Origin of the sequence: Treponema sp. SP13, from assembly GCF_050938355.1 — a bacterium.
Taxonomy (GTDB): Bacteria; Spirochaetota; Spirochaetia; order Treponematales; family Treponemataceae; genus Treponema_D; species Treponema_D socranskii.
Genome location: NZ_JADOVM010000005.1, coordinates 230,687 through 288,357, shown reverse-complemented (window position 1 = coordinate 288,357; position 57,671 = coordinate 230,687). Strand labels below are relative to the sequence as shown.

Here is a 57,671-nt window from a genome sequence, read left to right as displayed (position 1 = left end):
CGATAAATCCGTCTTGCCAGTGATCCCATGTATCATAAGGATCGGCAATAATTAAAACGTCATCACCAAGCTGCGGTGTTCCGCCGTTATCATAGCCGACAATTACGACATAATGCCCGTTCCACAGATTGGTATGAGCGATAATCGGATGCCCGTCTTTTAAATGACCGGTCAGCCATTTTACAAAAAACGAATCTTTTGCATCCGTAACCCATTTATCGGTATCCGCTTTATTTTCGCTCGAGTAAAGGGATACGGATTCAAAATATCTTTTATAATTACCAACCATAGCCGGAGAATACTTCAAGTTTTTAGTATCTTCTTCCGTCACGAAATCGTCCGGCTGCGGATGCTCTTTGTAATTCGCTTCGACAATCTTCACATCGGAAAGCGTTTTTAAAAACTTGACGATTTTTCCGACATTTGCACCGGGTTCGTACCAGTTGTTTGCACTGCCCGGTTTTGCGTCCGGATCGTCTTCATCCATATTGCAGTGCATACCGACTGCAGCTTCCCATTCGGTCATCGGTATGCCCAAATGCATGAGGACCATCGTAACGCACGAAGGACCGCAGCTGTATTCGGTCGTTTGCTGCATGGTTTTAAAATGCGATATAATCGTTACCTGGTCATCGCTTTCCATATTATAAAAATCGGGATGCAGCCAATATTTCGATTTTTTGTGATTATTCGCACCGTGAATATCCGCACCCCCGTTCGGGTCGATGTCTTCCGCAGGAAGAAATCGATCGTCGTTGTTATCAGACATCGTCGAAGAGCACCCTGTTACCGCCGCAAACACAAGGGATGCGGCACATAATAATACGATTACCTTTTTCATATTTATTATGCCTCCTACATAAATACATGATATCCCGGGCCGATCGGCAGACCGGAAACAGTCCACAATACGAGTAAAAGAACCCATACGAGCGTAAACGCGATTGAAAACGGCAGCATATAGGCCATAACCGTACCGGTCTGCGCACGTTTATCGTATTTTTGCGCATAGGTAAGGATAATGCCCAAGTATGCGAACGTCGGCGTAATATTGTTTGTCAAGCTGTCACCGATGCGATATGCCATTTGCGTTGCTGCAGGAGTTATGCCGGCAATCAAAAGCATGGGAACGAAAACCGTAGAGAGCACCGCCCATTTCGCGCTCATACTGCTGACGAAGAGGTTTATGATCGCGATAAGGAATACGAAGGCGATAAAGAGACCGACGCCGTGAATGCCGCTGTTTTTCAAAAACAGACCGCACTTGATTGCGATGATCGTTCCCAAATTGCTCTTTGCAAATACGGAGATAAATTGGCTCGCAAAAAAACAAATGAGGAAAAACGGTGCAATCGTTTTTATTTCGTTCGTCATCATAGCGAATATGTTTTTAAATTCCTTAATCGAGCCGGTAATTTTTCCGTATACGTAGCCGGGAACGGCGAACACAAACAGGATAACGGCAGGGATGGCTCGGAGCATCGGGCTGAATGCAAAAGATTTTCCTTCGGGCGGCGCAAAGGGCATTCCTTTGAATCCCATGGCAACGAGAACCAAAACCAGCCCCGCCAACCCCAATGCCGCCGATTTCATTGCTTTATTTTCCACGTCTGAAAGCGAAACTTTTATATGCTCTTCTTCTTTAAGTTCGAATTCGGATCCCATGCCCGTGTCGTCGAGTTTTTTCTCTACGAATTTGATAGACACCCATGCGATTGCGGGGCTCAACAAAATCGTCGATACGAGCATAAAATAATATCCGCTCGCCGGTGAAACGACCATCGCCGGATCCACCAAACGCGCGGCAGCTTCGGTCATACCTGCAAGCATGGCGTCTCCGTTTCCGACGACCAAGGCGGCTCCGAATCCGCAAGCCACCGATGCATACGCCGTAAAGAGTCCCGCCAGCGGATTGCGTTTCAAATTTATATACAGGATCGCAATGAGCGGAGGAAATACGACAAACGCGGTGTCGCCGATCAGGTTTCCGTTGATGCCGATCAAAACGACGATCATCGTTACGATGAATTTCGATTTGAAATTGCTTGCAAGCGACAGAATGCCTTTTAAAAATCCGCTGCCGTTCGCAACGCCGAGTCCCAATGTCGCGATAAACACCGCGCCTATCGGAGCGAAACTTGCCCACACCGACGGAAAGCTTTTCAAAATATCGGCAATACCTCCCGCCGTAAGCAGATTGACGGCGGCGACTTCTTTATCGTTTACCGGATTAACCGCTTTGACTCCGGCCGCGGCGCAGATCGCCGAAAGAACCAGCGTCAAAAAGAAAAACACGATAAACATATAAATCGGATGCGGAATTTTATTTCCCGCCCTTTCGATAAAACCCAACATACCCGAAAGCTGTCGCTTATTTTCGGCTTTCCGATTTGCAGTATCCATAGATACCTCCTACATATTTTTGCGTATAAAATCGACATAAAAACGAACGGCATTCGGCAGTGCCGATTCGTCCATATCGAATTTACTGCTGTGATGTGCGTGGCAAATTCCTTTTTCTTCGTTTCTGATACCGATAAACGCATAGAAGCCCGGAAACTCCTGCAGATAACAACCGTAATTATCGGCTCCCATAATCTTTTCAAATCGGATGACGTTTTTATCTCCGAAAACCGCCTGTGCCGACGGAAGCGCTTTTACAATACTTGCCGGATCGTTTACAACGGGAGGAAGACCGACGAGCGGCTTCCATTCCGCCTTTGCACCGGTCAGTATTTCCGCCGCTTTGCAGCTTCTGTCGAGGACGGAAAATAATTGCGTGCGTTCGGCGTCCGAAAAAAAACGCATCGTTCCGCCGAGTTCCGCCTGATCGGGAATGATATTTGTCGCAGTACCGCTGTGAAACAATCCGAAGCTCAGCGTATTGTGCTGAAGCGGACTGAATTCCCTGTCTTTAATTCGGAATGCTTCTCCGACGATCATTGCACCGGCGTTGATGGGGTCGATACCTTGATCGGGGCGCGAGCCGTGACAGCTTTTTCCGGTTACGGTCAGATGAAAGCTCGTCGTTCCCGCCATCACCGCTCCCGCCTGCAGCGATATTTTTCCGACGGGAATATCCGCCCAAAGATGAGAGCTGACCATCGTTTCAATTTTTCCGACGGTTTTGAGATAGTCGATAATCTCCCGATGCCCTTTGCCGATTTCTTCCGCCTGCTGAAAACAGAGGTAAACGGTTCCTTTGAGTTCTGATTTCATAGCCGCAAGTTCGCGTGCAAATGTCAAAAGAATTGCGATGTGGCCGTCGTGCCCGCATGCATGCATGCAGCCCTCATGCTCTGATTTAAATTCGAGCGACGTATCTTCGTTTATAGGCAGCGCATCGATATCGGATCGGAACGCATATATCTTGCCGGGCAGATCGCCTTTGATACTCGCGACCGTACCGTATTCGCCGACGGATTCATACGAAACACCCAACGTTTCAAGTTCGCGCCGGATATATTCGGAAGTTTCTTTTTCTTTTAAAGAAATTTCCGGAATTTTGTGAAATTTTCGCCTGAGTGCGATAACGTATTCTTCCATACCTTTCAGCATAATATTTTCCTTTGCGGAAAAACCGCACCGTATGATTCGCAGACGCCGAAACTTCGGTTTTTAAGATACCCGATTATTTTTTTCGACGGCATCTTTGAGCTGTGCCAACGCTTTTGTTAATATCGAGCGCGGACAGGCGACGTTGATCCGCATATATCCGGCTTCGGCACCGAATGCGCGTCCGTCGTTTAATCCCAAATGCGCTTTTTTCGCCATAAATTCCACGAGTTCATCACCGGTAAAACCGAGTCCGCGGCAGTCGAGCCACATCAAATACGTACTTTCGGGAATATAGGTTTTAATCGAGGAAATATTCGTATCGATATACTCCTTTACATATTTCATATTGGCTTCAATGTAGTGCAGTACCTGTTCAAGCCATTCTTCACCGTGTCGAAAGGCGGCTTCGACCGCGACGACGCTGAAACAGTTGTTCCTATGAACGTCTATGCGGTGCCAAAAAGCATCGAATTTCTCTTTTGCCGCTTTATCGGGAAAGATAATCGTCGATGCCTGCAAGCCTGCAAGGTTGAATGTTTTTGTCGCCGACGTACAGGTAATCGTATGTGCTGCGATTTCCGAGCTGATGGAAGCTAAGGGAATATGCTTGTTCCCCCACAGCATAAGATCCGCATGAATTTCGTCGGATACGATCGGTACTTTATAGCGGATACACAACTCGGCTATTTTCTGCAGTTCGGATTTTTTCCAGACGCGGCCGAGCGGATTGTGAGGATGACAAAAAATAAATAACGCAGGCTTTTTTTGCAGCGCTTTTTCGAATGCGTCGAAATCGATATCGACCGCACCGCCGTCTTTTTGAATAAGAGGAACGGTAAGCGGGTTTCTGCCGCAGTTTTGCGTAACGCTGAAAAATTCCGAATATACCGGCGTCAAAAATAAAATATCGTCGCCTTCGCCGCTGAACCGATCCACAATGGCGGCTAAAGCGGGTACGACCCCCGGACAAAAAGATGCGAGGGCGGTATCGAATGTCCACCCGTTCCTTTTTGCCTGCCAGTCCCGGACGGATTCAAAATACGAATCGGGACGTGACGTATAGCCGAAAATCCCGTTTTTATTCCGCTCCGCCATCGCATCGATAATCGGTCTGGCAGTCGGAAAATCCATATCGGCGATCCACAGCGGTATAATATCTTTCGTACCGAATTTTTTTTCGGCTTCGTCATATTTTACGGAATCGGTATGCGCTCTGTCCGTTATCGCATCGAAATCATATATCATTCCGTTCTCCCTTATATTGGTATGTATCGATTTTTTAACTATATGCAATTTATATGCCAATAAATAATAATAGAGATATTGGTTTTAATTATGATTTTTATGAGAGTATTTTGAGATTTAACGGAGATTCTACGGAATTCAGGAAATCATTACGGACGCATCTCTTCGTATCTTCGTACAAAAACCCATTTACCCCATTATTTGTTTACATTAAACCATTTTAACCCGTTTTCGGTTATCCGTGCGCCGTTTCTGCCTTTTTTTACATCGATAAATCTTTTCGCGGCCATATCCTGCAGCAAATCACGCACTTCTTTTTCTCCGACGATATAACCGGCATCTCTGATTTGCTGCAATAAAAACCGCCTGCCGCAGCTTTTTCCTTCTTTTGCACGACGTTTCATTTGTTCGAGTAAAAAAAGCTGTGCGTATTTTACCGAGCCGTCGGAAGGAAAAAAGCGGACGCTCTCGGTTTCAAAATGCGGAGCTGAAGATACGGACGAAAAAGCAGGGTGCAGGACGGAAACTTCCGAACGTCCTTGTGCTTCAAAGCAGCGTTCAAGTGTTTCCGTTTTTTTCCGCTTTATCTGCAAATCCGCCGGCAAATCATCCGGTACGATTTCGGCTTTATTCAAGCAGGCAAGATATTCAACGCAGTTTTTCAACTGCCGGATATTGCCGTCCCATTCTTGATCGAGCAGTATCCGCTCCGTTTCGTTTGCGAGCGTAAAATCGGAATGGAGACGTTTTTTAAAATTATCGATCAATTCCAAAACATCCGTTCCCCGCTCGCGCAAAGGCGGCAATTCCAAACTCAATACGTTCAGCCGGTAATACAAATCTTTTCTGAATCTTCCGAGCCGTACCGATTCGCCGAGATTTTCATTCGTTGCGGCAATAATGCGCACATCGACGTTGATAACGCTGTTGCCGCCGATCCTCAGCACTTCTTTTTCCTGGATAACGCGCAAAAGCTTCAGCTGCAGCGCTTTGCTCATGCCTTCGATCTCATCGAGAAAAAGCGTACCGCGGTGTGCGAATTCGAAAAATCCCATTTTGCCGCCTTTTTTTGCACCCGTAAAAGCGCCTTCTTCATAGCCAAACAATTCGCTTTCCATAAGGCTGTCGGGAATGGCAGCACAGTTGATCGCGACGAACGGATATCCGTGCCGTTCGGATGCCGCATGAATTGCATGTGCGAAAAGCTCTTTGCCGGTACCGCTTTCTCCGGTTAAAAGAACGGGAGCGGTACGGCATGCCATTTTCGCGGCAACTTCCTTTGCACGACGCACGGCGGCACTGCTTCCGATTATAGAATCGAACGTATATTTTGCCGCATGTCCTTTATTCATAAGCTGACGGCGCAGTTTATGCTGGCGGTACTCTTCGTCACTGAAACGCTGAATCGCCGCCATGGCTCCGACAAACGAATTGCCTTTGACGATCGGCGTAATATTGAGTGTCATATCGACATTGCGTATTTTGAGCATGTGTTCTTTTACAGCTTTTTGTGAAACCAAAAAATCACCGAACGGAATAAACGGAAGCACGCCGTCGGATTTTTTGCCGACAACCGCCTTTTTCGATACGGCGAGTATTTCCTCCGCTTTTTTATTTAAATAAAATACCGTTCCTTCCGCATCGATGCAGATAATGCCGATATCGAGCATATTTTGAAGATTGTCGAAAAGTCCTTCCATCCGTATGGAACGATAAAACATACGGTTGAAATTATAATTATCATCGACGATGTCTTTAAGATATTTTTTGATTTTTTCTTCTTCGAGAAGTTCTTCGCAGTCGGATTTAAGCAGGAGTTCGACAACAGTGTCGCCGCTTAAAAGACGCGGCCCGATATCCAAAACATCGGTCACTTCTTTCGGAACATAACGGCTTTCGCCGGGCGTCACGGCAAAGGTAATGTCCGGTCTATACGTTTCGTTCGGACTGCACGGATAACATTCGATATTGTCGATGCCGAAGCGATTAAACAGAGCCATCGTTTCGATCGCCATTTTATGGCTGAGATTGACGACAAGCGCTTTTGTTCCCTGCGGAATTTTTAATAATTGTTTTAAACTTTCTTTTCGTATCGTTACTTGGATAATGGTCACTTCGCCGTTTGAAGGCAACTGTTTTTGTAAATTGTTGAGATCCGTACACGCGCAGGTCGAAATCAAATACAGGTCGGCGGGACGAATATCGTTGAAATATTCTCGTGTACTGTATGAAAAGACACTTGCTTTGGCGCCCATAAAATATCGTACTTGCTCCGCATACACATCTGCAGAGACTTTGTCATATGCAATAACCGCGATTGTTTTCATAAGAACAACCTTTTTACTCGAATACTGTATTTTTATTATGGATACCCAATGCAGTGTGTTGTTTAAAACATACCGTTTTGTTTTTTAAGTATAACCTATGTATATCAGGTCGTCAAATAAGATCTCGAAAAATATACAAAAAAAGCCGTCATTTTCACGACGACTTTTTTAATTTTTATTTTATCTTTAAAACACACACGATACGCGCAATGCTATTACCGATTGCAATTCACGTTCTCTCCCGAAAACGTGAATTACATAACGAACGGACGATCTATTTGCTCAAAAGATTATTCATGCGCTTTACGAAATCGGCAGGATCTTTCAGCTCTTCACCGCCCACGAGCAGCGCTTGATCGAGCAGTACGAAAGAAATATCGGCGATGCGTTCTTTGTCGTCGGTGTCTTTGAGCTTTTGCACAATCGGGTGATCGCCGTTCACTTCAAGGATAGGCTTTACGTCGACGCCGGTCTGTCCCATCGCTTTCATCATGCGCTCCATTTGGAAGGACGGATCGTTTTCGTCGACGACGATACACGAAGGACTGTCCGAAAGGCGCTTGCTGAGCTTTACTTCTTTGACGTTGTCACCGAGCGCTTCTTTAATTTTTTCGACGAGCGGTTTGAACTCTTTTTCTTTCTTTTCCGCTTCGGCTTTATCGACGCCGAGTTCATCGTCGCTGCCCGCCCTGTTCACCGCTTTCAATTCAAATTCTTTGTATTTCCCGAGCGCGGGAATAACGATGTCCGCGATGTCGCTTGCGATTATCAAAACTTCAAAACCCTTTTTCGTATACGCTTCGAGGAGCGGACTTGAACGCAGATTGTTTTCGTCCGTGCCGGTAATGTAGTAAATCGATTTTTGGCCGCTTTTCATGCGCTGTACGTAGTCCGCAAAACTCGTCCATTCGCCGCCTGCAGTTTTGTCCGCCGCATTTTGAGCGGAAGCACCCGCGTCTTTTTTCGCAGTATCCATATCGCTTGCGCCGTCTTTTATTTCCGGCTTGTACGTCGTTTTAAATCGTACGATTTCCGCAATTTCCGCGCGGTTTGCAAAATCCGAGTACAGACCTTCCATCATCGGACGGTTAAACTGCGCGATAAACGTATTCCATTTTTCGATCGCTTTTTTTTCGGCATCGGTCGGCTTTTCGCTTTTTCGCGCTTTATCGGCTTCGTCTGCAAGCTTTTTAAATTCGCCGAGCAGCTTTTTTACCGACTGCGATTTAATCGTTTCGAGAATGCGATTTTGCTGCAAAATTTCGCGGCTCACGTTGAGCGGCAAATCTTCGCTGTCGATGATACCGCGCACGAAACGGAGGTATGCCGGAAGCAGTTCGCGGTCGTCGTCGGTGATAAACACACGCTTGACGTAGAGTTTTATGCCGCTTTTGTAGTCGGCTTGATACATATCGAAGGGCGCGGTTTTCGGAACGTAAAAGAGCGTCGTATATTCCTGCGTACCTTCGGCGTGCGTGTGGACGTACATGAGCGGATCGTCGCCGTCGCGGCTCATCGTTTTGTAGAATTCGTTGTAGTCCGATTCTTTCAAATCGCTCTTCGATCGTTTCCATACCGCGCTCGCGCTGTTTACCTGATCGACTTTATTTTCGCTCGACGTAACCTTACCCTTGTCGTCGTATTTGTTTTGCGTATAGTGAAGATAGATCGGAAACGCGATATAATCGCTGTATCTTTTAATAAGTTCTTCGATCTTCCAGCGGCTCGCGTACTCTTTGCTGTCGTCGTTTAAATGCATGACAACGGCGGAACCGCAGCTTTCGCTTTTATCGAAACCGTATTTTTTCGCCTCTTCGCTGTCGCATGCGACTTCTTCGATATCGTACGAGTTCGTGCCGTCGCTCGACCAGTGCCAAATTTTTCCGGACGGATCGGCCGCTTTCCGCGTGTATACGTCGATTTTTTTTGCCGCCATAAACGCCGCATAAAAGCCGACGCCGAACTGCCCGATGAGCGCCGAATCTTTAGACGCCGCTTCGTTCAATTTTTCAAAAAACGCTTTCGTGCCGCTGCGCGCGATCGTGCCGAGGTTATCGGTTAAATCCTTATCGGTCATGCCGATGCCGGAATCCTGCACGGTGAGCACGCTCTCTTTGCCCTCATCCCCGCCTTCGAATGAAATGTCGATGCGCGGCGCAAAATGCACGTCTTTGAACGCGTCGTCGGATACGGTGAGATATTTGAGTTTGTCGAGCGCGTCCGATGCATTCGAAACGATTTCCCTGAGGAAAATATCCTTATTCGAATACATCGAATGGATGATGAGTTTTAAAAGCTGATTTACTTCGGTTTGAAATTGATACGTTGCCATATAAGCCTCTTTTTAGAAATTGAAAAATAGTGCGGAAAATTCGCAGATTACTTCTAATGTACTGATAAACGGCGGCTTTCGGCAAGAAGGAAAATGTCCGTCCCCACGACATCCGTACCGAAAGCCGCTTCATGAGCTGCTTATGTTTCTCATCTTCCGGCAACTTTTTTACCCGCACATTGACACGCGCCGCCGTTTTTATATATAGTAAATAAAGCGGTGTTCAACCTATCTTGCAACTCTGCAAACCGAATTTATCAATCGCAATTCATTTTTAAGGAGTGTTCGTATGAAATCTTGCCTTATAACAAAGATAACGGGAAGAGAAATTATCGACTCGCGCGGAAATCCGACGGTCGAAGCGGAAGTAACGCTTGCCGACGGAACGGTCGGAACGGGAGCCGTACCGAGCGGCGCATCGACGGGTACTTATGAAGCCCTCGAACTGCGCGACGGAGACGCAAAGCGCTTCGGCGGAAAAGGCGTTTTAAAAGCCGCGGAAAATGTAAACCGCGCAATCAACGAAACGCTCGTCGGAAAAGACGCGTCCGATATCTACGCGATCGACCGCGCAATGATCGCTGCCGACGGCACGAAAGACAAATCGAAATTCGGCGCAAACGCGATCCTTGCGGTTTCCATTGCAAGCGCGCGCGCGGCGGCCTCTTCTCTCGGCATTCCGCTCTATCGCTTTTTCGGCGGCGTCAATGCAACGAATCTCCCCGTCCCGATGATGAACATCTTAAACGGCGGCGCACACGCGACGAACAGCGTCGACACGCAGGAATTCATGATCATGCCGGCAGGCGCTCCGTCTTTTAAAGAAGGACTCCGCTGGTGCACCGAAGTGTTCCACGCATTGCAATCCATTTTAAAATCGAAAAAACTCGCGACGGCCGTCGGCGACGAAGGCGGATTTGCGCCCGATCTCGCAAGCGACGACGAAACGATCGAAACGATCCTCGAAGCGATCAAAAAAGCCGGCTACGCTCCGGGAAAAGATTTCCTGCTCGCTATGGACGCGGCTTCTTCCGAATGGAAGGGCGGTAAAAAAGGCGAATACAAACAGCCCAAAAGCGGCAAAACGTTTACGTCGAGCGAACTCGTCGCGCACTGGAAATCGCTCGTCGAAAAATATCCGATCATCTCCATCGAAGACGGCCTCGACGAAGAAGATTGGGAAGGCTGGCAGCATTTGACAAAAGAACTCGGCAAAAACGTGCAGCTCGTCGGCGATGACCTGTTCGTCACGAACACCGAACGCCTCATCAAAGGCATTCAAAACGGATGCGGCAACTCCATCCTCATCAAGCTGAACCAAATCGGCTCCATCTCCGAAACGATGGACGCGGTAAAGATGGCGCACAAAGCGGGCTTTACGGCAATCATATCGCATCGCTCCGGCGAAACCGAAGACACGACGATCGCAGACCTCGCAGTCGCGCTCAACGCAGGCCAAATCAAAACCGGCGCACCGAGCCGCAGCGAACGCGTCGCAAAATACAACCGTCTCCTCCGCATCGAAGAAGATCTCGGAGCCGGCGCGGTATACCCCGGATTCGGCGCGTTCAATGTAAAACGCAACGCATAGTTTTCAAATTTTTTCGGACGACACGGAACGGAAGAACCCGCCTTCCGTACTTCGGTAACCCTCATCCGCGCTCACGCGCGGACGCTTCGCGGTACTCCACGCGGGCGTAGGCTGCTCGCCCCGCAATCGAACGGCGCACGGATCGGCTTATAACAAAGCCGCCCGTGCGCCTTTTTATTAATAATTAATAATTTTTTAGCGGCTGCCGAAATCATTCGAGCGTCCAAAAACGCTTATTTTACCGCACGGACGGTGAGCCGGTGCTTTCCCTCGCTTCGATACGTTTCAATGCGCGTAAATCCCGCCTCTCGAAGATAGCGTTCCAATTCTTCCTTACCGTAGATTTTCATACCGTCTATAATAGTCGTCCACTTTTCATCGGCTTTGTTTTTGCCGTCCGCTTCATTGACGACCATGAAAACGCCGCCCTGTACGATGCGACACCTGCCGTTTTGTACGGCATCGGCGTTTACTTCCTGCGATTTTTTAACCGATATTGCCGAATAGTCGAGTCCCGTAACTTCCGCCTGCGGGTATCGTTTTAACAATTCCGCAACGTTTCGTTCGCCCGATTATTTTTTGCCGACGAGCAGTGTCGAGCCCGCAAGCTGCAGCGACTTCGCTTCTTTCGGCGTCATAAACATGCCCTGCGTCGTGTCGATCAGTTCGGCTTTTTCATAGCCTTTCGCTTTTAAGTCCGCAACAAACGCATCCATGTCGCCGTAGCGGGAACGGGACATGAGATCGTGAATCGCGAAGACACCGCCTTTTTTCAGCACGCGAAGCGTTTCAAAAAGCAGCGCCTGTTTATTTACACCGGTGATATTGTGATACACGTAATTGCTCGTAACCGCATCGAAGCTTTCGTCCGGAAAATCGAGTTTTACCGCGTTGCCCTTTTCAAAGCGCACATTCGAAACGCCTTCAGCCCGCGCGTTGTTTTCGCACAGCGCTTTGCTGAACGAGCGGTACTCCGCACCCCACGGATCGACGCCGAGCATCGTCCCTTGCGGATTCCGCTTTGCACACGCAATCGTAAGCGCGCCGCTGCCGCAGCCGACGTCAAGTCCCGTACCGCCGGAGGGCAGCGTCACATACTTCGCCGTCCCTTCGATAATGCCGCGAGACATCTGCCGCTTGCCGTTGTAATCGAATGCGCGGTACCAGCGCAAAAACAGCATCGCTGCAGCACCGAAGCCGATAAAAAAGAGCGCAAACAGCACCGAAAGCACAGCCCTGAACGTTCCCGAAACGCCGACGCCGGCAATTCCGAAAACAGCGAGCAAGATAAACGAAACGCATGTGCAGGCGGTAAAAAGGACGAGCACTTCTTTCGGCACCCAGTTTTTATAATCGGGTTTCATAGATTCCTCCATCGGCGGTGATATTTCAGACGACACTTTTTATGATGCTTTCGCAAAAACTATATGCTTTTTCGAAGATAATTGCAAGGAGTTAGGATAAGCTAATTTTACGATTCGACCGACTGCTCTCTTTCAAAAGCAGTTCGATAAGGATATCGTGCGCGCTTCCGGTAAATCCGCCCGTAAGCGGTTTTTCATACACGATACGCGATTTTTTCATCATTACCAACCGTACGAAAAACGACAAAATACTGTTGCCTGACGGGGTAACAAAGGTTATACTTAACGGCAAGGCGGCGGTAAAACGCAGAAGCCGGAACTTCAAGCGTTTTTAGAGTATATGAACAGAAAAAAGGGAAGCAATACTTTTATTGCGGAGCTTGAAACTGAAATATCGGAAGTGCTATGACCGATTATCAAAAAGAATTTATCGATTTTATGGTTTCGTGCGGCACGCTCGCGTTCGGCTCTTTTACGCTCAAAAGCGGGCGGCACTCTCCGTTTTTTATCAACGCGGGAGCATATGTGACCGGCTCTCAGCTTTTGCAGCTCGGCAAATTTTACGCAAAAACGATTCACGATAATTTCGGAGACGATTTCGACGTATTGTTCGGCCCTGCGTACAAAGGCATTCCGCTTGGTGTTGCGACGGCGATCGCTTACGACGAATTGTACGGCAAGGAAGTACGCTATTCGTCGAACCGCAAAGAAGCGAAAGACCACGGAGAAGCGGGCATTTTGCTCGGCGGAAAAATTTCCGACGGCGATAGAATTTTAATAATCGAAGACGTGACGACGAGCGGCAAATCGATCGAAGAGACCTACCCGATTATCAAAGCGCAGAGTGAAAACGCGGCCGTCATCGGTTTGGTCGTGTCGATAAACAGAATGGAAAGGGGACTTACGACGGATAAAAGCGCACTCGACGAAATCTCCGATACATACGGCTTTCCCGCCCGCGCGATCGTTTCGATGGACGACATAATCGACGCGCTTTACACGCACGGTGATAAAACGGTCATCACCGAGGGCATCAAAAAATCGCTCGACGACTACTACGCCGAATGGGGCGCCAAGCGTTGAAAGTGCAAAAGGACGTGCGGTTTCCGTAATGTTCGGACGGCCGCTTCAAATCTGCGCTTGCGGCGGCCGATCGGCAAAACGGCGATGCATCGCCTGCGGCACATCGCTCAGTGATGAAAGAGGCGCGTGCCGGTAAATGCCATAACCATATCGTATGCGTCGCACGTGCGTATGACATCGTCGTCGCGGATCGAACCGCCGGGTTCGGCTACGACGGAAGCTCCGCTTTTATGCGCGCGCTCGATGTTGTCGCCGAACGGAAAAAACGCATCGCTTCCGACGGCAACGCCGCCGTTTTTCGAAATCCACGCGCGCTTTTTTTCTTCCGTAAAAACGGGCGGCTTCCTCTTAAATATTTTTTGCCACGCGCCGTCCGCGAGTATGTCGCCGGATTCGCTTCCGACGTATACATCGATCGCATTGTCGCGCTCGGCTCGCTTTATGCCGTCGCAGAATTCGAGGGCGAGCGCTTCGGGCGACTGGCGGAGCCACCACGTATCCGCTTTGCCGGCGGCAAGGCGCGTGCAGTGAACGCGCGACTGCTGTCCAGCACCGACTCCGATCGCCTGCCCGTCTTTGACAAAGGCGACGCTGTTCGACTGCGTGTACTTCAGCACGATAAGCGAAATTAATAAATTTAATATGTCGGCATCTGAAAGCGTTTTGTTTTTCGTTACGATATTCGTCAAGCATGAAGCGTCAATGATACTGTCGTTCCGTCCCTGCTCGAACGTAACGCCGAACACTTGCTTTCGTTCGATTTTTTCGGGCACGTACGTGTCGTCTATTTGCAGGACGACGTAAGCACCTTTTTTTTTCGCTTTTAAAAGCTCGAGTGCGGCGCCGTCGTAGCCGGGCGCGATGACGCCGTCGGACACTTCTTTTGCAATGAGGCGAGCCGTCGCTTCGTCACACGGATCGGACAATGCGATAAAGTCTCCAAACGACGACATACGGTCAGCCCCCCGCGCACGGGCATAGGCGGCGGCGAGCGGTGAAAGCTCGGCATCTTCCGTAAAGTAAATTCGCCTGAGCGTATCGGAAAGCGGCAAACCGACGGCGGCTCCCGCAGGCGATACGTGTTTGAACGAAGCCGCAGCGCTTATGCCGCTTACGGCGCGGAGCTCTTTAACAAGCTGCCAGCCGTTGAGCGCGTCGAGCAAATTGATATAGCCCGGCGTTCCGTTTAAAACGACAAACGGCAGCTCGCCTTTTTCGATAAATACCCGCGCGGGCTTTTGGTTCGGGTTGCATCCGTATTTGAGCGGCAATTCCGTCATAATTAATAATTCTCCTCGCAGCGAAGCTTCAAGCGGCATCGGGGTATTAAACCCTCCGCACGAATAAAAAAAACTCCGCTCCGCACCGGAACGAAGTTTTCATTGCGAATCAATTGCAGAATAAAACGGTCTGCGATGCGATTTTCGAAAGAAAAATCAACCTTTTTCCGCGTCAGTAAAAATCGAATCCACTTCGTAGTTTGCGATAAAATCCTGCACGTCTCCGGAGCTCATAGTAATACCGTATGCGACATCGCTGCCCGATTTGATATCGCCGCTGACGCCTTTAAAATCCGCATAGCTTATCGCCGTACCGGCAAGCGCGCCTTTATCGGCCGCTCTGCTGAATCCCGATTTTCCGTTATAATTGATATAAATATCACTCATACTCTCTGTACCCCAATATAAAATTGATACGTTCAGTATACACGATTGCGTATTATAAATCAAGGCGAATGTTCAATAAATTTCAGGCGCTCCGTACCGCTCGTAGGGTCTACGACCGGCCGAAATTATCGTAGCGTTCGATTATTTTATTGACAACGCGATTTTTCTCATTTATACTGAAATGAAATCAATTTAAAAACTCAGGCGCAATCGCTTTATGCATCTGTTTTATACAAACGGATGCGCGCTTGTATTTTATCTATCGTTTTATACATCAGGAGGAAAACGTAGTATGATCAAAAAAAATTTATTTAAAACGGCGATGCTCGGTTTGACGGTGTTATGTATCGGTGCGTGCGGCAGCGGGAAAAAAGCCGGGTCCACTGCGGACATCGTTGCAAAAGCAAGCAAAATGCCGCTTGAAAAACTCGAAGCGGCGGCAAAGGCGGAAATGGAAGCGTCGAACGACACTTTCAAAATCGTCGGTTTGACTTCCGCGCTGAAAACGGCTGCAACGAAATTCGCGGAACACTACGATTGGCTGCACTACGGTACGAAAGACGGCAAAGACAATGTCTACGTAAACAACAGCTATAAGGATTACACGTTGTTGACGGCGCTCGAAGTCGCGGATAAAACGTATTTTGCCGACTATGCTCTCGTACAGGATGTCCGCTCTCTCGCCGACTACGATGCCGCGGGTATTGTGTGCAACTTCGTTCCGTCCGATTGGAAAGAGATGGGATTATCCGAAGCGGACACGTATCCGTTAAAAGGCATTCACTTCAATAAAATATTTTATACGAATACGAACTTTGAAAAAGTGACCGGAAAAAAATTATACAATATTTGGCAGCTCGCCGGAACGTCGGCCGATCCCGATCACTTGGACAAAGTATCGTTCCAATCTCCGGTTACGGAACAAATCAATATGTCTTTTCTCTTAAGCTGCGAAGCTCCGGCAAATCAAGCGCGCATCGAAAAAGCGTACAAAGATTATTACAACAAAGATTGGAGCGCTTCGGAAACGGGCTATGCTTCAGCCGGTGAACAGTGGGTTACCGAAATGATTGCAAATATTTCACGCTGGCATGCATCCGACGGTACGGCGATGAAAGAAACTCAGCTCAAATACGATTGGGACCGCGGCTATGTGTACTACGGTGCGTTCGCAAAGATGAAAGACGCTGCGACAAAGTATTACGGCGGCATCGTCGGTGCGGATCCTTCGTTCTACGAAAAAGAAGACGTCAAAGACAAAAACGGAAAAGTCATCGGCAAAGCGGGAACGATTCAAGCGAAAAAGACGGTACAGTTCGATTGGGAAATCGACGGCTTCAACGGATTCATGTATACGATGTGTTCTCAAATCGTTAATAATGCCGCGCATCCGTATACCGCATGTCTGTTCGCCCGCTTTTTGCTGACGAAGGAATGCTACGAAGCGATGGTTTACAATTCCGCGACTCCGTCGGCGGACGGCAAAAAAGCGAATCAATACGGATATTATTTCCCGTGCTCGAACGACATCACCTACGCAAAAGGCGATTGGGATAAAGACACGCACATCGCAAGAGAGATCAACGAAAATTACGCATTTTTAAAAAACATCAAAGTCTCCCAAGTCAATAAACTGTTGGCGCTCGTTACGTCGAACAGCAAAGCGACGGAAGTAACAAAGCAGGAGCAGGCGGAAGACGAAGCAAAAAAATAATCCGCCGCATCGCTTAAAATCTTAATAATCAACCGGCGGCCGGTTAATCGCATTGAAGATTAACCGGCATGTACGGCGGGCGGAAAGCGACACCGCGTTTTCATCCGCCGTCGGCGCGGTTGGATTATTTGGGAGAAAATAAATATGACCGATAATCAAACAGTAAAAGCACAACCCGCTCCGTTTTATTTTAAAAAAATTTTAAATCACATAAAACAATTTTTTTCAAAGTCTTCCAATTGCATCATCGTTTTTTTCGGTATCGTGTTGACGATCACCGTCATCTATCCGCTTTTTTCGATGGTCAAAGATTCGTTTACGGTTCAAAGCGTTTCGGAAGCAAAAAACATCAATGAGATTTGGGATGCGGCCGTAAAGCGCGGCGATTTTACGTTTTTGCAATGGCCGTCGCTGTTGTTCAACAAATTGACGCCGCTGTATTCGAAAAACTTTTTTTGGATCCCGCTGTATCGTTCCGTGCTCATGGCGCTGATCGCCTGTACGATCGCGGTCGTATTCGGCGGCAACCTCGCATTCTTTATCACGCGGACGAATATACCGTTTAAGCGCTTTATCTCAACGGTATTCGTTTTTCCGTATATCATGCCGTCGTGGTCGATCGCGATGTTTTGGGAAAATTTTTTCAAAAACACGAACGTGAGCGGAAGTCCCGGAGAAGGACTGCTGCAGGCGTTGACAGGAATAAGCGCGCCGCAATGGCTCGTCTACGGTTTTTTCCCGACGGCAATCGTGCTCGGTCTGCACTACGCACCGTTCGCGTACATATTGATCGGCGGCATACTGCGGAACATGGATGCGAACCTTGAAGAAGCGGCGACGATTTTAAAAGCGTCGCGCTTAAAAATCGTCGGAAGGATTACCTTGCCGATCGTCGCGCCCGCGATGATATCGACGGTTTTGCTGGTGTTTGCGAGTTCCATTTCAAGCTACACCGTTCCGCAGTTTTTAAATAAAGACGGATCGTTCAATTCGATTTCGATCACGCTGCGTTCGGCGCTGATGACGGGGAAAAAAGGCGAAGGCTACGTCATCGCAACGATACTGCTGATTTTCAGTGTGTTGATTTTGACGCTGAACAACCGGTTTACAAAAAGCCGCAGGAGCTTTACGACGGTATCCGGCAAATCGGGACAAATCACCAAAATCGATTTGAAAAAGGCGAAGTGGCCCATCGCCGTTACGACGCTCGTTATCGTAACGTTCTTTGCCGTCATTCCGCTGCTTTCGTTCGTACTCGAAAGCCTCGAAGAAACGGCCGGCGATTTTTCTTCGATTACGCTCAAATATTGGATCTCTCCGACGCCCGCAATCGACGACGCCTTTGTCGGCGCGCGCGATTATTCTCTGAACGGCATCTTTCACAACAGCACGATTTTGCATTCATTCGGCAGAACCATCATCGTCGCCGTCATCGTTTCGTTTATCTGCGGAACCTGCGGCATTTTGATCGGATACGCCGTCAGCAAAAACAGGAGAAGCCGTCTTGCCAATTACGTTTCCAGTTTGGCGTTCTTGCCGTACTTGATTCCCGCGTTGAGTTTCAGCACGATTTTCTTTTCGCTGTCGAAGACGAATGCGTTTCATTTTTTGGACGTTGCGACGACGCTCAGCGAATGGTCAGCCGTCGCGCTGTGCATCATCGTCGGAGGCATAAAGTTTTTGCCCTTTGCGTCGCGCAGCGGAACGAACGCGATGCTGCAGGTTTCGGGTGAAATCGAAGAAGCTGCAATAATCACCGGCTGCCCGTGGGGCAAGCGGATGACGAAGATTTTATTTCCCATCCAAAAATCGAGTTTTATAAGCGGCTATCTGCTGCCGTTTATATCCTGTATGAGAGAGTATACGCTGTTTGCGTTGATCACATCGAGCGTTACGCTGTCGACAAACGTTCTCGAATACTACACGAGAAACGGCGTCGATCAGCTTGCGAACGGCATCAACCTGTTACTGGTCGTATTTGTTATTGTTATTAATTTATCGATTAATAAATTTACCGGCGCATCTATTGATAAAGGAATTGGAGGTTAATATATGCCGCGAATAGAATTACACGATGTTTCAAAACGATGGGGCGATTTTGTCGGAGTCAATCACCTCAATATGGTTATCGAAGACAGAGAATTCATCACGCTGCTCGGTCCGTCCGGCTGCGGAAAGACGACGACGCTGCGTATGATCGCGGGGCTTGAAACGCCGACGGAAGGCAGGATCACCATCGGCGATACGGTCGTCTTCGATTCGGAAAAAGGCATCAACGTTTCGCCCGACAAACGCGATATCGGCTTTTTGTTTCAAAACTACGCGTTGTGGCCGCACATGACCGTGTATAAAAACATCGCCTTCGGTCTTGAAAATTTAAAGTGGCCGAAAAGCAAAATCGAAGAACGCGTACGGGAAGTTTTAAAGACTTTAAAAATTGAAGAATTCAAAGACCGCTATCCGGCAGAATTGTCGGGCGGACAGCAGCAGCGCGTCGCAATCGCACGGACGCTCGCGCCCAAACCGAAAGTGCTTTTTATGGACGAGCCGCTTTCAAACCTCGACGCGAAACTGCGCAGCGAAATGCGCACGGAATTGAAGCGCCTGCATTCGGACACGAACTCGACTTTCGTCTACGTTACGCACGACCAGCTCGAAGCGATGACGCTTGCGACGCGCATCTGTTTAATCGAAAAGGGCGACCTGCAGCAGTACGATCCGCTGCTCGTCGTCTACAACCGGCCGGCGAATTTGTTCGTTGCGGATTTTATCGGAAACCCGACGATGAATTTCATTCCGGCAAAAGCGAAGCAGACGGCGAAAAACGAACTCGCGGTACAATTTTTCGGCATCGATGCGGTCTTCGCGTGCGAAAAAGACGTGCAGCTTGAAAGAGAAGACGTCATCATCGGCATCCGTCCGGAATTTCTTCCGATCAGCGACGGCGGCGCAATCGAGGGACTTGCGTATTCGACGCTTCCGTCGGGTATGGAGACGATCGTCAAAATCAACCTCAAAGGCGATATTTTATCTTCCGTCGTATTCGGTTCGATCGACTATGCAGTCGATAAGCCGATCCGTTTCGACATCGTCGGCGACGATATCATCGTCTTCGATACCGAAACGAAAAAAAATATCTGCCTCGGCTCCGTTAAAGTTAAATAATAATTATTAATTATTAAAATGACCGGAGCGCGGCTTTGCGTTCCGGTTTTATTTTTTCCAAAATGCGGGCAGGAAATACAAAATCATCGTATAGAGTTCGAGCCGTCCGGCGAGCATCGCAAACGAATACCACCATTTGACCGTATCGGGAAGAAAGCCGTAATTGCACACCGGCCCCAATTTTCCGAAGCCCGGTCCGACGTTTCCGACCATCGACAGCGCACCCGTCAAAGCGCTGAACAAATCCAAATCGAAAAGGCAGCCGATTGCCGTCGTGATAAACACGAGCAAAAGATACAACGAAACGAAGGCGGCGACGTTCGGCGCCAAATCTTTGCCGGCAACTTTTCCGTTTAATCGAATATTGAATATACCGTGCGGATGCAGCATTTTTTCGGTTTCGTTGTGCAGCTGTTTTGCAAGGACGACCCAGCGCACGACTTTTATACCGCCTCCGGTAGAGCCTGCGCAGCCGCCTAAAAAATAGAGTATAAAAATTAATAATTGTGCAGTCGGCGCCCACGTTGTAAAATCCGCCGTGCCGAATCCCGTCGTCGTCAAAATCGAAGCGACTTGAAACGAACCGTATCTGAGCGCCTGCAAAAACGAACCGTACTGTTTTGTGATAACGAACGCAATACCGAGCGAAGCCGCAATAAAAACGGCGAAATACGCTTTTAATTCCGAGTTATCGCGGATCTCGGAAAATTTTCCGGTGACGGCGTAGTAGTATAAGCTGAAGTTGATTCCCGACAAAAACATAAACACCGTACAGATGACGTCGATCGAAACGGAACCGTATGTGCCGACGCTCGAATTTTTCGTCGAAAAGCCGCCGGTACCGAGCGTCGCAAACGCGTGTGAAAGCGCATCGATAAAATCCATGCCGGCAAACAAGAGCAGCACCGTTTGCACGACCGTAAGTGCGGTATAGGAAATCCACAAAATTTTTGCCGTCGTCGTAATCTTCGGCGTCACTTTGCCTTTTTCGGGACCGGTCGTCTCCGCTTTGATGAGTTGAAAACCGCCGACGCCGAGCAGCGGCAAAAGCGCGACGGTGAGCGCGACGATACCCATACCGCCGAGCCAGTGCATTTCGCACCGCCACAGATTGATGCTTCGCGGCAGCGATTCGACTTCGCTCAAAATCGTCGCTCCCGTCGTCGAAAAACCGCTGACGCTTTCGAAGATAGCATCGGCGAAGTGCGGGATCGCACGGCTGCACCAGAGCGGCAGCGCACCGAATACGCTTCCGGAAATCCACGCAAGCGCGACGATGACGAAAGTACCGCGTGTTGAAAGACGTATTTCCGTTTTTCGCCCGGCGATAAAGATGACGATCGCCGCGATCCAGCTTGCGACCATCGGAACGGCGAAAGAAGCGATGACGGCGGTCTCTCCGAGCGCGAGCGCCGTGCCGATCGGAATTAAAAACGAAACGCCGATAAATGCGACAATAATGGATATGATTTTTAAAAACGTTAAAACCGCCATGACGCCGCTCCCCTATTTTACGCTGCCGCCGAAAAACGAAACGACATTGCCGTTTTCTTCCGCGACGGTGATAAGGATAACGTGATCGCCCGCGTTGAGGCGCGTATCGCCGGCGGGTATTTCATAAACTTGCGAATCGTATTTTTTGACAAGAAGGATTAAAAACACGCCGGGGTTTGCGATGTCGCGAAGCGTTTTATTGATCGCTTTCGAATCGCCGGGAAGAACGCACTCGATGATTTCCAAATCGCCGGTCGTCACGGTGTGAATTTCTTTAACGGATTTTCCGCGCAAATGACTCATAATCGAATCGACGACGGCATCGCGGATCGGAACGGGTACGTCGACGCCGAGCTTCCGCGAAATCGACGAAAAAGCCGAACTCGTAACAAGGCTTATCGATTTTCCGACGCCGAGCGATTCGAGATAAGCCGCGAGCACCATATTCATTTCGTGATTGTGCGTCGCGCAGATCGCCAAATCGAACGACGCGATCCCTTCTTCCTGCAAAAAAGCTTCATCCGTCGCATCGGCGCAAAAAACCTTTGCCGACGGGAAGCGCTCGGATGCGATTTTCGTCAGCTCTTCGTCGCTGTCGATGATGACGAATTTTTGCGGCCGTTTGATAACCTGCTTCGAAAACAGATCGAAAAGCGAGCGCTTTTCCTTCGGTTGAATCAATCGTTCCGCGATGATCGTACCGATTCTTCCCGCTCCGATAAGCGCAATGTTTTTCAATTCTTTTTGCTCGGAACCGCAAAGCGCGAGCAATTCGGGAACGTCTTCTTTGGCGACGATCACGCCGATGCTGTCGCCGGGATTGAGAACCGTATTGCCGCTCGGAAGAGAGGTTTTGCCGTTTTCTTCGACGTACGCGATGAGGAAAGGCTTATCGATGAGCGTGCGGACAGTCTGTAGTTTTTGCCCCGCAAGCTTGCTTCCTTTTGCGACCGTCATGCGCGTCAGCTCGTACGCATTGTTTCCGAAAACCTGCACATCGCTCACCGCGCCGTTTTCGACCGCTTGAACGACCGCTTCGCCGGCTTCCACGTCGGGGTGGATCATGTAATCGATGCCGTACAGAGGCCGATGCTTTCCGCCGAACGAATCCGCGTGGCTCTTTTTTGCGGCCGCCGTGTTGACGTAGTACGCGTAGTTGCGCACGCGCGCGATCTTTACGATATCGGGATATACCGCGTCGACGAGCGAACAGGTTATCATATTCACTTCGTCGTTTTCCGTAACGCATACGAGCGCGTCGGCTTTCGCGATACCCGCTTCTTCGAGCGTCTCCAAATCGTTGCCGTCGGCGAGCATCACCGTACAGTCAAGCTGATTCGAAACGTGACGCACATTGTTTTCATCGTTGTCGATAATCGCGACGGTATTTTTTTCATTGATCAATAATTTTGCAAGCTGCACGCCGGTAAAACCGGCACCGATAATAACGATCCGCATCGAATGTATTCCTTATTAATTAATTTGAAGTTTTATTAAGTGCGATATTCATATTATTAATTTTTATCTTCCTGCGACAATTTCGATTTTTTCCCTGCAACGACCGTCGCCGATGCGATCACCGCCGCACATACGATCGCCGCAGCGGCAGCTTCGAGCAGAGCGTTCGGAAGCAACAACAGCAGCACGGCGATAAAACCTTTGCCTCCCATAGCGCTCATCATCCTGCCGCCGGCAAAGATATACAGCGCACCGACGACAAAACACGTATGCGCAAGCGTCGAAATAAACGCGGCAAGCGCGGCGGAAACCGTCTTCGGCAAATGCGGAATGAGCGACAAAAGCCGCCATAAAAGCCAAGCGGCTGCGGCAAGAAGCGCACGCGGCAAAACCGAAACGGCGGGATTGATAAAAAGCGGATCGAGCGCGCCGGTCGGCGTTATCGCCGCAAGAATTAAACTGAACACACCGAACACCGTGCCGACGGCGATCCCCGAAGCGAGAGCCGATGCGCCTCCCGACAGCATAACGGCGAGCAAAACGGGGATGTGCATGATCGTAATCGACGCGTTCGGGCCGAGCGGGATCATGCCGAGGTGGAGCGGCGGCATACCGAGGACGACGACAAGCGCGCAGAGCGCGCCCGTCAATGCGATTTTTCTGTTTCGCGATACCGTTTTTTCCATACGCTGTATCATAGCGAATTATTATGTGTCTGGCAACGAGCGGCGAAATATAAAATAAAAGTACAAAACAAAGAATATGTAGTGTAGCGCTTTCCATGAAATCTCCGATAACTGACAGTATCTCCGGAATGTTTTATGACAATGGAAAATCATATAAAAATATGCTCAGTGAAGCATTACAGGACAAATATTTATGATAAAAAAGGTCTTTATTGATACCGATATTGTCCTTGATGTTGCATTAGCTCGAGAGCCGTTTTTTCTGCCGGTAAAATCATATTAGCAATTGAAAAAACGGAAATTTAAAAAACAGAGATATACATATCTATGAATATTTATTTATTTTAGAAAAATAGATAATATTTATTATCGAGGTTATACGCTTATGCTCCCGCTCCTTTATCACAAAATAGACCGCGCCGAAACGAATGCGCTGCTGCATAATCGCGGACTGTCTCCCGTTTACACCGTGTCGGCAAAATCGCGAATCGTGCTTGTCGGGCAGGCGCCCGGACGGATCGCACAGGAAACGCGAAAACCGTGGAACGATGCAAGCGGACGGCTGCTTCGAAAATGGCTTGGCGTAACGGACGAACAGTTTTATAACCCCGATCTGTTTGCAATTATGCCGATGGATTTTTATTATCCGGGAAAAGGCGCTCACGGCGATTTGCCGCCGAGGAAAGAATTTGCACCGACATGGCATCCGAAGCTTTTAGCGCTTATGCCGGACGTCCGCCTGACAATTTTAGTCGGAGCGTACGCGCAAAAATATTATTTGGGAATGCGGGCGGAGCGAAACTTAACCGAAACGGTAAAAAATTTTAACAATTACCTGCCCGAGTATTTTCCACTCGTACATCCCTCGCCGCTCAATTTCGGCTGGCGAAAGCACAATCCGTGGTTTGAAAAAGAGGTGATTCCGCTTCTGCAGGTGCTCGTACAAAAAGCGATTCGATAAGGCGCGATTTTTTAAGGAGCGGGGCTTCGGCGATGCAATCACGCCGCGCTCAAAAAGACTGCTGCTTTGACAGGGTAGCCGCAAAACGCCGGTACCGTTCATACAGCAAAATGCCCGCGGCGACGGATACGTTTAAGCTGTCGATTTTTCCGCAGGTCGGAACAGATACGATCGCATCGCACTGTTTTGCAAGAAGGGGTGAAATCCCTTTTCCCTCGCTTCCCATGACGATGACCGTTCTCCGTGCAAAGTCGACGGAACCGAGCGCCTCTCCGCCGGCATCTGCGCCGTATACCCAAAAGCCCGCGTCTTTTAAGCGTTGAACCGCGCGCACCGCATTCGGCACGACGCTCACGGGAACCCACGCGGCGGCTCCTGCGCTTGAGCGGGCGATCACTTCGTTATGTGCGATGTCGTTTGCGCTTCTAGCCTGCGGTAAGATAACGAGAGAAGTACCGAACTGATCGCAGCTTCGGATAATCGCTCCGACGTTGTGGGGATCGGTCACCGAATCGAGCACGAGCACCGTCGTACACAAATTTCCCGCTCCGCTGTTTTGTAAAGCGCCGCTTTGTTCCGACGAAGCGTCATAATCGGACGGAAGAGATGCGAGCCACTCGTCAAAATCGACGATATTATGTGCATTCTCCGATTCTCCCGAAACGCAGAGCACGATACCGCGGTGGTCGCGTGCGGTTTCGGAAAGGCGCGCGGCAAGCGAATCGAGGGCGGCATCGTCCGCTTGTTCGCAAGGAATGCCTTCTTGTTTTGCAAGCGCGATGATTTTTTTCGCGCGCGGCCCCGCTTTACTCCAGACGATGCGCATCCGGCCGATTCCGCGCGAATCACTCCGTATGCGCTCTTCGATTGCATGAAAGCCTGTGACGATTCGTTCAGCCATATCGTACCGAGTTTACCGCCCGCAGCATTGTTTGTATTTTTTTCCGCTGCCGCAGGGACAGGGATCGTTCCGCCCGATTTTTTTGCCTTCCCGCCGAATCGTCGTCGTTTTGAGATTGCCCGTCGTATACAGCCATTCGCCGTCCGTTTTTTCGAACGCTGCGGTTTCATGATGTTTATCGCGAAGCCCGTGACGCGTATAGTCGGCTTCGAATTCGACGATGCCTTCAGTGTCACCCGCCGCGCCTTTTTCGGTACGCAGAATTTTCAAACCGTGCCACACGGACTGCTTGCTCCAATCCTCCGTTGCTTTGCGGTCTATGTCGCCGCGTCCTTCACCCTCTTTGCACGTGTTTACGATAAAGTCGATTTCATGTACGACGTATGCCGTGTACCGCGCGCGCATGAGCGCTTCCGCCGTAGCGGCTTTTGTTTTGCCGGTGATAACGGGTTCGCAGCAGTCCGCATATTTTTTACCGGAACCGCACGGACACATATCAATTTTTTCGTTGGTCATAGCGCGAGTATAGCATTAAGGTTCTTCAGAATTCAAGGTTTCCGCATGTGCTTGATGCGGTACGCACACCGTACCGGCTTCCGGCGGACAGGAACGAAGCGTGAGGGATTGGAGGGGCGAAAGTTCCGGAGCGAGCGATGAGCGAGCGGAGGAATGGAGCGCGCGAGCGCGGAACCCCGAAAAGCCCGACCCGAGCGGAGTGAGGGGCACGCCCTCACCCTTAAAAAAATTAATAAAAAATAGAATGCACCGTGCGATAATATCGGCAGTTGAGGATATTATTAATAATTTGTCAATCGCTATTATTAAGTTTTAATAATCGGGAAATGCGAATCGAAAACTTGCAGTATTCGATTTTTTCCGATATGATGTGCGCATGGCAAAGACGGTTGACAATAAAAAAATCATCTACACGATGGACGATGTGAGCCGCGCGTACGGCACAAAAGTCGTTTTGAAAAATATCGGCATTTCGTATTATTACGGTGCAAAGATCGGCGTCATCGGGCCGAACGGATCGGGTAAATCGAGTCTGTTTAAAATACTTGCGGGACGCGATACGGAGTTTACGGGCGAAACGCATCTCGCGCCGGGCTATTCGATCGGCTATCTCGAACAGGAGCCGGAACTCGAAGCGGGGAAAACGGTCAGAGAGATCGTCGGCGAAGGTGTCAAAGAGATTACCGACCTCCTTGCGGAATTCGATACAGTGAACGAAGCGTTCGGAGATCCCGACGCGGACTTCGACAAACTCGGCGCGCGGCAGGCGGAGCTGCAGGAAAAACTCGATGCGCTCGACGCTTGGAATCTCGATGCGAATTTGGAACTAGCGATGGAAGCGCTGCGTTGTCCGCCGGGAGATCAGATCGTCGACGTGCTTTCCGGCGGTGAGCGCAGGCGCGTTGCACTGTGCCGGCTGCTTTTGCAAAAGCCCGATATCCTTTTGCTCGACGAACCGACGAACCACTTGGACGCGGAAACGGTCGCGTGGCTTGAAAAGCATTTGAACGATTACGAGGGCACGGTTATCGCGATCACGCACGATCGTTATTTTCTCGACGATGTGGCCGGCTGGATTTTGGAACTCGACCGCGGGGAAGGTTATCCGTTTAAAGGCAATTATTCGAGCTGGCTTGAACAAAAAGAAGCGCGTCTTGCGCTGGAAGAAAAGGGCGAAAGCGAACGGCGAAAAGCGATGCAGCGCGAACTCGAGTGGATTCACATGGGTGCGAAAGGCAGGCAGGCAAAACACAAAGAACACATTACGCGCTACAACGAACTGCTTTCGCAAAGCGGCAAAACCGCGCTCAAAGACACGCAGATTTCGATCCCCGCAGGTCCCAGGCTCGGAGGAGCGGTCATCGATGCGGAAAATTTAACAAAATCGTACGGCGATAAACTCTTGTTCGAAAATCTTTCGTTTCATATTCCGGCGGGCGCGATCGTGGGCATCGTAGGACCGAACGGCGCGGGAAAGACGACGCTGTTCAAATTGATCGCGGATGCGGCCGGTCAAACGGTCGAACGGCTCGACGGCAAAGAGGGCGGAGAAAAACCGGATTCCGGTGAAATCAAAATCGGCTCGACGGTAAAATTGGTTTACGTCGATCAGCTCCGCTCGAAGCTCGATCCCGACAAAACGGTGTACGAACTGCTTTCCGGCGGACAGGATATCGTCAAGCTGGGAGCGGTCGATGAAAAAGGCAGGGCGCTTGAAGGCGGAGTGCGCGAAGTAAACGCGCATGCCTATTGTTCGTGGTTCAATTTTTCCGGCGCGGAACAGAATAAAAAGATCGGCGTGCTTTCCGGCGGCGAAAAAAATCGTCTGAATCTCGGCATGATGCTCAAAGAAGCGGGTAACGTTTTGATGCTCGACGAACCGACGAACGACTTGGACGTACAGACGGTGCGCGCGCTCGAAGAAGCCCTCGAAGACTTTGCCGGATGTGCGCTCGTCGTCAGCCACGACCGCTGGTTTTTGGACAGGATCTGCACGCACATACTCGCCTTTGAAAACAACAGCCAAGTACGCTTTTTCGAAGGCAACTGGTCGGAGTACGCGGCGTGGCGGAAAGCCCAGTTCGGAGACGACGTCGAAGTGCCGCGCAGGGTCGTGTACAGAAAGCTCACGCGATAGCGCGGGTTGTTGTGCGGAAACTGCGGCTACCAGCGGGTTGCCGCGCGCTGCAAGCGGTAGATACTGTGATTTCCGTTGCAGTAAAACGCTACGGCGCACACGAACGCGAAGAGCGGCAGATCTATTATATTTCACCCAATGCACGAACGATATCGATTATCGGAAAAAGGATTTTCTTATCTTCGTCAGAAAGAGGAGACAACGGGGGGATAGGATTTCCTACATTATATCCTAAATATTCCAATCCCGCCTTGATAGATCGCGCCAAGCCGAAACGAGAAAATGCTTCATTCAATGGCCACATATTTTTTTGTAATTCAAGCGCCGCTTCGATATTACCCCGCTTTGACAACTCATAGAGTTTTATACAGGTTTTCGGAGCAAGACAGGCAGGCCCCGCCATCCATCCGACTCCGTCGAGCATCGAGACAAAGAGCGGAATATGGGCGGATGCTGAGAAAAATTTATATCGCGTATTAAAGCGGTTTTTTAAATTTAATAATTTTCCGGTTATACCCGACGCATCTTTATAATAAACAATATTCGAAACATCGGAAATCATTTCAAAGACTTCTGCCGGAATTTCAAAGTGCATAAATTTCGGATTCGAGTATAAGACACACGGTACATCGGGAACACTCTCCGCTATGCTACGATAATAAGCGGCTATACATTCCATCGATAGCGGAAAATACATCTCAAGCATGATAACGATCGCGCTTACCCCTAAATACGCGAATACTTTAGCTTCTGTCCGTGTCTGCTCAATTGAAAAACCGGAAACACCGGCGATGACAGGAACCTTGCCTGACGCGGCATCTACAGCGACAGAAACGATTTCTTTCTTTTGATTAAAATTCAAATACGGAAATTCACCGGAACTTCCAAGTACGCACAGCCCGTGTACTCCATCACGTATTAAATCGGTGCACAATCGTTGTAATGCGTCAGCGATAATATTTCCGTTTTTATCTATCGGGCTCACCAAATATGGAATAATGCCGTGTAATTCTATCATATTTTACCGTTCCAATAATTCCAAAAAAAATTCCGTCGCTTTTTGTGAATTGACATTACAGCAAAGCATATGATCTCCCCGAAGAAAATCAAAAATCATCATACCGCTTGATTTCGAAGATTTTGTTTCAATATGTATCGCACATTTCCTCTTCTCTGCCAAGTCGGGGTATTTCATTACCAAAAATGCAAGTACGTCATGTAACGGCATCTTTGCATCTTCTCCTCTATCGCTGTGCGCCCTACAGCATGATGCCACAATACCGGAAACGGATGATGGCACATCTTGCGGCAAATCCGCAGTTTTTATCGTTACTTGCATAGTGATATCAAGCGGAACTATAGTAACCGACGGAAAAGAGGCAAATACAATTTTTGCCGCTTCAGGATCGTTGTAAATATTCGCCTCTGCAACGGCGGATGAATTACCGCATTCTTTCCACGTTCCTCCCATAACGGTAATTTCTTTTATAAGATACGGCAATTCGGGACAAAGCAAAACAGCCAGTGCAATATTCGTAAGCGGTCCTGTGCATAATAAAGAAAATTCCTTCGGATTCCTTTTTACCGTGTCCACAATAAACGACGCAGCATGCACAGAATCCTCTATTACATTATGAATATTTTTTGTATGCGACCATGCAGTATGAAGAGTGCATAATACATCATCGCAATATCTGCAACCGGGGAGCGGACGTCGTACCAAGGGATGAGATACACCGGGAACGAAATGTATGTCCGATATCTCCTGTTCTTCGAGAAAAGCACATGCCGTTTTACAGCGCTCTACACTCGGAATTCTCCGCCCGTATGCCGTTACTCCCGCTATTTCGACATCGGGATCCTTTACCATCGCAAATAACGCAAGCAAATCATCTCCGAGCAAATCGGTATCAAAAAGTATTTTTTTCATATCGTTATATCTCCGTATGAAGACATAATTTTTGAACACACATAGCAAAATGTTTTTTCCGCATCGACGTCCTTTGCAACCAGATGAGGAAATGTTTTTTCTCCGTGCAGTTTAATATCGATAAGTGTTTTTCCGCGCGTAAATTCTCCGTCCGTATCGATATCGATTTTACAGGGTACAAACGTAAACCATTCGGGATACAGCAGTCCGATTATCGGCATGACATCATGGAAAAAGGCATACGGAATTTCATAACCGTCGCGTTGTGCTCTGAAATGCATAAAGGAAATACATTCTTGAGCAAGATATCGTAAAAAAGGGCTTCCGGAATTCATCCACGATTTCAAGTCATCCGGAACAATTTTACGTTTCTTTGTCACATCAAGTCCGAACATTACGATTTTTAGGGGAAACGAAAAAACGAATTGTGCAGCTTCGGGATCGCAGAGCATATTAAATTCCGCTTCACCGCCGCCTACACCCGGCTCATGCCAAGATCCGCCCATCATATATAATGCTTTGATTTTATGCACTACTTCAGGATACATCGACAATGCCGCAGCAATATTAGTGAGCGGTCCGATCGTTACTACATACAAAGGTTCGGAAGATTTTAATAATTTTCCTGCAATAAAATCGGCGCTTGTCATTCCATTGCCGAAAGTGCGCTGCATTTCGACGGGTTCTTGTTTTTTCCATCGTTTGTACACCCACAATGACGGGTTCCAACAGCGTGCAGCAAACGACGCATGTTCGACGGTACTTCCGATCATACGAAGCAGACGATCGATATTCGGCCCCGACTTTTCACCGGGAACATTTCCTGCCGACGGACTTATACCTTTAACGGAAAGCGCAGGCTCGGAAAGCGCAAGCAGAATAGCAAGCGCATCGTCGACATCGGCATTTTTACTTCCAAGCGCCATATCGCTATCTATCAGTATAGAAAAAACGGACATAGTTATTCTTTAATTCCGGAACTTGCAATACCGAGTATATAATACCGTTGTAAGGGAAGTACGATCAAAATCGGCACAACGATGGAAATTGCACAGGCCGCAAAAATTTGATTCCAATACACTTCGTTATCTTGCGATAAATCCGCAATAGCAACCTGCATTACTTTCATTGCAGGCGACCGCCCCGAAAGCAATGGCCATAAAAACGCCTCCCATTGGTCCATAAAAATAATAATCCCCGCACTTACGATAATAGGAAGCGACATGGACATATAAATTTTTCCGTAAATCGTCAGCCACGACGCGCCGTCAATCCTTCCCGCTTCCAGATACGATTTCGGTATATCCATAAAAAATTGACGAAATAAAAAAATGGATAATCCGTTTGCAACGGCAGGGAGAATAAGCGCCCAATAAGTATCGATCATGCGCAATCCGCTTACGATTTGATATAGAGGAAGTGCAATGGAACTGAACGGAATCATAAATGTAATAAGTACGATCACAAATAAAATATTTTTACCTTTAAAATCGAATACGGAAAAAGAAAATGCACAAAGAGAAGTAACCAGTACCCCGAGGATCACGGTGCTGAACGTTACAAAGAAACTGTTAAATATTGCGCGTCCGAAATTTCGTTTTACAAGGATATCTTGAAAAGCACCGAAATACAATTTCGTATCGAACCATAATGCCTTTGTACTAAAAGGCATGAGCGCGGCAAAAATCGACTTATCCGTTTTAAACGCCGAGATCACAACCCAATAAATCGGAAGCAAAAACACTATTGAAAAAAAAATAAGTGCCGTATATTTTACAATTTTGGCTGCAACGATTTGTTTATGTACCATCAAATTTATGTCTCCCTAGAACGAATAAATTTGAACTCACAGAAAACGACTGTTAAAATCATTAAAATAATAATGATAATCATCGCATTTCCGACGCCTCTATCCGTATAAATAAAAACATTTTTATACGCTTCGTACATTGCGACGTTTGTTGCATTTTCCGGCCCGCCGCCGGTAAGAATATACATCGGTGTAAACATTAAAAAATTTTGTGTAGTATCTGCAACGATTACAAATAAAAGCGTACGTTTCATCATAGGCAATGTAATATACCAAAAACTTTGCCATGCGCGGGCACCGTCTATCCATGCCGATTCATATAAACTTTGAGAAATATTTTGCAGGCCGCTTATTAAAAAAATCATCCAATATCCGACACATCTCCAGGATACGAGAAATATGATACTTCCCAGAGCTTGAGACGGACTTGTCAAAAATTGCAGCGGTTTAATTCTTATCAATCCTAAAATCGAATTAATAAATCCTCCGTTCGGATTAAACATTATTCCCCAAATAGTAGCGGTAATCGCCAACGACATCGTAAACGGCACAAAGAAAATCGTCCGAAACGCTCCCATCCCTTTGCCGTGTTTATATACAAGCAAGGCAAGTATGAATGCCCATAACACTTCAAAAGGATTAACGATAAGCGTAAAAATTAATGTATTTCTCAACGATTTTAAGAAAACGGGATCCGTTAATGCAAATACATAATTTTTTAAACCGCAAAATTTCCGCGTGATACCGCCCACAAAACTTACTGTCGTAAAACTGTCCAACAGAGAGGAAATGATCGGTGCGAGGCGAAAAATACCGAGACCAAAAAAAGCAGGGACTAAAAACAGATAGGGAATTATCTTCTCTCTTTTTGAAAGAATCATCGACCGCACTCCCGTTCGGACACACCGATATCGATGTGTCCGAAAGCTCCTAATAGCCTTATTTATATTTACGCAACATTCTGTCAACGGATATTTCCGTATTTTCCAGAATAGCTTTTACATCGCCGCCGTTACGAATATCTTCAAATGCATTGGTTAGAAGCGATTCATATTCCAAGTATCCGGGTGAAAGGGGGCGCGGGATTGCAGTATTTCGGCTTTCATAGTTAATCAATGTAAAAATATCAAATGGCCACTTTGTAAATTTCTCATTATCGGCGATATATTCCAATGTCCGCTTATTTGCCGGCAAATGGCCGTCAAGATTGAACCATTCAATACATGATGGATATAATGTAAGAAATTTAATAAACTTTGCAGCAGCATCTTTATTTTTTGAAGATTTATTAATACCCAAGCTCCATGAGCCGGTCGGAGTAACAGGCTTTCCGTTTCTAAAATACGGGTACGGAGCATAATCCCATGTAAGATTTTCATTCTTACTGTATGCCAAATGATTATAATCGGGGCCGATCAACATTGCCAATTTTTCGCTCGGAAAATAAGCGAGCATATCCGAAGCGCTTACCCCTTTCGGCGTTACTTTATGTACATTGAACAAATCCGAAATAAACTGACACGATGTTATCCATGCATCATCCGTCAAAATACCCGATACGGTAAGGCCGTCCTTTCCGATCGCTTTTCCGCCTAATGACTCCGGCATTGTAAGCATTTGATAAGGTCGGCTTATCTGTGCAATACCGAGTCCGAATACTTCCGGTACACCGTCACCGTCCTTATCTATTGTTAATTTTTTTGCAATTTCAACCAATTCTTCCCATGTCAATCGTTTTTCGGGATCTTTTGACAGATGTTCTATACCGGCTTCATCAAAAAGACGCGTATTATAATACAAAACCTGAGATGAATTTACAAAAGGTGCGGCGTACAACTTACCGTTGACAGTACCGTATTGTCTGCATACATCAACGTATTGTGCAAGTTCATCGGCTGAAAAACGATCATTAAGAGAATCGATATAGCCTTTAGCAACATAAGTTGTTGTGAGAGGGCTGTCGATAAACAAAACATCCGGCGTCGGTTCTTTTGAACTCAGTTTAATCTCCACCGCTTCCCAAAGGCTTTTTGTAGGAAGCATTTCCACTTTTACTTTGATATTCGGATTTTGTTTTTCAAATTCAGCAATCATTATCGGAATAGCCGTATCATAGGGCTTGACGGAATTACTCAAAAAAACAATTTCCGTTGTAGCCTCTCCAACTGATATCCTTTTCATACATCCGACCGCAAAAACCGATAAAAAAACCATTAAAAACAGAGCTGTTTTCCGGATAAAAATTTTCATTTTTCCTCCAAAATATAATACGCTAATGGCCTGTTCAAAAACTGAAATTTTTGGACAGTTTTCTTGATGTATATGTGTATATGCGACCCTGCTAGTTTAATCCTATGGAGCATCAAAATATAAATTAGGAAAACATTTTCCGAAAATATTTTTCTAATTTATAAACAGGATATACCTGAAATTCATATTTGTCAAATTTTTTTATATGTTTTTACTTTATTCAAGGTATGCTGAATTTTCATTTTTTATGGAGAAGCTATCAATACGGAAGTGCGGCTGTTTTTTTTACGATACCGTTTTTTTTAGAAAATACAGTTTCTGACAGCCCTTGCCCTGAATAAAGAAGCTACCAGCGAGTCGCGGCGCGCTGCAAGCGATAGATGCTGTGATTTCCGTTGCAGTAAAACGCTACGGCGCACACGAACGCGAAGAGCGGCATGTATTGAAAACCGAACACCGCGCCCGTGATCGCGATCGGCGCAAGGAGCGTATTCGTCGCGCTGCCGAACACCGCGCCGTGGCCGAGCGCCGCACCCAAAAGCGGGGGCAAGCCGAAAAGAGGGGCAGCGATATAGCCGAAAGCCGAACCGATGATAAAAAGCGGCGTAAGCTCTCCGCCTTGAAAACCGGCAGAAAGGCAGACAACGGTAAACAGCAATTTTAAAATCCAGTCGTACGCAAACACGTTTCCGCCCGCAAAAATCGCATCGGTTATCTGAAAACTCAAACCCGCGTATCTTCCGCGATGGGCGACAAAAAGCAGCGCGCTCAAAACCGCGCCGACGATAAAAACCCGCTTGTATTTATTCGGCAGCCAAACTTGAAAACGCTCATGACAATATTTTAAAAGATGCGCAAAAAGCTGCCCCGCGGCGCAAAAGAGCAGGGCGAGCACTGTGAGCTTTGCGATAAAGGGCAGCGTAAACGCCATGTCGCCGCCCATATCCGAAAGCGGCGAATATTCGTGCGTAACACCGAAGAGCCCCGAAACGGCCGACGCGCTCCCCGCTGCGATAATCGCCGGCACGAGTGCATAATAAAAGAGACGCCCCGCGATCATCACTTCGAGCGCAAAGCACACCGCAGCAACGGGCGTACGGAACAAACCCGCAAAACCGCCGGCCATCCCCGCAATGATAAACGTCTGCGCGAGGCGTTTGTTTTTTACGAGCTTTCCGACGGTATATCCGATCACCGCTCCGATTTGGCAGGCAACTCCTTCCCGCCCTACACTCGCCCCTCCGACGTGTCCGAGCCACGTTGCGCCGACGGCAAGCGGCACCATGCGGAACGGAATCGTCCGTCCGTCGTCGAACTCTGCGGCGAACACGAGATTCATACCCTCTTCCGCGCCACCGCCCCACTTGTCGTATACGAACACGATACAAAGCCCAAGCAGCGGTAAAAGCGGAATTAAAAATATTTGATGTGCGTCTCGAAAATTATTAATTAACAATAAGCCTCGTCCGAATACCGCGCACACGGCACCGGAACACACGCCGACTGCGCAGGACAGCGCGCCTATTTTGAGCGCGGATAAAATTCGATACCACCATATATGAAACGTGCGCATAACATACGATTATAATTATTTCACAATTCCGCGTCTATCGCTTTGAAAAAATTTGAAAATTATTTTGAAAACGCGTCATGTACCGCGCTTGCCGCCGAAGGTGCGCATCGGAAGGTTCACACGTATGCCCGTCACAAGTGCAAAACCCGCACAAAACGCATCGCCGAAGGAAGGCATTGAGCCGTCGCGTTTTTTAAAAACGGTATACGAGATGTCTTGTGTAAAACGGATCGACACGCTGCCCGCATCGAGCGGCGGCGTACAAAAAGATATACCGAAAACGCCGGGAAAAGAGGATACGCTCATGCGTTCGCCTGAAAACGTCGGAGCGCCGAGTGCGACGGCAGGACCGGCATATATACGGACTGCGGCAGCGGGCGACAGCACGAGCATAAGCGGAACGAAAACCGCACCTCCTTCGTATCCCCGAATCATTGTGCCGATTCCCGGACAAAGCGGCCATTTCGAAATCGTTACGTCGGCTTCGGTACAAACACCGCGGAAATTTGCGTCAAAAGCATTATCCTTAAAAAACGACCAATCGATTGCCGCCGAAAAACTGCAGTAAAAGTTATCGATAAATGCACCGGAATCGCCGCCGTTCTTTTTTTTCGCAGTATCGATTTTTGACGTACCTTTATGCGACGGCTCGGACGGCGTACCCTTATCGGTTCCGTTTTTATCGGATGGCGCAGTGCCCTTTGCTTTGTTATCGCGATCTTTACCGGAAGAAGGCGCATCGGATTTTTGTTTATCGGAGTTGTCCGAAGCCGCGCCGGCCGCTCCTTTTGCCGAAGAAATAAAACGACCCGCGCCGACGTAATGCGTCTTCCAATATCGCTCGTTCCACGACGAAACGATAACGCCCGTTTTCGGACCGTCACTCGCCGCGTGGATCATTTTATCACCGCCGATGTACAGACCGACATGCGTTATGCGCCCCGACGAAGATGCCGAAAAAAACAACAAGTCACCCGCTTCGATTTTATCGTCCGAAATATGCTCGACAAATCGATATATGGCATGGGAACTCCGCGGAAGCTGCACCTTTGCCGATTTTCGCGCGATAAAATAGATAAAGCCGGAACAATCGAACGATTCCGGACCGGTTGCGCCGTTAACATACGGAGAGCCGATATATTTTTTTGCATCCGCGATAAGAGCTTCGCGTTTCGCCTGAGCCGTTTCCGTTTTCGATGCGGCGTATGCCGCCGAGCAGAGCACAAGCAAAACCATGCCGACGTACAGACTCCTTCGTAAGATTCCCATACTTCTATTATAGGCGAAAAGCGGTAATTTTTTAAAGTTTTTTTTGAAGTTCGGCAATTATGTTTTGAACAGTGGAAAACATCGGCGGCTTATGTTATAGTTATACCAGCCTTGACACGATGAGGATTCTAAACATGGAAAATTATGCATATTTAAGCTGTTCCGGAAATTATTCGGAATTTGATTTTAATCAATATGCAATTCGCTTTAGGACTTCTTCTCATTTACGTAAATACGATGAAATCAAACATTGGGATAACGGATATCTTGTCGTGACAGCCGACTACGACACAACGGGTGCCGTAGAAGAGTATATCGATTTAGTACCTATGTTGAAAAATTTATTTATAGACCCTGAGGATTTTTTAAAACAAATAAAAGAGGTACGGTTAAAAAATGCTTGATGTAAAAGAACTGGCGAACAAGGCTGATGTTATAATAGACGGTTATGCTTTTTTTAAACACGAATCAGGAGTCCGCGTCTTAAATCTCAACAATACGGCACATGCGGCGGTTTTTTCGCGAAAAAACGAAGTTCTTGAAACCACAATGGATGATATTGAAATTTCGATTGTAAAAGATTATTTAAAACGGAGCTGGAAATATATGGAGAATGAAATTGCCTAAATATTATGATTTTAAAGTTTGCGGCTATTATCTGTATTTTACCGCAAAATGTATCATTGAAGCATTTCATGTCCATGCGAGCGATTCAAAATTAACGGAAGAAGGTGCTGCAAAATTTTTTGTAAAAGAAAACGGCGATACGGAAATTCAGAAAAAGGGCGTACTGTCTCAAAAAGAATTAAAAATCATCCAAAAATTCATCAAAGAAAATTATAAAGAAATGTATAAAAAGTGGTCGGCACTCAGCGACAGCGGATTCTTCACGGGAAAATAATTTCAGCAATCCCTTCCGACAGGATTCAGACAGACATAAATCACATAAATTTATCCCCCGATTTCACAATTATGTGATAAAATACTACATTATGACAAACACAAACAATCTTCCCTGGTCGTTTCTCGATTCATACCGCGGCAAAGTGTTCGATACCGAATGGCCGACTTTTCCGCAAGTGTTTCGGATTTCCGCCGAGCGGTTTCCCGACAGTCCGTGCTTTACCGATTTCGACGGCCCGAACGCTTCAAAACGGTCTTTCAGTTACGCGCAAGCGCTGAAAAATATAGAATCGCTTGCGGCGTGGCTCGCGGCGAACGGCATTAAAAAAGGAGATCGGGTTGCCGTAACCGGAAAGAATTCGCCCGAGTGGGCTATCGCGTATTTGGCGATCCTTTTTGCCGGCGGTATTGTCGTCCCGATCGATTACGCGCTGCATGACAACGAAGTCGACAATCTTTTGCGCGTATCGGATCCGAAAATCATCTTCGTCGACGAAGAAAAATATGAATCCCTCGCACGCAATGCCGCCTCTTTGAAAGTCATGTCGCTGAGTCCGAAGTACCCGGAAACCTATGTTTGTAATTTAAAAGCCGACGGTAAAATCGAACCGAACCGGGAAGCCGAAAGCGGCGATGTCGCGGCGATTTTATTTACGTCGGGAACGACGGGTACGCCCAAAGGCGTCATGCTCACGCACGAAAATTTAATAAGCGACTGCTATATCGCGCAGCTGAATTTCAGGCACTACAACGGAGACGTGTTTTACGCGCTCCTTCCGATTCATCATGCGTACACGATGCAGGCGGCGTTTATCAATCCGCTGTCGACGGGAGCCGAAATCGTATTCGGAAAAAACATGGCCGTCTCCCGCCTCATGCGAGAACTGCGCGAAGGTAAGATTACCGTTATGCTCGGTGTGCCGCTTTTGTACAATAAACTGCTCGCCGGCATAAAAAAAGGCATCCGTGAAAAAGGCGTACTCGTCGCAGGTATCATGCGTTTTCTCATGGGATTTTCCTATCTCGTCAAAAAACTCACCGGAAAAAATCCCGGAAAAGTGCTGTTCAAAGCGGTACTCCAACAGGCGAACATCTACACGCTGCGCGTCGCAATCTGCGGAGGCGGACCGCTTTCTTCGAGCGTGTTCAAAGCGTACAACGCTGCGGGTATCAATTTTATTCAAGGGTACGGCTTGACCGAAACGAGTCCCATCATCGCGCTGAATCCGGTCGAACGTTTTAAAATCGAAAGCGTCGGCAAAGATTTTTATCCGTACGAAGAAGTTAAAATTATCAATCCCGATAAAGACGGCATCGGAGAAATCGCCGTCAAAGGCCCGATGGTGATGAAGGGCTATTACAATATGCCGGAAGAAACTGCGAAAATGTTTACCGACGACGGCTTTTTCAAAACGGGCGATGTCGGCAAAATCGACGACGAACGCTATATTTCGTTATGCGGACGGGCAAAGAACATCATCGTCACGTCGGGCGGAAAAAACGTGTATCCCGAAGAGATCGAAGACGCGTTCCAGCTCTACGACAATATTCAGCAGATCACGGCGCAAGGTTATGTCGAAGACAACGAATCGAAATCGGAAAGCATAGAAGCGCTCGTCTATCCGAGCGACGAAGCGTTCAAAAAACTCGGCATAGAACGAGGCGATTCTTTTTCGAACGATGATATACGTCATTTGATCCAAGCCGACGTCGATGCGGTAAATCACACGCTGCAGCCTTATGCGCGGATTACGAAGATAACGATTCTCGATAAGCCGCTGGAAATGACGACGACGCTCAAAGTAAAACGAAATTACAAAAAATAATAATTAATAATTCGAAAAGTTGTGGAAAGCGATGAAATATGCTATACTGTATTAGTGATGATAGAGAAGCGCACCGATAAAAACAGTACACTTCCTCGCACAAAAGCGCATACAAGTAAAGCAAACTACTTGATACAACTGCGCGCATCGCAAATCCTGTTCCCGAGCGCGTGCTCAACTCGTGGGAATTTATCGACGCGATCCGAAACCGGCTTTAATGCGATATAAAATTAATTATTAATTTTTTCGGACGACACGTATCTGCGATCCCGCCCTCCGCGGCTCACTCACGCTCGGCCTCCTCGCTCGCTTGCGCTCGCTTCAGTGGCTGCCTGCAGCACCGCTCCGGCCGGGCGTAGGTTTATACCTCATCTTCATGACCGTACCGAACATAAAGTCGTCGGTAAAGGTGAGTTCTTCGACGGGTTTATGAATATATTCCATGGGGATACCTTCGATTGTTGAGATAGAGCCGGCAGGAAAGCCTCTGCAATATATATCGCCTGTAAAACTGTAAATTACGCGGTTTTTTATGAAAATAAACGTAACTGCCCCGAACGGCGGTTCCGCAGCTCCTTCTCCAAAATCGCTTCAAAAAACTCCGAAATCGCAACATCTCCGCGATATATATAGCGGAGGTTTTATGGTAAAGTATAATCGCCGGTATAAAGATTCGGTCTTTGTCGACTTTTTCGGTGAAGACAAAAACGCAAAAGCGAACTTCCTCGCTCTCTACAACGCATTGCATGAGACAGAGCTTGATACATCGACGGAACTCGAACCGCTCCGTCTCGAACAGGTAATGTACATGGCGTTCCGCAACGATGTCGCCTGCCTCGTCGACGGAAAAATCATCGTATTGGTAGAACACCAATCTACAATCAACGCCAACATGCCGCTCCGCTTTTTACAGTACGCAGCCCGTCTCTACGAGCGCATCCAAAATCCCCGCGACCGCTATCTCCGCAGGTTGAAAAAGATCCCCACGCCGGAGTTCTACGTGTTCTATAACGGGGAAGAAGATTACCCTAAAACAACGACGTTACGCCTCTCCGATGCCTTTATGACGATGCCTGAAAAACCTGCTCTCGAAGTCGTTGTCAGCGTGACGAATATCAATTATAATAAGGGAAGTGAGATCTTACATACGTGCAAAACGCTGAAAGAGTACACGCTGTTCGTAGATGCCGTGAGAAGACACACGAAGCTCGATAGCGAAAACGGCTTTCGGAACGCGATCAAAGAGTGCATACAAAACGACATCTTACAGGAATACTTACAGCGAAAGTCAAAGGAGGTGATGAATATGTTGATTGCCGAATACGATTACGATGTGGATATAGCTGTGCAAAGAGAGGAAGAAAGAGAAATTGCCTTGAAAGAAGGCGAAGCGAAAGGTTTTTCGCTTGGTATCGCACAGGGAAAACAGGAAGGCATTTCCGCCGGCTCACATCAAAAAGCGCTTGAAACGGCTCAAATCTTAAAACAGCTAGGCGATCCCATACAAAAGATTGCCCAAGCGACCGGCCTTACCGAAAAAGAAATCAAACAGCTGTAAGCCGAGCTGCTCGTACGCCAATAATTCGTCACATCTTCGACTGCCTCACGTTTTGCCTTTTTTCATTTATAAGCTTTTCCGTGTATACATTTCCGGCGCGCTCACTTTGAATTGATAATTAATAAAAGTTGTGAAAAGCGATGAAATATGTTATAATAATCATAGGATAGCGGAAGTGTTCGACATCGGAAGACGTGCATCCTGCAAAAGTTTTCAGAGGAGGTTTATGATGACTGTAAACAAGATGACCCCTGTACATTTGTATAGGTGGTGGTGGGGGGGGGGGGGGCTCGGTAAAGCCCTTTTAAAAAAAGTACCGATTACAGCGGGCGCCTTGCTTTTTGCCGCAGCGCTCGTTTTTACAGGCTGCTCCAACGGCAGCGATTCCGGTGGCAGCACCCCGCCCACACCGCCGCCCGTGCAAATGTACAAGGTAGAGCTTGACCACACTATAGGCGGCAATGTAAAAGTAACGCCTGCACTGAGCGAAAACGGCATGGTAGCCGAAAACACCGAGCTCACTTTTACGGCAACGCCGCTTCAAGGCTACGATCTTGAAAAGTGGGAGCTTAACGGCACGGCGGTAAACGGCACGAAGCCTACCTACACGCTCAAAGTTGCGGCAAACGCACAGGTTAAGGTATCCTTTAAACGGAATAGCGAGCCGCTCAGTATGCGCTCAGTAACAATCACACCGCCGCAGCACGGCAGAGTAAGGTCCATGCCCGAAATTCCGTCCGATAACCAAGTGCCCGAAGGCAGCACAATTATCCTTACGGCAGTGCCGGATGAAGGCTATGCGGTGGACACATGGTCGGTTACACCCGAAGGCGATCTGGCAGCAGGAGGTAATGCCAGCAGCAGCACGGCAACGCTGAGCGTAAGCAATGACGTTATCGTAACGGTTACCTTTAAGCAGGTACTGTGTAAAATCGATTTCGGCGTAGACGGCGGACACGGTACGCTTACAGCAAAAGTTGCCGGCAGCAAAATCCATTCGGGCGATATGGTCGAACACGGCGAAACCGTCGTCTTTACGGCAACGCCTAATTCGGGCTACGCAGTCGAAAAATGGATGAACGGCGGCAGCGACATAACCGAAGCGGGAGCGAACGAAACGTACAACCACACGGTAAGTGCGAATGCGAACATCAAAGTAAAGTTTAAATATGCCGGAGCCGCGCTCACGGTAGATACAACAGAGCTTACCGGAACGGTAGGACGTACCTTTACACACCGGTTCGTAACGGGAGGCTCCGGCAGCTATACGGCGGAAGCTGAAACGCCGGACATCCTCACACTTTACACAGACAAACTGAACAGTCAGGGTAAAATCGAGATATGGTGCGAACAAGTCGGTTCAACGCGCATAAAGATAACCGATACAAAAAGCGGGCAAACCGCTTTTTCAGGTCTCATCACCGTTCAAGCTGATGTAAACTACTTTGAAGAAGGCGGCGTGCGTTACCGCGTAACGAACAAAACCGCCCGACAGGTGAGCGTAACCGCCAAGACAAGTGATTCAGACTGGACGCCATACACGGGAACATCGCTTACCATACCCAAAGAAGTTACCCACGGCGGCGTAACCTACACGGTAACGAACATAGAGCGCCCCGACCTTTGGGGAGCTACGCTGCAAAGCGTAACGGTCGTGCCCGATAACGCCTACCTTTCTTCCCAAGACGGCGTTATCTTTAACAAAGATAAAACCGTACTCCTCTGGTACCCGAGAGGCAAACCGGGCGCTTCTTACACCGTTCCTGCAAGCGTAACAAGATTGGGAGAGCACTCTTTTACTAAAGTTGACGCACTGACTTCCGTTACACTGCCAAACGGCTTAAAGACTATTGGAGATTGGACGCTTTATGACTGCAAAAACCTTGTTGCGCTTAATCTGCCGTCTTCGCTGGAATATATCGACGACTGGTCAATTAGAGGCCTAAAAGTGAGCTCGATGGTTATACCGGAAGACATAACGGAACTTCGCAGTTCTATTCTTGCCGCTTGCCCCGAATTGACGTCGGTCGAGCTCCCCTCAACTCTTACCCAAATATGGAAATATGCCTTGTCGTCCGATCCTAAACTGAAGACGGTAACGTGCAAAGCGGCAACTCCGCCGGCTATTCCGGCAGGCGCCCACGTGTTTGCAGGCACGCCCATTGCATCCGCAACGCTCCGCGTCCCCGCCGGCTCCAAAGCACTCTACCAAGCCGCAGAAGGCTGGAAAGACTTCGGCACGATTGTGGAGTATTGACGGTGCCGTCCTAAACGGCATACGGCGAGGGTTTGAAAATCGTACATCCGTGTACGATTTTTAACACGAGTTTCGGCAGGCTTACGCCTGCCGAAACATCGCCGGACTTACAGCGTTTCCGGCATCGTGTGTCCTGCACGGCTTTCAATCGTTGAAATCACCCCCTCCGCACGGATCATCAAATTTTTAACAGACAGGATACTTGATTTTTGGAAGCTCTTGTATTACATTGTAGTAAGGGGTATTATAAATGACTACAATATCAGCAAAAATTACACAGAACGATAAAATAAGTTTTGAACGAATCTGTGATTCTATGGGAATCAATATTTCTTCGGCTATCAATTCTTTTGTAAAGGCCACGATTCGGGAAAATGGCCTGCCCTTTGCACTGAAAGCATCCGAGGATCCGTATATTTATTCGAAAGAAAATATGAAATATTTGCGTAAAAGTATACATCAGATTGAAACCGGAAAATGTCAAATTCATGAACTGAAGGAAACTGATTGATGGTAAAAGTTTGGTCTGATATTGCATGGAAAGATTATTGCCTCCTTTTTGATAAACATCAGCAAAAATTGATAAAAAGTACACATGATTTAATTAAAGATATTGAAAGAAATGGCATTGATAAGGGAAAAGGCCACCCTGAACCATTAAAGCATGAATTATCAGGGTATTGGAGTAGAAGAATAGATGCGGCAAATCGACTTGTATATAAAGTTGAAGATAATAAATTATATATTGTTCAGTGCGGTACACATTATCATCAATAAAAAATGCGTGCGTTCTGCACGGTTTACATCGCTCCCTTTTAAAATCATTTAATCTGTGATATAATGAAAAACAGGAGGACGGTTGAAGCTCACGACTCAAATAGTGCCGCTCGCTTCAACTTCGAGTTTCATCAGGCTGTCGCCTGATGAAACATCGTTTATTGTATGCCGTTTTTCAGGCTAAAGCCTTACAAAACGGCTAAAAAAGGCAATTCGGAAGTTCAAACGTCCTCATTGCCTTTTTTAGGAGGAAGCTATGCCTACAATGACCATGACAAATAAACTGTATCAAGAATTGGAACAGGCAGCCCGAATGACCGGAGCGGCAAAAGATACCATCTTAGAAAATGCCCTCAGCCGCTACCTTGCCGAATTGAAGGAAGATGCCGAAGACGCAGTGTGTGCCGAAAAAGCGTGGAATGACTTTGAAAAAAGCGGAGAAGCTGCAATACCTGCCGACGTTCTGTATAAAGAGCTTGGACTATAACTAAAATGCAAGTCGAATATGCTCCGGCGGCGAGCAAACAGTTTTCACGGCTCGATAAGCCGATACAAAGCCGAATCAAAAAATATATGAGTGAAATCGCTTCGCTTAATAATCCGCGTTCCCGTGGGAAAGCGCTTACTTCAAATCTTTCAGGGCTATGGCGGTACCGCGTCGGCGATTACCGCATTTTATGCCGTATCCGTGACGATAAGCTGATTATCATCGTCATCGAAATCGGACACCGCTCAACGGTGTATCGATGAACAGAGGATAACGATGATACGGGTCTCACCCAAGAAGAGGTGGAATCGATTAGCTAATTACACATTACCCGTTGATATGATAAGCGTCTTATCGCTTGCTCATAGCGGCGTACGGCGGCATCGGTAGATATCTTCCAAAATTGCTTCAAAAAACTCCGAAATTGCAACATCTCCGCGATATATATAGTGAATATTTTGCGGGGAGACCTGTATGAGAAAAAGCTTTGACGACTTAACCATCGCTGATGACTTTATGTTTTGCAAGGTTATGCAGGATAAAGGCATTTGTAAAGAGTTTCTCGAAATGATCTTGTCAGATAAAATCGGGAAGATTGCCTGCCTGTCGCCGCAAAACACTGTAGCAGCCGGCATTGAAGCAAAATCGGTGCGGCTCGACCTGCTCGTAAAAGACGAGGCGGGAAAATCGTACGACATTGAGATGCAGGTAAGCAACGAACACAATATCCCGAAACGCATGAGATATTATCAGGCGGCGCTTGACATCGCATTCTTGGACAAGGGTGTTCACTACAAAACATTAAACGACAGTTATATCCTCTTTATGTGCTTATTCGATGCTATCGGGAACGACAAGCCGCTTTACACGTTCGAAAATATATGCCTTGAAGACCGGCAAACACCCTTACGCGACGGGACAAAAAAGCTTATAATAAATGCGGAAGCTTTTGGAAAAGCCGAAGGTAAAGAACTCAAAGGCTTTTTAGAGTATGTCAAAACCGGAACGGCGAATACGGAATACACAGAGAGGATAGAAACGATGATACAGGCAGTAAAACACAACGAACAGGCACGGCAGGAATACCGCTTTATGTCGGGGTTTGAGATGGATGCACGGGAAGAGGGCATACAACAGGGTAAATCGCTCGGTCTTGCTGAAGGTTCCCGTCAAGCAAAGCTCGAAACGGCACGGCTGATGAAACAGGCAAATTGCGAAATTCCATTCATAGCGAAGATGACCGGCCTTACCAAAGAAGAAGTGAAATCGATTAGCTGAAAGATATCGAAAGCACTTTGCAAAACACCCGATAATACGCTTTCGGTGATGTCCCGGCCGATTCGCGAAAACAAGCCGGCGTCTTACCGTTTGCTCATAGCGGCGGATTTTTCACAGGCGGCTTTTACGGCATCGAATACCGCCGATCGGAAGCCGCCTTTTTCCAAAGCGGCGACCCCTTCGATCGTCGTACCGCCGGGAGAGCATACGGCATCTTTCAGAGCGGCGGGATTTTTTCCGCCGGCAAGAACCGCAGCGGCCGCTCCCTTTACCGTCTGCGCCGCATAGACGCAGGCCGCATCTCTCGGCATACCGCAGCGTACGGCGGCATCGGCAAGCGCTTCGATAAACACGAACGCGTATGCCGGCCCCGAACCGCTCACCGCCGTTACGCAGTCCATAAGTTTTTCATCGACGCGCTCGACTTTCCCTGAAGCATCGAGGAGGGTGCATATAGCCGCAACGCGCTCTTCGCTTACATCGCTTGAAGCTGCAAGGGCGGTCATCCCTTCTCCTACGGAAACGGGCATATTCGGCATAATGCGAATGGCGGGTTTTCCCGAAGCTTTAGAGAGCGTTTCGAGCGGAACACCTGCGGCCATGGAAACGACTGTCGCATCGCCTTTGAGAGAGCCCGAAATCTCTTCAAGCACGGAAAGAACGTAAGCGGGCTTTACCGCGATAAAAATATAATCGCTTTTTCGGGCGGCTTCCGTATTCGTCGGAACCGCGATACACTTCGTTTCCGCCGCGATCGCTTCGGCGTGTTCGAAATGCTTTGCGCTCACTTTCACCGACTGCGGATCGATTCTTTTGCACAGCGCGCGGATAACCGCTCCTCCCATCGCCCCGCATCCGATAACGCTTACCGTAATTTTTTTCATATCGAAAGCATCCGCCATATCCGCCTCGCTTTAAAAAAATTAATAATCAATGACCGGCCGTAAGCACCGCCGTTTTCGCAAACGCGTATTCAATGCCGGTTCCCACGAATGCACATACGCTGTCGGTTTTCGCATAATTTCTGCAAACGCGTATTCGATGCGGTTTCAAAACCATTAACTCGCGTTTCAAGACCGCCTGATATCCTGCAGCAGTTTTTCTTCATCGGCAAAAAAGAGCGTGCCGCATTCCTTTCCCGCCGCAAGATTTTCAATCGCATTTTCCGTACCCTTTGCAAGAAGGAGCGGGATACCGTACGATGTCGAAAGTTCGGCCGCTTCGAGTTTCGTTTCGATGCCCCCGGTACCGAACGAATTCGTCGCACCGATCGTAATCGATTTTCGAAGAGACGCGATATCGGTTACCGTCGCAACGAGTTTTGCGTCTTTGTTCGTCTTGGGATTGTCGGTGTAAGCGCCGTCGATGTCGCTGAACAAAATCAAAAGATCCGCGCTCCACAAAACGGCTGTCAGCGCGCTCAGATTGTCGTTGTCGCCGATTCTGATTTCATCGAAAGACACCGAATCGTTTTCGTTGATGATCGGAACGACGCCTTCGTCGACGAGCGTAAAGAGTGTATTCCGTATATTGAGCGTGCGATGATCGTTCGTAAAATCGTCCTTCGTCAAAAGCAGCTGACCGATATGCAGACCGTATTTATTGAACGCACTCCGCCATCTGTCCATGAGTTCGACCTGCCCGATCGCGCACAACGCCTGCCGATAGTGAACGTCGCGTTTTCGCGCCCACTCTTTGATCGTCGCAAGCCCGCTGATCTGCGCGCCGGACGACACGACGACAATCTGTTTGCCGCCGTCGATGAGCGCCTTCGTTTGACGTGCGAAGTTTTCCATAAAGCCGTCGTTCGGCAAACCCGTCGTATCCGCAAGCGTGTTACTGCCGATTTTGATAACGATTTTCCGCGACCGATTAATAATTTCCGCGATCGCTTTTCCGTTTACCGTTTCCGTTTCACTCATCGAATTTGTCCTTCGCCGTCGATGACGTATTTCGTCGTCGTCAGCGCTTTGATGCCCATAGGCCCGCGCACATGGAGTTTTTGCGTACTTATGCCGAGTTCCGCTCCGAAGCCGAACTCTCCGCCGTCGGTAAAGCGCGTCGACGCATTGACGTAGACACAGGCGGCATCGACTTGCGCTTGAAATTTGCGGGCATGAGAGAGGTCGTTCGTCACGATGCATTCGGAATGTTTCGTGTTGTGTGCGTTTATGAATTCGATCGCTTCGTCGACCGAGTCGACGGCGCGGACGGCGCATACGTAATCGAGAAACTCAAATCCGAAGTCTTCGTCCTTTGCACGCACGACGCAGTCCGCCCCGTAGAGCCCGCCTTTTGCAGCTTCGTCTTTTTCGGATGCGGCTTTCAAAATCGGATAGCACACATCGTCCGCGCGGAGCTGCGCACGGCCGGCCAATTTTTTTTCAAGCAGCGGCAAAAAATCATTCGCAATTTTTTTATTGACCAAAATACATTCGATCGCATTACACGCGCCGGGACGCTGGAGTTTCGCGTTTTCTGCAATCGCCGCTGCCGTCTCCGCGTCCGCCGTTTCATCGACATAGAGATGGCACACGCCGCTTCCCGTTTCGATGACGGGCACGCGCGCATTTTGCACGACGTTTTGTATGAGCGCTTTGCCGCCGCGCGGAATCACGACATCGATTTTTCCGACGGCGTGCAAAATCTCCGTAACGTCTTCGCGGCTTTCACTTTCCGAAAGTTCGACCGCTTCGGGAACGCCCGCTTTTTGCAATCCGTCTTTGATCGTGCAAACGAGCGCTTTATTCGATTCGAGCGCGGAAGACGATCCGCGCAGCAAAATCGCATTGCCGCTTTTGTATGCGAGGCAAAATGCGTCCACGGTAACGTTCGGCCGCGATTCGTAGATGATCGCCGCGACGCCGAGTGGAACGCGCACTTGCCGTATCCGCATACCGTTCGGTGTCGTCCAGCCGGCGACGACTTCGCCCACGGGATCTTCCTGCGCGATGACGATGCGCATACCTGCGATGATATCGTCTATTTTTTTATCGTCGAGCGAAAGCCTTTCGACAAGAGCGCGCGGCATACCCGCCTTTTCGGCACGGCTCACGTCGAGCGCGTTAGCCGCAAGGAGCGCGGAACGGCTTGAATCGATACGGGCGGCAACGGCAAAAAGTGCGCCGTTTTTTTGCGCCGTGCTTTGCAGGGCAAGTTTTTCGGCTCCTCGCCGAAGAGAGGCGCATACGCTGTTCAAATCCATCATCTGCCTCAAAAAAGAAAAAGCCGGGAACACGCTGAACCCGGCCGCATTTTAATAATTTGCAAGGAAGTACATTCCGAGCAAAATCGCATCGCGGCACTTCGTTTCGGGCCAATCGGCATTGCGCGGTAAGCTGCCGACATACCACCAGTACGTGCCGAATTCGGGATCGATGCGCAGCGCATATTCGTTGAAATCGTCCGTGTGAACCTGCTCTCCGAACATGAGGTACACCGCGTTATAGAGGATATCGAGGAACGGTGCATAAGAGTCTTTCCATGTCTGAACGGGATCCGAACGAAACTGTTCGAGCTGATAAAGGATGCGTTCTTTTAATTCGATGTCCGTTTTTTCAACCCACGTTTTTTGAATCAGCAATGCAAGATTATTTTTAAAACTCATCGTCAACTTACCGTCGTCGACCGGATTTCGTTGCGAAAACGATTGATTATCGAAGCCGAACGCTTGCATGATGATATCCGTTGCGTCGGAAAAATCTTTTTCGTCATTCGATTTTATAAATACGGAAAGGGCATCGATGGTTTTTTTATCTACAAACTCTTCTATCGTCCAGACCATAAAATAATCATATACTATTGACGTCCTTTATTCAATAACTTGGATAATGCCGGACGGCGTTAAGAGGTGACAAGGCTTGCGCGTATCGCTTCTACGGCTTCGACGACTTTCGGATCGAATTGTTTGCCCGACAGCCGTTTAATGGTGTCAACGGTTTCGTCGACGGAAAGCGCTTCTTTGTACGGACGTTTGCGCAGCAGCGCGTCAAGCACATCCGCCGCCGCCATAATACGCGCGGCAAGCGGAATATCCGTTCCCGAAATATGCTGCGGATAGCCTTCGCCGTTCCACCATTCATGATGTCCGAGCGTCATCGATCGAGCGGTTTCCGTGTACTCATCGGTTTCTATACCCGAAAGATATTTTTCGATTAGACTCGCGCCGTACAGCGGATGTTTTCGTATCATTTCGAATTCCTGTCTCGTCAACGGACCCGGTTTTGAAAGAATCTCTTCGGGAATACTTATCTTTCCCAGATCGTGCAGCGGCGCGGCTTTTGTCATCGTATCGATGACGTCGTCGGTTAGTTCGTCGGTATAATGACCGAGTTCGCGAAGCTTTAGACTGATGGTCCGCACATATTCGCTCGTACGCTTAACGTGTTCACCCGTCGTGTAGTCCTTCGATTCGACGAGATTTGCAAAACCTGCGATGAGCTTCGTCTGCATGGCGCGGATACGCATATCTTGTTCATATTGTTTCTGCAGGCTGGCGTGCGCCGACGATACGACATTATACGAGAGGATAACGCAGAATATATATTCGAGCGTTGAACCGCTGCCGTATGTTATAAACCAGCGTATGCCGTAAAGCGCTCCTGCAGGATAGGGCTGCACCGAACGGCTCCTGATATACAGGGACGCAAGCATCATGATATAACACGCGATAATAACCCTATAGGTAAAACGTTTTTTATAATACATACAGCTCAATATCGGTACGAGCACATATAAAATAAAAACCGATATCCCCGGCATAATCGAAAGGAAAATAACGAGCAGTTCAAGCGCGCCGAGCGTAATGTATTTCGTGTAACGCGCGTACGGAACGCGCCGTACAAACCAAAACAAAAAAACGCTTGAAACGGCAAAGAAAAACGTATAAACGCCCAAGAGCAAATAATCCGCTTTCGGAAAGATATTGAAATACCGCGCGGCGAGCATAACCGGCCCCGCGAACGTAAACAGGCTGTATAATTTTACGACTATTTGATTTACTCGATATTCATTTTCATCGAAAAAACCGATACTTGAGTTTGGCTGCATTGTACTACTCTCACTGTATAACTTTTTAAAAATAAAATTATATATATTATAGCATATTCGCTAAAAATGTAAATAGTATAAAAATAAAATAAATTCGATATTTATAAAGATATTTTTGCAATCATAGATATTACGTCAGATTACGCCGTTCCCGAACCCATAGAAAATTTTTAAGAATAATTCCGACGAAGCTCGACATTTAGGCTAATTATTTCAGGTTGTGTGCGTTTTTTTAGTCCGTAAACAGCGGCATCAACATATAGCGGTCGGCGGAATCGGGAAGGAGTACGATGATCGTTTTATTTTTCAATTCTTCGCGCCTTGCGAGTTCGTATGCCGCCCACAGTGCGGCTCCGGAAGATATACCGACCAGTATGCCTTCCGTTTTTCCGAACTCTTTTGCGCTCGAAAATGCATCTTCGTTTTTAACGGCGATAACTTCGTTGTAAATTTTTTTATCAAGTGTATCGGGAATAAAGTTTGCGCCAATGCCCTGGATTTTGTGCGGGCCGGCATAGCCTTCCGAAAGAAGCGGGGATGAAGCGGGCTCGACCGCAACGATTTTTACGTTTTTATTTTTCGTACGCAAAAATTTTCCGATACCGGAAAGCGTTCCTCCCGTTCCAATGCCTGCGACAAAGGCATCGACGCACCCTCCCGAATCTTCCCATATTTCGGGACCGGTTGTTTTAAAATGCGTTTCGGGATTTACGGGATTGGTAAATTGGTTCGGTATAAAACTGTGCGGCGTGTTCTTTGCGATTTCATTCGCTTTGTCGACGGCACCTTTCATTCCCTGTGCGCCGTCCGTAAGTACGATTTCCGCGCCGTATGCTTTCAATAAATTACGCCGCTCGACGGACATCGTTTCGGGCATGGTTAAAACGATGCGCAGCCCGCAGCTCGCGCACACCGATGCGAGAGCGATTCCCGTATTGCCGCTCGTCGGCTCGATGATAACGGAATCTTTTTTGATTTTGCCCGTTTTTATTCCGTCGTCTATCATCGCTTTTGCGATGCGGTCTTTGACGCTTCCGGCGGGATTAAAGTATTCGAGCTTTGCGAGTATGCGTGCATGAAGTGCAAGGCGCTTTTCCGTATTTTTGATTTCGACGAGCGGCGTATGTCCGATGAGATCGGTTACTTTTGTTGCGATTTTTTCTGCCACAACGATTACTCCCGTATTTTAAATACTGTAGTCGAGCGTTTCGGGAAGCACGGTGAGTTGGTCGAGTGTTATGCCGTCGAGATACGCATTGATCACCTTTCCGAGTCCCTTCCACAGTTTTATCGTCGCGCAAATCGACTGCCTGCCGCATCCTATAGCATTGGCTTCGAGGCAGCTCACCGGCGCCAAATTGCCTTCGGTAATGCGCAGTATTTCGCCGACGGTATATTGATTTGTGGGGCGCGCGAGTTTATAGCCGCCCTGCGGCCCGCGCACGCTTTGCAAAAGTCCGTATTTGCTCAAAAGAGAAGTGATCTGTTCGAGATATTTTATCGAAATAGCCTGCCGCTTGGAAATATCTTTCAGCGGAATAAATTCATCCTGCTTGTGCTGCGCCAAATCGATCATAAAGCGGAGCGCATATCTGCCGCGCGTCGATATTTTCATGTTTTCCTACCGATAAACTAGTATATCCGATGACTGCGACTTTGTAAAGAAAAAAGGTATCGATAGCGATAACGGGGGCGAGTTCAAAAACACACAAACTGAGTTCCGTGATCGTGCAATTCTATTGTTGTCCATTTTCACAAAATCCGCTAAAATGATCCATCATGACTGCACATACGACGATCGATGAAGATACGCTCGAAAAGCTGCTGTATCTTTCCCGGCTTTCGCCCGAAAGCACCAATTTAACAATATTAAAAAAGCAGGTCGATGAAATAATCGGCTATTTCGAACTCTTGTCGAAATACGACGACAGCGAAAATCCTTACGACGCGTATCCTTCAACGGAAGCGGATAAACTGCGCAAAGACGAAATCGTAGCGGGCTTGGCTATGGGCGACGTAAAAAAGATTTCGAAAGATTTTATGGACGGCTATTTTCAAGTGCCGAAAGTTTTGGGCGAGGGCGCGTGATGAATTGTACGATACGTGATATGCGCGCGGCGCTGAAAGAAGGCTCGGTGACGAGCGCGGACATTATTAAAAAATCGGCGGCGGCTTTCGAAGCGGATAAAAAATCGGCCTCTCCTCTCAACGCATTTCTTGGAATATATGAAGATGCGCTTACAAAAGCCGAAGCGGCGGACGCGGAAATCGCGAGTGCGCGCAGTTCCGGCACGCTCGACGCGCTCTTTTCGGAAAAGCCGCTTTTGGGTTTGCCGTTTGCGAATAAAGACAATATTTCGGCGAAAGGCAAGCGCTTAACCTGTGCGAGCAAAATCCTCGAAGGTTATGTCGCTCCCTACGATGCGACGGTGATCGCGCGCCTCGAAAAAGCGGGTGCCGTTCCGCTCGGCCGCTGCAATCAAGACGAATTTGCGATGGGTTCTTCGACCGAGTATTCGATCTACGGGGCGACGAGAAATCCCGTAAACCGCGATTATGTTTCAGGCGGTTCGTCGGGCGGTTCAACCGCCGCCGTCGCCGCGAATCAGGCGGTTTTCGGACTCGGTACCGAAACGGGCGGCTCGGTGCGCTTGCCGGCGAGTTATTGCGGCGTGTACGGTCTAAAGCCGACGTATGGCGTTTTGAGCAGGTGGGGTGTCGTCGCATACGGCAGTTCTCTCGATCAAGTCGGCATCCTCGCACATACGCCGTCGGATATCGCCGAAGCGCTTTACGCGATGTGCGGCGCCGATATGTACGACGATACGAGCGCGGATTTGCCTGAAAAAGAAAAATTATTAAATCTCAAACCCTGCGGAGATGCGCCGTTTTCGTCTTTGAAAATCGCGCTCATCCGTCAATTCCTCGAAAACAAGGGGCTCGATGCGGACGTCGGAAAAGTCTTCGACGAAACGCGCAAGTGGTTTGAAAGCAGGGGCGCGAAAATCGAAGTCGTCGATATGCCGGTCATGGATGCCTCCGTCGCAAGTTACTACGTACTCGCGCTTGCCGAAGCCGCGTCGAATTTGAGCCGCTTTGACGGTATCCGTTACGGCCGCCGCGTCGATACGGGAGAAGGCTACGACGAGCTGTACGTGCATACGAGAAGCGAAGGCTTCGGGGCGGAAGTAAAGCGCAGGATCGTCATCGGCAATTACGTTTTATCCGAGCAGTTTTCGGGTGACACGTACAAAAAAGGCATGACGGTGCGCGCGCGCATTCAGCGCGAAATGGCCGCACTCTTTAAAACCTACGATGCGGTGCTCTGTCCCGTCTGTCCGACACCGGCGTTTAAGCTCGGTCAAAAAACGGACAATCCGCTTGAAATGTATTTGAGCGATCTCTTCGTCAACTTCGTAAACCTCGCGCGTATCACGTCTCTTTCGGTGCCGGCCGGTATCACAAAAGAGAGGCTGCCGGTCGGCATTCAATTCGTCGGACCGATGTTCGGTGAAGCGAAGATACTTGAGCTGGCCGAAGCGTGGGAAGCCGATCATCCCGGCTGCGGCGTGCCGCTCGGCGCGCATTAAAATTATTAATTAACAAATCCGAAGCGGAACGAGCGAGATACGGCGGCACGGATTTTTTAGGAATGATGTATGGCAATCGATAAATACGAAATCGTAATAGGCTGCGAAATACATACGCAGCTTTTAACAAAGACAAAAGCGTTTTGCGCGTGCGAAAACCGCTACGGCGGTATGCCCGATACGCGCGTGTGTCCCGTGTGTCTCGGACTTCCCGGTGCGATGCCGCGCGTAAGCGAAGGCTACGTCGAACTCGGCGCCGTTGCGGGGCAGGCGCTCAACTGCCGCATCGCGCGCTTTACGAAATTCGACCGCAAGCATTATTTTTATCCCGATTTGGCAAAGGGCTACCAGATTACGCAGTACGATATTCCGCTGTGCGCCGACGGATACGTCGATTTGCCCTTTATCCATTATCCGGAAGACGAACGTCCCGGCGGCGCGAAGTGCCGTACGGTGAATTTCAAAGGCGAAAACTGCATCGTCGACAACCGCTACCGCCGCGTGCGGATCGAGCGCATTCACCTCGAAGAAGACGTCGGAAAATCGCTGCACCTCGAAGGCGCGCATTCGTATATCGACTACAACCGCTGCGGTACTCCGCTCATCGAAATCGTAACGAAGCCCGATATGACAAGTCCCGAAGAAGCCTCTCTCTTTATGCAGACCGTGCAGGAGATTCTCCGCTACGTCAAAGTGACGAAGGGAAATCTCGAAGAAGGCAATATGCGCTGCGACGCGAATATCAATTTGAACGTGTGGGAAAACGGTACGCTGTATCATACGCCCATTTCCGAAATCAAAAACTTGAATTCGTTCCGAGCGATAAAAGACGCATGTACCTATGAAGCAAAACGCCAGCTCAAAGAATTCGAAACCGATCGGCAGCCCTTTAATGCGGGTTTTAAAGTGACGATGGGCTGGGACGAAGCGAAAGGCGAAACGGTCGTTCAGCGCACGAAGAATTCATTCGTCGATTACCGCTTTGTCGTCGAGCCGGACATCAAACCCTTCAGCGTCAGCGAAGCGCTTATCGCGCGGGCAAAAGAAGCGGTCGGCGAGCTGCCCGAAACGAAGCGCGTGCGTTTTATGAAAGAATACTCTCTTTCTTCGTTCGATGCGGAAACGCTGACTGCGACGCGCGAGCTTGCGCTGTGGTTCGAAGAAGCGGCAAAAAAATCGAAAAGCCCGAAGCGTGCCGCAAATCTCATCCTCACCGAACTGCTCGCAGTTTTAAACGAAAAGCAGGAAACGATCGATTCCGTTTCGATTACGCCGTTGCATATTGCGGAACTTGCGGACGCCCTCGAATCCGATAAGATCACGAGCAAGCAGGGAAAGGCCGTTTTCGAAAAGATGCTTGCAACGAAAAAGCTGCCGTCTGAAATTATTAAAGAAGAAGGCATGGAGCAGGTAAACGATACCGGCGCGATCGAAAAGATCGTCGAAAGCGTGCTTGTAGCAAATCCGCAGGCTGTCGCCGATTTTAAAAATGGCAAGACGAATGCACTCGGCTGGCTTATGGGGCAAGTGATGAAAGAGTCGCACGGAAAAGCGAATCCGAAACAGGCGACGGAATTGCTCAAACAAAGACTTTCTTAAAAGGCGGGATCGACGTGCAGCGTCAGCGGGTGTGCGTCGGTTTTGCCGAAGCGTGTATATACTGTAACGGGCGCTGTGCCATACGTTCTTCATCCCTCTATTCGTTTTGCAATAACGTATCAAGCGTTGTATTCAAAACTTTTGAAAAAGCTAGAAGCTCTATATCTGTAACGAACCTTTTTCCGCATTCTATGCGCTGAACGGCGTTTTTGTCGAGGTCGATACCGAAAAGCTGCATTTTATCCGCCAGCGCACGCTGAGAAAGTAACGGATCGGCGGCTTTTCGCAATCGAGAGATATTTTTTCCTGAAATATTGTTTTGATCGCCGTTTCTGTTTTTATACATATTTTTGACATCTACTGCTTGTCAACATCAAAAATATACCTTATAATCATCTTGTGTATGACATTCACTGGATGTCATATATAGAGCATATGTACAGGAGGCTGAAAAATGGCAAGCATCATTTTGGGAGTAATCGGGTTATTTTTTGTTTTGTTGGGATTAATCCCGCTGTTGGGAATTATGAATTGGCTGGGAATTCCCTTACTGGTTATAGGATTAGCGTTCGGGATTGCAGGTATTGTGAAAAATAAAAGACGCGGTGCAAATATTGCCGGAACAATAATTTGCGGTATTTTTATGATTATCGGTACGGTCAGACTTATAGTCGGAGCTTCCATGATGACAAATGCCGCAAAAGCTCTGCCGAATACGGTTGAAAAATTGGATAATACAATTGAAAAATTAAACGATCTTTCAAATTCGCTAAACTGAAATCGTACAGGGGTTTTTATGAAAAAGAATGTTATGCGGGTGTGTGTTATTGCCGTATGTATGAACATTTTTACCGGTTGTATGTCTACAGGGACAAAAAACGAAGAGATTGTTTATACGGAAATAGACGGTAATCAAGATAATTGTAAAAATATTGCAATAGAAAAAATAGAGGCCGGTAGTAAATGGTTTAAAATAGTAAATGCATCTATTAGCGAATACGGAGATTCCGAATGCTCTGTCAGCGGTATAATAGTTAATGCAACATCGTTTATACAAAACAATCCCGATTTTTTTAAGAGAATTGAATTCGACAAAAAATATACAGTATATATAAAACTGAAAAAAGAAAGGTTTTTCCTGTTTTTCGTAGATACATCGCTTGTATTAGAAAAAATTGAAGGATTAAGAACTGTAAATGAGATAAGAACAGAAAAAGCCGAAAAAGAGGCAGCTGCAGAAAGAGCGGCAGAGGAAAAAAGGATAGCGGAAGACAAGGCAAGTGCCGAGAAACGAAAAGTTCGTAATGAAAAAGCAA

General features: G+C 48.1%; 55 protein-coding genes (2 of these 55 running past the window's edge). 23 read left to right on the top strand and 32 right to left on the bottom strand.

The genetic code is table 11. The features are described 5' to 3' along the window. From IZU26_RS10780 to htpG, 6 genes are all read right to left on the bottom strand, one after another. Positions 1-841, bottom strand: the 5' portion of a protein-coding gene (locus IZU26_RS10780) for a C39 family peptidase (RefSeq protein WP_433278979.1). The gene continues 98 nt to the left of window position 1, outside the view; the window shows 841 of its 939 coding nt (coding positions 1-841); the start codon lies at positions 839-841; the stop codon falls past the left edge of the window. A 14-nt stretch (positions 842-855) separates the two neighbouring features. Then, positions 856-2,403: an AbgT family transporter gene (locus IZU26_RS10775; protein ID WP_433278977.1), complete on the bottom strand. Its 1,548-nt coding sequence runs from the start codon at positions 2,401-2,403 to the stop codon at positions 856-858. A gap of 9 nt (positions 2,404-2,412) precedes the next feature. Beyond that, entirely contained in the window at positions 2,413-3,546 is a 1,134-nt protein-coding gene (locus IZU26_RS10770; protein ID WP_433278975.1) for a M20 metallopeptidase family protein, read from the bottom strand. 72 nt (positions 3,547-3,618) lie between these two features. After that, entirely contained in the window at positions 3,619-4,803 is a 1,185-nt protein-coding gene (locus tag IZU26_RS10765) for a MalY/PatB family protein (RefSeq protein WP_433278973.1), read from the bottom strand. Positions 4,804-5,000: 197 nt separating this feature from the next. Continuing rightward, on the bottom strand, positions 5,001-7,058 hold the full coding sequence (locus IZU26_RS10760) for a sigma 54-interacting transcriptional regulator (RefSeq protein ID WP_433278971.1): 2,058 nt from the start codon (positions 7,056-7,058) through the stop codon (positions 5,001-5,003). A gap of 346 nt (positions 7,059-7,404) precedes the next feature. Beyond that, positions 7,405-9,462 carry a molecular chaperone HtpG gene (gene htpG, locus IZU26_RS10755; RefSeq protein WP_433278969.1) on the bottom strand — a complete coding sequence of 686 codons (2,058 nt, stop codon included), beginning with the start codon at positions 9,460-9,462 and terminating at the stop codon, positions 7,405-7,407. A gap of 289 nt (positions 9,463-9,751) precedes the next feature. On the opposite strand from htpG, the gene eno reads away from it, so the two are divergent. Then, on the top strand, positions 9,752-11,053 hold the full coding sequence (eno, locus tag IZU26_RS10750; protein ID WP_021329707.1) for a phosphopyruvate hydratase: 1,302 nt from the start codon (positions 9,752-9,754) through the stop codon (positions 11,051-11,053). A gap of 233 nt (positions 11,054-11,286) precedes the next feature. On the opposite strand, the gene IZU26_RS10745 is transcribed toward eno, so the two are convergent. The 3 genes from IZU26_RS10745 to IZU26_RS10735 all read right to left on the bottom strand — a co-directional run bounded on the left by IZU26_RS10745 (position 11,287) and on the right by IZU26_RS10735 (position 12,637). Continuing rightward, positions 11,287-11,601 (bottom strand): class I SAM-dependent methyltransferase, encoded by a 315-nt coding sequence (locus tag IZU26_RS10745; RefSeq protein ID WP_021329715.1) that lies wholly within the window; start codon positions 11,599-11,601, stop codon positions 11,287-11,289. A gap of 24 nt (positions 11,602-11,625) precedes the next feature. After that, positions 11,626-12,417 carry a class I SAM-dependent methyltransferase gene (locus tag IZU26_RS10740; protein ID WP_021329720.1) on the bottom strand — a complete coding sequence of 264 codons (792 nt, stop codon included), beginning with the start codon at positions 12,415-12,417 and terminating at the stop codon, positions 11,626-11,628. A 91-nt stretch (positions 12,418-12,508) separates the two neighbouring features. Further along, positions 12,509-12,637, bottom strand: coding sequence for a hypothetical protein (locus IZU26_RS10735; RefSeq protein WP_310822553.1), 129 nt, complete (start codon positions 12,635-12,637; stop codon positions 12,509-12,511). A 185-nt stretch (positions 12,638-12,822) separates the two neighbouring features. Here IZU26_RS10735 and pyrE point away from each other — a divergent pair, with 185 nt between their 5' ends. Next, on the top strand, positions 12,823-13,500 hold the full coding sequence (pyrE, locus tag IZU26_RS10730; protein ID WP_021329683.1) for an orotate phosphoribosyltransferase: 678 nt from the start codon (positions 12,823-12,825) through the stop codon (positions 13,498-13,500). Positions 13,501-13,607: 107 nt separating this feature from the next. Here the strand turns inward: pyrE and IZU26_RS10725 are convergent, their stop codons facing one another. Further along, positions 13,608-14,819, bottom strand: a complete 1,212-nt coding sequence (locus tag IZU26_RS10725) for a phosphoribosylaminoimidazolecarboxamide formyltransferase (protein WP_433278966.1) — start codon at positions 14,817-14,819, stop codon at positions 13,608-13,610. A gap of 117 nt (positions 14,820-14,936) precedes the next feature. Next, complete coding sequence (locus IZU26_RS10720; RefSeq protein WP_021329605.1) at positions 14,937-15,167, bottom strand: hypothetical protein; 231 nt, start codon at positions 15,165-15,167, stop codon at positions 14,937-14,939. A gap of 292 nt (positions 15,168-15,459) precedes the next feature. On the opposite strand from IZU26_RS10720, the gene IZU26_RS10715 reads away from it, so the two are divergent. The 3 genes from IZU26_RS10715 to IZU26_RS10705 all read left to right on the top strand — a co-directional run bounded on the left by IZU26_RS10715 (position 15,460) and on the right by IZU26_RS10705 (position 20,046). Continuing rightward, complete coding sequence (locus tag IZU26_RS10715) at positions 15,460-16,881, top strand: hypothetical protein (protein ID WP_021329730.1); 1,422 nt, start codon at positions 15,460-15,462, stop codon at positions 16,879-16,881. A 144-nt stretch (positions 16,882-17,025) separates the two neighbouring features. Then, a complete protein-coding gene (locus tag IZU26_RS10710) occupies positions 17,026-18,930 on the top strand; it encodes an ABC transporter permease (protein ID WP_433278963.1) in 1,905 nt (634 codons plus the stop codon). A gap of 3 nt (positions 18,931-18,933) precedes the next feature. Then, on the top strand, positions 18,934-20,046 hold the full coding sequence (locus IZU26_RS10705; protein ID WP_433278961.1) for an ABC transporter ATP-binding protein: 1,113 nt from the start codon (positions 18,934-18,936) through the stop codon (positions 20,044-20,046). Between the two features lie 48 nt (positions 20,047-20,094). Here the strand turns inward: IZU26_RS10705 and IZU26_RS10700 are convergent, their stop codons facing one another. The 3 genes from IZU26_RS10700 to IZU26_RS10690 are packed head-to-tail and all read right to left on the bottom strand — an operon-like array spanning position 20,095 to position 23,684. Continuing rightward, the gene (locus IZU26_RS10700) at positions 20,095-21,540 is read right to left on the bottom strand and encodes a TrkH family potassium uptake protein (protein ID WP_310822560.1); all 1,446 of its coding nucleotides are present in this window, start codon (positions 21,538-21,540) and stop codon (positions 20,095-20,097) included. A gap of 12 nt (positions 21,541-21,552) precedes the next feature. Next, a complete protein-coding gene (trkA, locus tag IZU26_RS10695) occupies positions 21,553-22,998 on the bottom strand; it encodes a Trk system potassium transporter TrkA (RefSeq protein WP_433278959.1) in 1,446 nt (481 codons plus the stop codon). 56 nt (positions 22,999-23,054) lie between these two features. Beyond that, positions 23,055-23,684 carry an ECF transporter S component gene (locus IZU26_RS10690; RefSeq protein WP_433278957.1) on the bottom strand — a complete coding sequence of 210 codons (630 nt, stop codon included), beginning with the start codon at positions 23,682-23,684 and terminating at the stop codon, positions 23,055-23,057. A 385-nt stretch (positions 23,685-24,069) separates the two neighbouring features. Between IZU26_RS10690 and IZU26_RS10685 the strand changes: the two genes are divergently transcribed. Then, on the top strand, positions 24,070-24,645 hold the full coding sequence (locus IZU26_RS10685; protein ID WP_433278955.1) for a uracil-DNA glycosylase family protein: 576 nt from the start codon (positions 24,070-24,072) through the stop codon (positions 24,643-24,645). 49 nt (positions 24,646-24,694) lie between these two features. Here the strand turns inward: IZU26_RS10685 and rlmB are convergent, their stop codons facing one another. Both rlmB and IZU26_RS10675 read right to left on the bottom strand, forming a co-directional pair. Beyond that, positions 24,695-25,546: a 23S rRNA (guanosine(2251)-2'-O)-methyltransferase RlmB gene (gene rlmB / locus IZU26_RS10680; RefSeq protein ID WP_310822564.1), complete on the bottom strand. Its 852-nt coding sequence runs from the start codon at positions 25,544-25,546 to the stop codon at positions 24,695-24,697. A 12-nt stretch (positions 25,547-25,558) separates the two neighbouring features. Next, on the bottom strand, positions 25,559-26,062 hold the full coding sequence (locus IZU26_RS10675) for a YchJ family protein (RefSeq protein WP_433278953.1): 504 nt from the start codon (positions 26,060-26,062) through the stop codon (positions 25,559-25,561). 376 nt (positions 26,063-26,438) lie between these two features. On the opposite strand from IZU26_RS10675, the gene ettA reads away from it, so the two are divergent. Continuing rightward, complete coding sequence (ettA, locus tag IZU26_RS10670; protein WP_433278952.1) at positions 26,439-28,199, top strand: energy-dependent translational throttle protein EttA; 1,761 nt, start codon at positions 26,439-26,441, stop codon at positions 28,197-28,199. A 124-nt stretch (positions 28,200-28,323) separates the two neighbouring features. On the opposite strand, the gene IZU26_RS10665 is transcribed toward ettA, so the two are convergent. From IZU26_RS10665 to IZU26_RS10630, 8 genes are all read right to left on the bottom strand, one after another. Beyond that, positions 28,324-29,217 carry a dihydrodipicolinate synthase family protein gene (locus IZU26_RS10665; protein ID WP_021329652.1) on the bottom strand — a complete coding sequence of 298 codons (894 nt, stop codon included), beginning with the start codon at positions 29,215-29,217 and terminating at the stop codon, positions 28,324-28,326. A 3-nt stretch (positions 29,218-29,220) separates the two neighbouring features. Beyond that, the gene (locus tag IZU26_RS10660) at positions 29,221-30,129 is read right to left on the bottom strand and encodes a nucleoside hydrolase (RefSeq protein WP_433278950.1); all 909 of its coding nucleotides are present in this window, start codon (positions 30,127-30,129) and stop codon (positions 29,221-29,223) included. Next, positions 30,126-31,088 carry a nucleoside hydrolase gene (locus IZU26_RS10655; protein ID WP_433278948.1) on the bottom strand — a complete coding sequence of 321 codons (963 nt, stop codon included), beginning with the start codon at positions 31,086-31,088 and terminating at the stop codon, positions 30,126-30,128. Before IZU26_RS10655 ends, IZU26_RS10660 begins: the two co-directional genes overlap by 4 nt. 2 nt (positions 31,089-31,090) lie before the next feature. Continuing rightward, positions 31,091-31,939, bottom strand: a complete 849-nt coding sequence (locus IZU26_RS10650; RefSeq protein ID WP_433278946.1) for a carbohydrate ABC transporter permease — start codon at positions 31,937-31,939, stop codon at positions 31,091-31,093. A gap of 5 nt (positions 31,940-31,944) precedes the next feature. Then, positions 31,945-32,820, bottom strand: coding sequence for a carbohydrate ABC transporter permease (locus IZU26_RS10645; protein WP_433278944.1), 876 nt, complete (start codon positions 32,818-32,820; stop codon positions 31,945-31,947). A 58-nt stretch (positions 32,821-32,878) separates the two neighbouring features. Further along, entirely contained in the window at positions 32,879-34,189 is a 1,311-nt protein-coding gene (locus IZU26_RS10640; protein WP_433278942.1) for an extracellular solute-binding protein, read from the bottom strand. Positions 34,190-34,535: 346 nt separating this feature from the next. Further along, on the bottom strand, positions 34,536-35,762 hold the full coding sequence (locus tag IZU26_RS10635) for a chloride channel protein (RefSeq protein WP_433278940.1): 1,227 nt from the start codon (positions 35,760-35,762) through the stop codon (positions 34,536-34,538). 75 nt (positions 35,763-35,837) lie between these two features. Continuing rightward, positions 35,838-37,031, bottom strand: coding sequence for a C40 family peptidase (locus IZU26_RS10630; protein WP_433278938.1), 1,194 nt, complete (start codon positions 37,029-37,031; stop codon positions 35,838-35,840). 134 nt (positions 37,032-37,165) lie between these two features. Between IZU26_RS10630 and IZU26_RS10625 the strand changes: the two genes are divergently transcribed. The 4 genes from IZU26_RS10625 (at position 37,166) to IZU26_RS10610 (ending at position 39,760) form a co-directional block, all read left to right on the top strand. Next, on the top strand, positions 37,166-37,435 hold the full coding sequence (locus tag IZU26_RS10625; protein WP_021329686.1) for a DUF7724 family protein: 270 nt from the start codon (positions 37,166-37,168) through the stop codon (positions 37,433-37,435). After that, a complete protein-coding gene (locus tag IZU26_RS10620) occupies positions 37,428-37,658 on the top strand; it encodes a DUF7723 family protein (protein ID WP_021329641.1) in 231 nt (76 codons plus the stop codon). Before IZU26_RS10625 ends, IZU26_RS10620 begins: the two co-directional genes overlap by 8 nt. Then, on the top strand, positions 37,645-37,932 hold the full coding sequence (locus IZU26_RS10615) for a DUF4160 domain-containing protein (protein WP_315327474.1): 288 nt from the start codon (positions 37,645-37,647) through the stop codon (positions 37,930-37,932). The genes IZU26_RS10620 and IZU26_RS10615 overlap by 14 nt, the downstream gene beginning before the upstream one ends. Positions 37,933-38,023: 91 nt before the next feature. Beyond that, entirely contained in the window at positions 38,024-39,760 is a 1,737-nt protein-coding gene (locus tag IZU26_RS10610) for an AMP-dependent synthetase/ligase (RefSeq protein WP_433278936.1), read from the top strand. A 321-nt stretch (positions 39,761-40,081) separates the two neighbouring features. Here the strand turns inward: IZU26_RS10610 and IZU26_RS10605 are convergent, their stop codons facing one another. Continuing rightward, complete coding sequence (locus IZU26_RS10605) at positions 40,082-40,204, bottom strand: hypothetical protein (RefSeq protein WP_021329643.1); 123 nt, start codon at positions 40,202-40,204, stop codon at positions 40,082-40,084. Positions 40,205-40,403: 199 nt separating this feature from the next. On the opposite strand from IZU26_RS10605, the gene IZU26_RS10600 reads away from it, so the two are divergent. From IZU26_RS10600 to IZU26_RS10570, 7 genes are all read left to right on the top strand, one after another. Then, positions 40,404-41,318: an Rpn family recombination-promoting nuclease/putative transposase gene (locus tag IZU26_RS10600; protein WP_433278934.1), complete on the top strand. Its 915-nt coding sequence runs from the start codon at positions 40,404-40,406 to the stop codon at positions 41,316-41,318. Between the two features lie 226 nt (positions 41,319-41,544). After that, positions 41,545-43,575: an InlB B-repeat-containing protein gene (locus IZU26_RS10595; protein WP_433278932.1), complete on the top strand. Its 2,031-nt coding sequence runs from the start codon at positions 41,545-41,547 to the stop codon at positions 43,573-43,575. 250 nt (positions 43,576-43,825) lie between these two features. Then, positions 43,826-44,086 (top strand): type II toxin-antitoxin system RelB/DinJ family antitoxin, encoded by a 261-nt coding sequence (locus IZU26_RS10590; protein ID WP_433278930.1) that lies wholly within the window; start codon positions 43,826-43,828, stop codon positions 44,084-44,086. Then, positions 44,086-44,352: a Txe/YoeB family addiction module toxin gene (locus tag IZU26_RS10585; RefSeq protein ID WP_433278928.1), complete on the top strand. Its 267-nt coding sequence runs from the start codon at positions 44,086-44,088 to the stop codon at positions 44,350-44,352. The genes IZU26_RS10590 and IZU26_RS10585 overlap by 1 nt, the downstream gene beginning before the upstream one ends. A gap of 256 nt (positions 44,353-44,608) precedes the next feature. After that, positions 44,609-44,839, top strand: coding sequence for a hypothetical protein (locus IZU26_RS10580; protein ID WP_433278926.1), 231 nt, complete (start codon positions 44,609-44,611; stop codon positions 44,837-44,839). Positions 44,840-44,844: 5 nt separating this feature from the next. Continuing rightward, positions 44,845-45,102, top strand: a complete 258-nt coding sequence (locus IZU26_RS10575) for a type II toxin-antitoxin system RelE family toxin (RefSeq protein ID WP_433278924.1) — start codon at positions 44,845-44,847, stop codon at positions 45,100-45,102. Positions 45,103-45,313: 211 nt separating this feature from the next. Next, positions 45,314-46,117 (top strand): Rpn family recombination-promoting nuclease/putative transposase, encoded by an 804-nt coding sequence (locus tag IZU26_RS10570; protein WP_433278922.1) that lies wholly within the window; start codon positions 45,314-45,316, stop codon positions 46,115-46,117. An 83-nt stretch (positions 46,118-46,200) separates the two neighbouring features. On the opposite strand, the gene proC is transcribed toward IZU26_RS10570, so the two are convergent. The 7 genes from proC to IZU26_RS10535 form a co-directional block, all read right to left on the bottom strand. Beyond that, positions 46,201-47,019: a pyrroline-5-carboxylate reductase gene (gene proC, locus IZU26_RS10565; protein WP_433278920.1), complete on the bottom strand. Its 819-nt coding sequence runs from the start codon at positions 47,017-47,019 to the stop codon at positions 46,201-46,203. A 168-nt stretch (positions 47,020-47,187) separates the two neighbouring features. Next, positions 47,188-48,039, bottom strand: coding sequence for a glutamate 5-kinase (gene proB / locus IZU26_RS10560; protein WP_433278918.1), 852 nt, complete (start codon positions 48,037-48,039; stop codon positions 47,188-47,190). Then, entirely contained in the window at positions 48,036-49,322 is a 1,287-nt protein-coding gene (locus IZU26_RS10555; protein ID WP_433279017.1) for a glutamate-5-semialdehyde dehydrogenase, read from the bottom strand. Before IZU26_RS10555 ends, proB begins: the two co-directional genes overlap by 4 nt. A 51-nt stretch (positions 49,323-49,373) precedes the next feature. Then, on the bottom strand, positions 49,374-49,901 hold the full coding sequence (locus tag IZU26_RS10550; protein WP_310822581.1) for a hypothetical protein: 528 nt from the start codon (positions 49,899-49,901) through the stop codon (positions 49,374-49,376). Positions 49,902-49,960: 59 nt separating this feature from the next. Next, on the bottom strand, positions 49,961-51,166 hold the full coding sequence (locus IZU26_RS10545; RefSeq protein ID WP_433278916.1) for an HD-GYP domain-containing protein: 1,206 nt from the start codon (positions 51,164-51,166) through the stop codon (positions 49,961-49,963). 232 nt (positions 51,167-51,398) lie between these two features. Next, positions 51,399-52,334: a cysteine synthase A gene (gene cysK, locus IZU26_RS10540; RefSeq protein WP_433278914.1), complete on the bottom strand. Its 936-nt coding sequence runs from the start codon at positions 52,332-52,334 to the stop codon at positions 51,399-51,401. Positions 52,335-52,352: 18 nt separating this feature from the next. After that, positions 52,353-52,781: an RrF2 family transcriptional regulator gene (locus tag IZU26_RS10535; RefSeq protein WP_433278912.1), complete on the bottom strand. Its 429-nt coding sequence runs from the start codon at positions 52,779-52,781 to the stop codon at positions 52,353-52,355. A 164-nt stretch (positions 52,782-52,945) separates the two neighbouring features. Here IZU26_RS10535 and gatC point away from each other — a divergent pair, with 164 nt between their 5' ends. The 5 genes from gatC to IZU26_RS10510 all read left to right on the top strand — a co-directional run. Then, complete coding sequence (gene gatC / locus IZU26_RS10530; RefSeq protein ID WP_433278910.1) at positions 52,946-53,254, top strand: Asp-tRNA(Asn)/Glu-tRNA(Gln) amidotransferase subunit GatC; 309 nt, start codon at positions 52,946-52,948, stop codon at positions 53,252-53,254. Next, the gene (gatA, locus tag IZU26_RS10525; RefSeq protein WP_433278908.1) at positions 53,254-54,756 is read left to right on the top strand and encodes an Asp-tRNA(Asn)/Glu-tRNA(Gln) amidotransferase subunit GatA; all 1,503 of its coding nucleotides are present in this window, start codon (positions 53,254-53,256) and stop codon (positions 54,754-54,756) included. Before gatC ends, gatA begins: the two co-directional genes overlap by 1 nt. 69 nt (positions 54,757-54,825) lie before the next feature. After that, positions 54,826-56,355 (top strand): Asp-tRNA(Asn)/Glu-tRNA(Gln) amidotransferase subunit GatB, encoded by a 1,530-nt coding sequence (gene gatB, locus IZU26_RS10520; protein ID WP_433278905.1) that lies wholly within the window; start codon positions 54,826-54,828, stop codon positions 56,353-56,355. A gap of 454 nt (positions 56,356-56,809) precedes the next feature. After that, on the top strand, positions 56,810-57,133 hold the full coding sequence (locus tag IZU26_RS10515) for a hypothetical protein (RefSeq protein ID WP_021330488.1): 324 nt from the start codon (positions 56,810-56,812) through the stop codon (positions 57,131-57,133). 18 nt (positions 57,134-57,151) lie between these two features. Continuing rightward, a protein-coding gene (locus IZU26_RS10510) for a hypothetical protein (protein WP_433278904.1) crosses the window boundary here: on the top strand, positions 57,152-57,671 show its 5' portion. 317 nt of this gene lie beyond the right edge of the window; the window shows 520 of its 837 coding nt (coding positions 1-520); its start codon is at positions 57,152-57,154; its stop codon lies beyond the right edge, outside the window.

What these genes read in the sequence shown, in the direction of transcription:
- IZU26_RS10775 (WP_433278977.1), bottom strand. Translation starts at nt 2,403, where the DNA reads ATGGATACTGCAAATCGGAAAGCCGAAAATAAGCGACAGCTTTCGGGT.
- IZU26_RS10770 (WP_433278975.1), bottom strand. Translation starts at nt 3,546, where the DNA reads ATGGAAGAATACGTTATCGCACTCAGGCGAAAATTTCACAAAATTCCG.
- IZU26_RS10765 (WP_433278973.1), bottom strand. Translation starts at nt 4,803, where the DNA reads ATGATATATGATTTCGATGCGATAACGGACAGAGCGCATACCGATTCC.
- IZU26_RS10760 (WP_433278971.1), bottom strand. Translation starts at nt 7,058, where the DNA reads ATGGGCGCCAAAGCAAGTGTCTTTTCATACAGTACACGAGAATATTTC.
- htpG (WP_433278969.1), bottom strand. Translation starts at nt 9,462, where the DNA reads ATGGCAACGTATCAATTTCAAACCGAAGTAAATCAGCTTTTAAAACTC.
- eno (WP_021329707.1), top strand. Translation starts at nt 9,752, where the DNA reads ATGAAATCTTGCCTTATAACAAAGATAACGGGAAGAGAAATTATCGAC.
- IZU26_RS10740 (WP_021329720.1), bottom strand. Translation starts at nt 12,417, where the DNA reads ATGAAACCCGATTATAAAAACTGGGTGCCGAAAGAAGTGCTCGTCCTT.
- IZU26_RS10735 (WP_310822553.1), bottom strand. Translation starts at nt 12,637, where the DNA reads ATGAAAAAATCGCGTATCGTGTATGAAAAACCGCTTACGGGCGGATTT.
- pyrE (WP_021329683.1), top strand. Translation starts at nt 12,823, where the DNA reads ATGACCGATTATCAAAAAGAATTTATCGATTTTATGGTTTCGTGCGGC.
- IZU26_RS10725 (WP_433278966.1), bottom strand. Translation starts at nt 14,819, where the DNA reads ATGCCGCTTGAAGCTTCGCTGCGAGGAGAATTATTAATTATGACGGAA.
- IZU26_RS10720 (WP_021329605.1), bottom strand. Translation starts at nt 15,167, where the DNA reads ATGAGTGATATTTATATCAATTATAACGGAAAATCGGGATTCAGCAGA.
- IZU26_RS10715 (WP_021329730.1), top strand. Translation starts at nt 15,460, where the DNA reads ATGATCAAAAAAAATTTATTTAAAACGGCGATGCTCGGTTTGACGGTG.
- IZU26_RS10710 (WP_433278963.1), top strand. Translation starts at nt 17,026, where the DNA reads ATGACCGATAATCAAACAGTAAAAGCACAACCCGCTCCGTTTTATTTT.
- IZU26_RS10705 (WP_433278961.1), top strand. Translation starts at nt 18,934, where the DNA reads ATGCCGCGAATAGAATTACACGATGTTTCAAAACGATGGGGCGATTTT.
- IZU26_RS10700 (WP_310822560.1), bottom strand. Translation starts at nt 21,540, where the DNA reads ATGGCGGTTTTAACGTTTTTAAAAATCATATCCATTATTGTCGCATTT.
- trkA (WP_433278959.1), bottom strand. Translation starts at nt 22,998, where the DNA reads ATGCGGATCGTTATTATCGGTGCCGGTTTTACCGGCGTGCAGCTTGCA.
- IZU26_RS10690 (WP_433278957.1), bottom strand. Translation starts at nt 23,684, where the DNA reads ATGGAAAAAACGGTATCGCGAAACAGAAAAATCGCATTGACGGGCGCG.
- IZU26_RS10685 (WP_433278955.1), top strand. Translation starts at nt 24,070, where the DNA reads ATGCTCCCGCTCCTTTATCACAAAATAGACCGCGCCGAAACGAATGCG.
- rlmB (WP_310822564.1), bottom strand. Translation starts at nt 25,546, where the DNA reads ATGGCTGAACGAATCGTCACAGGCTTTCATGCAATCGAAGAGCGCATA.
- IZU26_RS10675 (WP_433278953.1), bottom strand. Translation starts at nt 26,062, where the DNA reads ATGACCAACGAAAAAATTGATATGTGTCCGTGCGGTTCCGGTAAAAAA.
- ettA (WP_433278952.1), top strand. Translation starts at nt 26,439, where the DNA reads ATGGCAAAGACGGTTGACAATAAAAAAATCATCTACACGATGGACGAT.
- IZU26_RS10665 (WP_021329652.1), bottom strand. Translation starts at nt 29,217, where the DNA reads ATGATAGAATTACACGGCATTATTCCATATTTGGTGAGCCCGATAGAT.
- IZU26_RS10660 (WP_433278950.1), bottom strand. Translation starts at nt 30,129, where the DNA reads ATGAAAAAAATACTTTTTGATACCGATTTGCTCGGAGATGATTTGCTT.
- IZU26_RS10655 (WP_433278948.1), bottom strand. Translation starts at nt 31,088, where the DNA reads ATGTCCGTTTTTTCTATACTGATAGATAGCGATATGGCGCTTGGAAGT.
- IZU26_RS10650 (WP_433278946.1), bottom strand. Translation starts at nt 31,939, where the DNA reads ATGGTACATAAACAAATCGTTGCAGCCAAAATTGTAAAATATACGGCA.
- IZU26_RS10645 (WP_433278944.1), bottom strand. Translation starts at nt 32,820, where the DNA reads ATGATTCTTTCAAAAAGAGAGAAGATAATTCCCTATCTGTTTTTAGTC.
- IZU26_RS10640 (WP_433278942.1), bottom strand. Translation starts at nt 34,189, where the DNA reads ATGAAAATTTTTATCCGGAAAACAGCTCTGTTTTTAATGGTTTTTTTA.
- IZU26_RS10635 (WP_433278940.1), bottom strand. Translation starts at nt 35,762, where the DNA reads ATGCGCACGTTTCATATATGGTGGTATCGAATTTTATCCGCGCTCAAA.
- IZU26_RS10630 (WP_433278938.1), bottom strand. Translation starts at nt 37,031, where the DNA reads ATGGGAATCTTACGAAGGAGTCTGTACGTCGGCATGGTTTTGCTTGTG.
- IZU26_RS10625 (WP_021329686.1), top strand. Translation starts at nt 37,166, where the DNA reads ATGGAAAATTATGCATATTTAAGCTGTTCCGGAAATTATTCGGAATTT.
- IZU26_RS10620 (WP_021329641.1), top strand. Translation starts at nt 37,428, where the DNA reads ATGCTTGATGTAAAAGAACTGGCGAACAAGGCTGATGTTATAATAGAC.
- IZU26_RS10615 (WP_315327474.1), top strand. Translation starts at nt 37,645, where the DNA reads ATGAAATTGCCTAAATATTATGATTTTAAAGTTTGCGGCTATTATCTG.
- IZU26_RS10610 (WP_433278936.1), top strand. Translation starts at nt 38,024, where the DNA reads ATGACAAACACAAACAATCTTCCCTGGTCGTTTCTCGATTCATACCGC.
- IZU26_RS10605 (WP_021329643.1), bottom strand. Translation starts at nt 40,204, where the DNA reads ATGGAATATATTCATAAACCCGTCGAAGAACTCACCTTTACCGACGAC.
- IZU26_RS10600 (WP_433278934.1), top strand. Translation starts at nt 40,404, where the DNA reads ATGGTAAAGTATAATCGCCGGTATAAAGATTCGGTCTTTGTCGACTTT.
- IZU26_RS10595 (WP_433278932.1), top strand. Translation starts at nt 41,545, where the DNA reads ATGATGACTGTAAACAAGATGACCCCTGTACATTTGTATAGGTGGTGG.
- IZU26_RS10590 (WP_433278930.1), top strand. Translation starts at nt 43,826, where the DNA reads ATGACTACAATATCAGCAAAAATTACACAGAACGATAAAATAAGTTTT.
- IZU26_RS10585 (WP_433278928.1), top strand. Translation starts at nt 44,086, where the DNA reads ATGGTAAAAGTTTGGTCTGATATTGCATGGAAAGATTATTGCCTCCTT.
- IZU26_RS10580 (WP_433278926.1), top strand. Translation starts at nt 44,609, where the DNA reads ATGCCTACAATGACCATGACAAATAAACTGTATCAAGAATTGGAACAG.
- IZU26_RS10575 (WP_433278924.1), top strand. Translation starts at nt 44,845, where the DNA reads ATGCAAGTCGAATATGCTCCGGCGGCGAGCAAACAGTTTTCACGGCTC.
- IZU26_RS10570 (WP_433278922.1), top strand. Translation starts at nt 45,314, where the DNA reads ATGAGAAAAAGCTTTGACGACTTAACCATCGCTGATGACTTTATGTTT.
- proC (WP_433278920.1), bottom strand. Translation starts at nt 47,019, where the DNA reads ATGGCGGATGCTTTCGATATGAAAAAAATTACGGTAAGCGTTATCGGA.
- proB (WP_433278918.1), bottom strand. Translation starts at nt 48,039, where the DNA reads ATGAGTGAAACGGAAACGGTAAACGGAAAAGCGATCGCGGAAATTATT.
- IZU26_RS10555 (WP_433279017.1), bottom strand. Translation starts at nt 49,322, where the DNA reads ATGGATTTGAACAGCGTATGCGCCTCTCTTCGGCGAGGAGCCGAAAAA.
- IZU26_RS10550 (WP_310822581.1), bottom strand. Translation starts at nt 49,901, where the DNA reads ATGGTCTGGACGATAGAAGAGTTTGTAGATAAAAAAACCATCGATGCC.
- IZU26_RS10545 (WP_433278916.1), bottom strand. Translation starts at nt 51,166, where the DNA reads ATGCAGCCAAACTCAAGTATCGGTTTTTTCGATGAAAATGAATATCGA.
- IZU26_RS10535 (WP_433278912.1), bottom strand. Translation starts at nt 52,781, where the DNA reads ATGAAAATATCGACGCGCGGCAGATATGCGCTCCGCTTTATGATCGAT.
- gatC (WP_433278910.1), top strand. Translation starts at nt 52,946, where the DNA reads ATGACTGCACATACGACGATCGATGAAGATACGCTCGAAAAGCTGCTG.
- gatA (WP_433278908.1), top strand. Translation starts at nt 53,254, where the DNA reads ATGAATTGTACGATACGTGATATGCGCGCGGCGCTGAAAGAAGGCTCG.
- gatB (WP_433278905.1), top strand. Translation starts at nt 54,826, where the DNA reads ATGGCAATCGATAAATACGAAATCGTAATAGGCTGCGAAATACATACG.
- IZU26_RS10515 (WP_021330488.1), top strand. Translation starts at nt 56,810, where the DNA reads ATGGCAAGCATCATTTTGGGAGTAATCGGGTTATTTTTTGTTTTGTTG.